Annotated in this window: 53 protein-coding genes and 1 tRNA gene (2 of these 54 running past the window's edge); 24 read left to right on the top strand and 30 right to left on the bottom strand. The window is 65.3% G+C overall.

Features of this window, described 5'->3' with window-relative positions:
* The 4 genes in view from MJ606_RS11580 to MJ606_RS11565 are tightly spaced (at most 28 nt apart) and all read left to right on the top strand, a layout consistent with a single transcriptional unit that may run on beyond the window.
* Positions 1 to 328, top strand: the 3' portion of a protein-coding gene (locus MJ606_RS11580; RefSeq protein WP_243049674.1) for a tail fiber protein. It extends 179 nt beyond the left edge of the window; the window shows 328 of its 507 coding nt (coding positions 180–507); the start codon falls outside the window, past its left edge; it ends in the stop codon at positions 326 to 328.
* Between the two features lie 23 nt (positions 329 to 351).
* Complete coding sequence (locus MJ606_RS11575) at positions 352 to 879, top strand: tail fiber protein (protein ID WP_243049673.1); 528 nt, start codon at positions 352 to 354, stop codon at positions 877 to 879.
* A gap of 28 nt (positions 880 to 907) precedes the next feature.
* Positions 908 to 1,441 carry a tail fiber protein gene (locus MJ606_RS11570; RefSeq protein WP_243049672.1) on the top strand — a complete coding sequence of 178 codons (534 nt, stop codon included), beginning with the start codon at positions 908 to 910 and terminating at the stop codon, positions 1,439 to 1,441.
* Positions 1,438 to 2,019 carry a GNAT family N-acetyltransferase gene (locus MJ606_RS11565; protein WP_243049671.1) on the top strand — a complete coding sequence of 194 codons (582 nt, stop codon included), beginning with the start codon at positions 1,438 to 1,440 and terminating at the stop codon, positions 2,017 to 2,019. The genes MJ606_RS11570 and MJ606_RS11565 overlap by 4 nt, the downstream gene beginning before the upstream one ends.
* On the opposite strand, the gene MJ606_RS11560 is transcribed toward MJ606_RS11565, so the two are convergent.
* The 3 genes from MJ606_RS11560 to MJ606_RS11550 all read right to left on the bottom strand — a co-directional run bounded on the left by MJ606_RS11560 (position 2,001) and on the right by MJ606_RS11550 (position 4,733).
* On the bottom strand, positions 2,001 to 2,294 hold the full coding sequence (locus MJ606_RS11560; protein ID WP_243049670.1) for a hypothetical protein: 294 nt from the start codon (positions 2,292 to 2,294) through the stop codon (positions 2,001 to 2,003). The genes MJ606_RS11565 and MJ606_RS11560 overlap by 19 nt on opposite strands.
* Before the next feature lie 259 nt (positions 2,295 to 2,553).
* Positions 2,554 to 3,960 carry an aminotransferase class III-fold pyridoxal phosphate-dependent enzyme gene (locus MJ606_RS11555; protein WP_243049669.1) on the bottom strand — a complete coding sequence of 469 codons (1,407 nt, stop codon included), beginning with the start codon at positions 3,958 to 3,960 and terminating at the stop codon, positions 2,554 to 2,556.
* A gap of 50 nt (positions 3,961 to 4,010) precedes the next feature.
* A complete protein-coding gene (locus MJ606_RS11550) occupies positions 4,011 to 4,733 on the bottom strand; it encodes an MtnX-like HAD-IB family phosphatase (protein WP_243049668.1) in 723 nt (240 codons plus the stop codon).
* Positions 4,734 to 4,935: 202 nt separating this feature from the next.
* On the opposite strand from MJ606_RS11550, the gene MJ606_RS11545 reads away from it, so the two are divergent.
* From MJ606_RS11545 to MJ606_RS11525, 5 genes are read left to right on the top strand one after another with little or no spacing between them, the layout of a single operon-like run.
* Positions 4,936 to 6,381, top strand: coding sequence for a TolC family protein (locus MJ606_RS11545; RefSeq protein ID WP_243049667.1), 1,446 nt, complete (start codon positions 4,936 to 4,938; stop codon positions 6,379 to 6,381).
* Positions 6,381 to 7,514: an ABC transporter permease gene (locus MJ606_RS11540; RefSeq protein WP_243049666.1), complete on the top strand. Its 1,134-nt coding sequence runs from the start codon at positions 6,381 to 6,383 to the stop codon at positions 7,512 to 7,514. The genes MJ606_RS11545 and MJ606_RS11540 overlap by 1 nt, the downstream gene beginning before the upstream one ends.
* Before the next feature lie 3 nt (positions 7,515 to 7,517).
* Positions 7,518 to 8,276, top strand: a complete 759-nt coding sequence (locus tag MJ606_RS11535) for an ABC transporter ATP-binding protein (RefSeq protein ID WP_243049665.1) — start codon at positions 7,518 to 7,520, stop codon at positions 8,274 to 8,276.
* The gene (locus tag MJ606_RS11530; protein ID WP_243049664.1) at positions 8,273 to 9,205 is read left to right on the top strand and encodes an HlyD family efflux transporter periplasmic adaptor subunit; all 933 of its coding nucleotides are present in this window, start codon (positions 8,273 to 8,275) and stop codon (positions 9,203 to 9,205) included. The genes MJ606_RS11535 and MJ606_RS11530 overlap by 4 nt, the downstream gene beginning before the upstream one ends.
* Before the next feature lie 11 nt (positions 9,206 to 9,216).
* The gene (locus tag MJ606_RS11525) at positions 9,217 to 10,014 is read left to right on the top strand and encodes a MipA/OmpV family protein (RefSeq protein WP_243049663.1); all 798 of its coding nucleotides are present in this window, start codon (positions 9,217 to 9,219) and stop codon (positions 10,012 to 10,014) included.
* Between the two features lie 32 nt (positions 10,015 to 10,046).
* Here the strand turns inward: MJ606_RS11525 and MJ606_RS11520 are convergent, their stop codons facing one another.
* Both MJ606_RS11520 and MJ606_RS11515 read right to left on the bottom strand, forming a co-directional pair.
* Positions 10,047 to 10,367, bottom strand: coding sequence for a non-heme iron oxygenase ferredoxin subunit (locus tag MJ606_RS11520; protein ID WP_243049662.1), 321 nt, complete (start codon positions 10,365 to 10,367; stop codon positions 10,047 to 10,049).
* Positions 10,364 to 10,912, bottom strand: coding sequence for an N-acetyltransferase (locus MJ606_RS11515; RefSeq protein ID WP_243049661.1), 549 nt, complete (start codon positions 10,910 to 10,912; stop codon positions 10,364 to 10,366). Before MJ606_RS11515 ends, MJ606_RS11520 begins: the two co-directional genes overlap by 4 nt.
* A gap of 166 nt (positions 10,913 to 11,078) precedes the next feature.
* Here MJ606_RS11515 and MJ606_RS11510 point away from each other — a divergent pair, with 166 nt between their 5' ends.
* Complete coding sequence (locus tag MJ606_RS11510) at positions 11,079 to 13,115, top strand: M13-type metalloendopeptidase (RefSeq protein WP_243049660.1); 2,037 nt, start codon at positions 11,079 to 11,081, stop codon at positions 13,113 to 13,115.
* Between the two features lie 108 nt (positions 13,116 to 13,223).
* Here MJ606_RS11510 and MJ606_RS11505 read toward each other — a convergent pair whose 3' ends face one another.
* The 5 genes from MJ606_RS11505 to MJ606_RS11485 form a co-directional block, all read right to left on the bottom strand.
* The gene (locus MJ606_RS11505; RefSeq protein ID WP_243049659.1) at positions 13,224 to 14,471 is read right to left on the bottom strand and encodes a cysteine desulfurase; all 1,248 of its coding nucleotides are present in this window, start codon (positions 14,469 to 14,471) and stop codon (positions 13,224 to 13,226) included.
* Positions 14,472 to 14,503: 32 nt separating this feature from the next.
* The gene (gene sufD / locus MJ606_RS11500) at positions 14,504 to 15,823 is read right to left on the bottom strand and encodes a Fe-S cluster assembly protein SufD (protein WP_243049658.1); all 1,320 of its coding nucleotides are present in this window, start codon (positions 15,821 to 15,823) and stop codon (positions 14,504 to 14,506) included.
* The gene (gene sufC / locus MJ606_RS11495) at positions 15,820 to 16,590 is read right to left on the bottom strand and encodes a Fe-S cluster assembly ATPase SufC (RefSeq protein WP_243049657.1); all 771 of its coding nucleotides are present in this window, start codon (positions 16,588 to 16,590) and stop codon (positions 15,820 to 15,822) included. Before sufC ends, sufD begins: the two co-directional genes overlap by 4 nt.
* A gap of 95 nt (positions 16,591 to 16,685) precedes the next feature.
* Positions 16,686 to 18,167, bottom strand: coding sequence for a Fe-S cluster assembly protein SufB (gene sufB, locus MJ606_RS11490; RefSeq protein WP_243049656.1), 1,482 nt, complete (start codon positions 18,165 to 18,167; stop codon positions 16,686 to 16,688).
* Positions 18,168 to 18,202: 35 nt separating this feature from the next.
* Entirely contained in the window at positions 18,203 to 18,637 is a 435-nt protein-coding gene (locus tag MJ606_RS11485; protein WP_243049655.1) for an SUF system Fe-S cluster assembly regulator, read from the bottom strand.
* 341 nt (positions 18,638 to 18,978) lie between these two features.
* Between MJ606_RS11485 and MJ606_RS11480 the strand changes: the two genes are divergently transcribed.
* The 5 genes from MJ606_RS11480 (at position 18,979) to MJ606_RS11460 (ending at position 23,687) form a co-directional block, all read left to right on the top strand.
* The gene (locus MJ606_RS11480; protein WP_243049654.1) at positions 18,979 to 19,317 is read left to right on the top strand and encodes a P-II family nitrogen regulator; all 339 of its coding nucleotides are present in this window, start codon (positions 18,979 to 18,981) and stop codon (positions 19,315 to 19,317) included.
* Positions 19,307 to 20,641, top strand: a complete 1,335-nt coding sequence (locus MJ606_RS11475) for an ammonium transporter (protein WP_243049653.1) — start codon at positions 19,307 to 19,309, stop codon at positions 20,639 to 20,641. The genes MJ606_RS11480 and MJ606_RS11475 overlap by 11 nt, the downstream gene beginning before the upstream one ends.
* Positions 20,642 to 20,729: 88 nt before the next feature.
* Positions 20,730 to 21,743 carry a phosphotransferase gene (locus MJ606_RS11470; protein WP_243049652.1) on the top strand — a complete coding sequence of 338 codons (1,014 nt, stop codon included), beginning with the start codon at positions 20,730 to 20,732 and terminating at the stop codon, positions 21,741 to 21,743.
* Positions 21,740 to 22,411, top strand: a complete 672-nt coding sequence (gene murU, locus MJ606_RS11465) for an N-acetylmuramate alpha-1-phosphate uridylyltransferase MurU (RefSeq protein WP_243049651.1) — start codon at positions 21,740 to 21,742, stop codon at positions 22,409 to 22,411. Before MJ606_RS11470 ends, murU begins: the two co-directional genes overlap by 4 nt.
* A gap of 145 nt (positions 22,412 to 22,556) precedes the next feature.
* A complete protein-coding gene (locus tag MJ606_RS11460; RefSeq protein ID WP_243049650.1) occupies positions 22,557 to 23,687 on the top strand; it encodes a sterol desaturase family protein in 1,131 nt (376 codons plus the stop codon).
* Positions 23,688 to 23,765: 78 nt separating this feature from the next.
* Here MJ606_RS11460 and MJ606_RS11455 read toward each other — a convergent pair whose 3' ends face one another.
* The 12 genes from MJ606_RS11455 to MJ606_RS11400 all read right to left on the bottom strand — a co-directional run bounded on the left by MJ606_RS11455 (position 23,766) and on the right by MJ606_RS11400 (position 40,647).
* Positions 23,766 to 26,801, bottom strand: a complete 3,036-nt coding sequence (locus tag MJ606_RS11455) for a TonB-dependent receptor (protein WP_243049649.1) — start codon at positions 26,799 to 26,801, stop codon at positions 23,766 to 23,768.
* A gap of 449 nt (positions 26,802 to 27,250) precedes the next feature.
* Complete coding sequence (gene secF / locus MJ606_RS11450; protein ID WP_243049648.1) at positions 27,251 to 28,207, bottom strand: protein translocase subunit SecF; 957 nt, start codon at positions 28,205 to 28,207, stop codon at positions 27,251 to 27,253.
* A gap of 16 nt (positions 28,208 to 28,223) precedes the next feature.
* The gene (gene secD / locus MJ606_RS11445) at positions 28,224 to 30,098 is read right to left on the bottom strand and encodes a protein translocase subunit SecD (protein ID WP_243049647.1); all 1,875 of its coding nucleotides are present in this window, start codon (positions 30,096 to 30,098) and stop codon (positions 28,224 to 28,226) included.
* 95 nt (positions 30,099 to 30,193) lie between these two features.
* Complete coding sequence (yajC, locus tag MJ606_RS11440) at positions 30,194 to 30,535, bottom strand: preprotein translocase subunit YajC (protein ID WP_243049646.1); 342 nt, start codon at positions 30,533 to 30,535, stop codon at positions 30,194 to 30,196.
* Between the two features lie 299 nt (positions 30,536 to 30,834).
* The gene (gene tgt / locus MJ606_RS11435) at positions 30,835 to 31,962 is read right to left on the bottom strand and encodes a tRNA guanosine(34) transglycosylase Tgt (RefSeq protein WP_243049645.1); all 1,128 of its coding nucleotides are present in this window, start codon (positions 31,960 to 31,962) and stop codon (positions 30,835 to 30,837) included.
* A 107-nt stretch (positions 31,963 to 32,069) separates the two neighbouring features.
* Entirely contained in the window at positions 32,070 to 33,101 is a 1,032-nt protein-coding gene (gene queA, locus MJ606_RS11430) for a tRNA preQ1(34) S-adenosylmethionine ribosyltransferase-isomerase QueA (protein WP_243049644.1), read from the bottom strand.
* A 66-nt stretch (positions 33,102 to 33,167) separates the two neighbouring features.
* The gene (locus tag MJ606_RS11425; protein WP_243049643.1) at positions 33,168 to 35,549 is read right to left on the bottom strand and encodes a hypothetical protein; all 2,382 of its coding nucleotides are present in this window, start codon (positions 35,547 to 35,549) and stop codon (positions 33,168 to 33,170) included.
* An 89-nt stretch (positions 35,550 to 35,638) separates the two neighbouring features.
* Positions 35,639 to 36,844 carry a DUF3142 domain-containing protein gene (locus MJ606_RS11420; RefSeq protein WP_243049642.1) on the bottom strand — a complete coding sequence of 402 codons (1,206 nt, stop codon included), beginning with the start codon at positions 36,842 to 36,844 and terminating at the stop codon, positions 35,639 to 35,641.
* A gap of 90 nt (positions 36,845 to 36,934) precedes the next feature.
* Positions 36,935 to 37,537: a response regulator transcription factor gene (locus tag MJ606_RS11415; RefSeq protein WP_243049641.1), complete on the bottom strand. Its 603-nt coding sequence runs from the start codon at positions 37,535 to 37,537 to the stop codon at positions 36,935 to 36,937.
* A gap of 154 nt (positions 37,538 to 37,691) precedes the next feature.
* Positions 37,692 to 38,849 (bottom strand): sensor histidine kinase, encoded by a 1,158-nt coding sequence (locus tag MJ606_RS11410; protein ID WP_243049857.1) that lies wholly within the window; start codon positions 38,847 to 38,849, stop codon positions 37,692 to 37,694.
* Between the two features lie 89 nt (positions 38,850 to 38,938).
* A complete protein-coding gene (locus tag MJ606_RS11405) occupies positions 38,939 to 39,733 on the bottom strand; it encodes an ABC transporter permease (RefSeq protein WP_243049640.1) in 795 nt (264 codons plus the stop codon).
* The gene (locus MJ606_RS11400; RefSeq protein WP_243049639.1) at positions 39,733 to 40,647 is read right to left on the bottom strand and encodes an ABC transporter ATP-binding protein; all 915 of its coding nucleotides are present in this window, start codon (positions 40,645 to 40,647) and stop codon (positions 39,733 to 39,735) included. Before MJ606_RS11400 ends, MJ606_RS11405 begins: the two co-directional genes overlap by 1 nt.
* A gap of 285 nt (positions 40,648 to 40,932) precedes the next feature.
* On the opposite strand from MJ606_RS11400, the gene MJ606_RS11395 reads away from it, so the two are divergent.
* From MJ606_RS11395 to MJ606_RS11375, 5 genes are all read left to right on the top strand, one after another.
* The gene (locus MJ606_RS11395) at positions 40,933 to 42,429 is read left to right on the top strand and encodes an aminotransferase class III-fold pyridoxal phosphate-dependent enzyme (protein WP_243049638.1); all 1,497 of its coding nucleotides are present in this window, start codon (positions 40,933 to 40,935) and stop codon (positions 42,427 to 42,429) included.
* 133 nt (positions 42,430 to 42,562) lie between these two features.
* Complete coding sequence (locus MJ606_RS11390) at positions 42,563 to 42,913, top strand: PsiF family protein (RefSeq protein WP_243049637.1); 351 nt, start codon at positions 42,563 to 42,565, stop codon at positions 42,911 to 42,913.
* Positions 42,914 to 43,017: 104 nt separating this feature from the next.
* A complete protein-coding gene (upp, locus tag MJ606_RS11385; RefSeq protein ID WP_243049636.1) occupies positions 43,018 to 43,659 on the top strand; it encodes a uracil phosphoribosyltransferase in 642 nt (213 codons plus the stop codon).
* A gap of 293 nt (positions 43,660 to 43,952) precedes the next feature.
* The gene (locus MJ606_RS11380) at positions 43,953 to 45,599 is read left to right on the top strand and encodes a methyl-accepting chemotaxis protein (RefSeq protein WP_243049635.1); all 1,647 of its coding nucleotides are present in this window, start codon (positions 43,953 to 43,955) and stop codon (positions 45,597 to 45,599) included.
* Positions 45,600 to 45,612: 13 nt separating this feature from the next.
* On the top strand, positions 45,613 to 47,406 hold the full coding sequence (locus MJ606_RS11375) for an EAL domain-containing protein (RefSeq protein WP_243049634.1): 1,794 nt from the start codon (positions 45,613 to 45,615) through the stop codon (positions 47,404 to 47,406).
* Positions 47,407 to 47,458: 52 nt separating this feature from the next.
* Here the strand turns inward: MJ606_RS11375 and pip are convergent, their stop codons facing one another.
* The 3 genes from pip to MJ606_RS11360 all read right to left on the bottom strand — a co-directional run bounded on the left by pip (position 47,459) and on the right by MJ606_RS11360 (position 51,012).
* Entirely contained in the window at positions 47,459 to 48,415 is a 957-nt protein-coding gene (gene pip, locus MJ606_RS11370) for a prolyl aminopeptidase (RefSeq protein ID WP_243049633.1), read from the bottom strand.
* 68 nt (positions 48,416 to 48,483) lie between these two features.
* A complete protein-coding gene (locus tag MJ606_RS11365) occupies positions 48,484 to 49,515 on the bottom strand; it encodes a YncE family protein (RefSeq protein WP_243049632.1) in 1,032 nt (343 codons plus the stop codon).
* Between the two features lie 114 nt (positions 49,516 to 49,629).
* Entirely contained in the window at positions 49,630 to 51,012 is a 1,383-nt protein-coding gene (locus MJ606_RS11360) for an FAD-binding oxidoreductase (protein ID WP_243049631.1), read from the bottom strand.
* 121 nt (positions 51,013 to 51,133) lie between these two features.
* Between MJ606_RS11360 and serA the strand changes: the two genes are divergently transcribed.
* Positions 51,134 to 52,366 (top strand): phosphoglycerate dehydrogenase, encoded by a 1,233-nt coding sequence (gene serA, locus MJ606_RS11355; RefSeq protein ID WP_243049630.1) that lies wholly within the window; start codon positions 51,134 to 51,136, stop codon positions 52,364 to 52,366.
* A 9-nt stretch (positions 52,367 to 52,375) separates the two neighbouring features.
* Here the strand turns inward: serA and MJ606_RS11350 are convergent, their stop codons facing one another.
* On the bottom strand, positions 52,376 to 52,597 hold the full coding sequence (locus MJ606_RS11350; protein ID WP_243049629.1) for a hypothetical protein: 222 nt from the start codon (positions 52,595 to 52,597) through the stop codon (positions 52,376 to 52,378).
* A 384-nt stretch (positions 52,598 to 52,981) separates the two neighbouring features.
* Here MJ606_RS11350 and MJ606_RS11345 point away from each other — a divergent pair, with 384 nt between their 5' ends.
* From MJ606_RS11345 to MJ606_RS11335, 3 genes are all read left to right on the top strand, one after another.
* A complete protein-coding gene (locus MJ606_RS11345) occupies positions 52,982 to 53,272 on the top strand; it encodes a hypothetical protein (protein ID WP_243049628.1) in 291 nt (96 codons plus the stop codon).
* Positions 53,273 to 53,309: 37 nt separating this feature from the next.
* Positions 53,310 to 53,528 (top strand): hypothetical protein, encoded by a 219-nt coding sequence (locus tag MJ606_RS11340; protein WP_243049627.1) that lies wholly within the window; start codon positions 53,310 to 53,312, stop codon positions 53,526 to 53,528.
* Between the two features lie 247 nt (positions 53,529 to 53,775).
* Positions 53,776 to 53,973 carry a hypothetical protein gene (locus MJ606_RS11335; protein WP_243049626.1) on the top strand — a complete coding sequence of 66 codons (198 nt, stop codon included), beginning with the start codon at positions 53,776 to 53,778 and terminating at the stop codon, positions 53,971 to 53,973.
* Between the two features lie 134 nt (positions 53,974 to 54,107).
* Here MJ606_RS11335 and MJ606_RS11330 read toward each other — a convergent pair.
* From MJ606_RS11330 to pheT, 4 genes are all read right to left on the bottom strand, one after another.
* Positions 54,108 to 54,184, bottom strand: a tRNA-Pro gene (locus tag MJ606_RS11330).
* A gap of 72 nt (positions 54,185 to 54,256) precedes the next feature.
* Positions 54,257 to 54,613 carry a MerR family transcriptional regulator gene (locus MJ606_RS11325; protein WP_019467383.1) on the bottom strand — a complete coding sequence of 119 codons (357 nt, stop codon included), beginning with the start codon at positions 54,611 to 54,613 and terminating at the stop codon, positions 54,257 to 54,259.
* Positions 54,594 to 54,893, bottom strand: a complete 300-nt coding sequence (ihfA, locus tag MJ606_RS11320; RefSeq protein WP_019467382.1) for an integration host factor subunit alpha — start codon at positions 54,891 to 54,893, stop codon at positions 54,594 to 54,596. Before ihfA ends, MJ606_RS11325 begins: the two co-directional genes overlap by 20 nt.
* 1 nt (position 54,894) lies before the next feature.
* Positions 54,895 to 56,046: the final stretch of a phenylalanine--tRNA ligase subunit beta gene (pheT, locus tag MJ606_RS11315; RefSeq protein WP_243049625.1), read on the bottom strand. The gene runs 1,281 nt beyond the window's last position; only the last 1,152 of its 2,433 coding nucleotides appear in the window; its start codon lies beyond the right edge, outside the window; it ends in the stop codon at positions 54,895 to 54,897.

Raw genomic sequence — 56,046 nt, 5'->3', positions numbered from 1 at the left:
ACGCACTCCCATCGGCAGCAACGCCGCTTATCCGGTAGGCACCGCAACAGGGGCTGAAACCGTCAGCTTGACCACGCAGACGCTTCCGCAGCACACCCATCTCGGCTACGGCGCCACCGCCGCGGGCACCGAGCGCAATCCGGTAAACAACTTCTACGGCGCCGTCGCCAGCGAAGCGTTGTACGCCCCAGCCAGCGGCTCGCAAGTGATTTTGAACGCCAGCACGTTGTCCAGCACCGGTGGCGGACAGCCGCACGAGAATATGCAGCCCTTCAGCGTGATCAATTTCTGCATCGCGCTGAGCGGCATCTTTCCTTCGCGTAACTGATACCCGCGCATCGGAGCATAGCCATGAGTACACCCTACGTCGGTGAAATCCGGCTGTTTCCTTATACCTTTGCCCCGGTCGGCTGGCAGTTGTGCGATGGCAGCCTGCTAAGCATCTCGGCCAATCAAGTGCTCTATACCGTGCTCGGCATCACTTACGGCGGCGACGGCGTCTCGACCTTCGCGGTGCCCGATCTACGCGGGCGCGTGCCGGTTCACCAGGGCGCCGGCCCCGGCCTGACGCCGCGCGTGATCGGCCAGAAGGCCGGTACGGAGAACGTTACCCTGCTCAGCACACAACTGCCCGCGCACACGCACGGCTTTGCCGCGACCACCAGCATTGCGACCGTCAACGCGCCAGCGACGACGGCAGAGTTCGGCGGATTGAGTGCCGATACGATGTATTCGGGAACGGACACCGCCAATGTCGTTTCGCCAGCCAGCGCCACGATCTCGCAGGTCGGCGGCAACTTGCCGCACGACAACCTCATGCCCACGCTCACCGCGAGTTATTGCATAGCGCTGACCGGGATATTTCCGTCGCAGAGCTGATCGGCGCGCGCCCCAGGGAGAATTCCGCATGACCACACCGTATCTCGGCGAAATACAGATGTTCGGCTTCAACTTTGCGCCGTACCAATGGGCGACGTGTGCCGGGCAGATCCTGCCGATTTCGCAAAACACCGCACTGTTTTCGCTGCTTGGCGCGAACTTCGGCGGCGACGGCCGATCCACCTTTGGCCTGCCGAACTACGGCGGCACCACGGCCTGCAGCCAGGGCCAGGGCCTCGGCCTCACGCAGCGCGTGGTGGGAGAATCGTTCGGCAGCGAAAGCGTGACCTTGCTGCAGTCGGAAATACCGGCGCACAACCACAATCTGAATCTGCACGGCCAGCAGGACCAAAGCCTGCGGCATGGCGTACCTGCAAATGGCGACGTCTTGCTGCTGCCGGCCAACGCCTCGCCATTCGTTTCCCAATCCAGCCCCAATGTGAACTTTGCGCCGGGCATGATCGGCGTCGCTGGCCAGGGACAGCCGCACGAGAATCGCCAGCCACTGCTGGCATTGAATTTCTGTATTGCACTGGTGGGGGACTTTCCGCAACAGCCATGAGCCCGCCATCGCCGACCGATCTGCGCTTTCCGCCACCGCATCGACCCATCAGCAGGTTTTCCGAAGCCCTGCGTCGGCAGGGCTTCGGATGGCGCGCCGCGGAGCGAGGCGACATCGATTTCATGCGCCGCCTGTACGAAACGCTGCGCGCGGACGAGATGGCCTTGATCGCGTGGCCCGAAGGAACGCGCGAGGCTTTTCTCGACAGCCAGTTCGCCCTGCAACACCATCACTTCACCACGCACTTCGAGCATGCTGAATTCCTGGTGCTGGAGCACGGCGGTACCGCCATAGGCAGGCTCTATCTGCTGCGCGACGCGCCACGCTGGTCGATTATCGATATTGGCCTGCTGCCTGCGTGGCAAGGCCGCGGCCTGGGTGGTGCGCTACTGCGGCAGCTGCAGCAGGACGCGCAGGACGCCGATGCGCGGGGCTTGTCGCTACACGTGCGACTCGACAATCCGCGCGCCCATGCGCTGTATCTGCGGCTGGGCTTTCGGAGTGAAAGCGTCGACGGCATGCATCGACTCATGCATTGGGACGCGCCGTTGGCGAGCGCTCAGTTGAACACCGCCTGATACACGAACCCATCCTGATTGCGTGCCACCGGCACCAGGAAAATGCCGAAATCGCCGATGCCGGGGCTCTCCATCTGGTAGACACGCTGCGGAAACAGCACCGCCGACGAGTGATGAAACAGCAGAGAAAAGGGCGCCCGCACCATGCCGCGCACTGCCGGCGCAGGCAACGGCCGCGCCTCGATCAACACGAACGGCGATTTGCCGTGATCAAGATCCACCGTGAAGGTTTCATTGATGCGACCGGCAAAATGTTCCAGCGTGAGAATTTGCACGCCACCCTCCCCTGTGCCTCGGCGATGCGCGAGTGTCGCATGGAAGCACTACAGGCAACAGCTCCCGCAAAACGTCGCGCGGCCCCTTTGCAACAGGCGCGATCAGCGTGTTTCAGGACCACGTTTGACTCTTTGCCCGGGAATTTCCAAAAAAAACGGCGACGCATAAGCGCCGCCGTTGTCAAACATCCCCTGCATGGGAACTACTTGAGACAAACCATCAACCAACACCGCGGGGCATGCGCCCCGCGGCGTCGCATTACATCTGTTTCTTGGCCTTGGCCAGCAGCTGGTCGAGCAGCGCGATGGCCAGGTCGATCTCTTCGTGCGTGATGTCGAGCGACGGCGCGAAGGTGATCACGTTCTTGTACCAGCCGCCCACGTCCAGCACGAGGCCGATCTTCTTGCCGTTGTGCTCCAGGTCGCCGGCCAGGCCGATGTCGACCATCTTGTCCAGCAGCGCCTTGTTCGGCGTGAAGCCGTCGTCGGTGCAGATCTCGGCGCGCAGGGCCAGGCCCAGGCCATCGACGTCGCCGATTTCCTTGTGGCGCTTCTGCAGGTCCTTGAGTGCGTCGAGGAAGTGCGCGCCCTTCTCGGCCACGGTCTTCTCGTAGTCCAGCTCGTAACCCATCTTGATCACTTCCAGGCCCAGCGAGGTGCCCAGCGGGTTGGAGTTGAACGTGCTGTGGGTGGAGCCCGGCGGGAAGATGGTAGGGTTGATCATCTCTTCGCGCGCCCACAGGCCCGACAGCGGGTTGAGGCCGTTGGTCAGCGCCTTGCCGAACACGATCACGTCCGGCGTCACGCCGAAGTGCTCGATCGACCACAGCTTGCCGGTGCGCCAGAAACCCATCTGGATTTCGTCGACCACCATCAGGATGCCGTACTTGTCCAGCACCTTCTTCAGGTCCTTGAAGAAGTTCTTCGGCGGGATGACGTAGCCGCCGGTGCCCTGGATCGGCTCGACGTAGAAGGCGGCGTATTCGGCCTGGTTGACCTTGGGGTCCCACACGCCGTTGTATTCGGTTTCGAACAGGCGCTCGAACTGGCGCACGCACGCATCGGAGTATTCCTCCGGCGTCATGCCCTTCGGGCGGCGGAACGGGTACGGGAACGGGATGAACATCGCGCGCTCGCCGAAGTGGCCGAAGCGGCGGCGGTAGCGGTAGCTGGAAGTGATCGACGAGGCGCCCAGCGTGCGGCCGTGATAGCCGCCTTCGAAGGCGAACATCAGGCTCTTGCCGTTCTTGTAGTTGCGCACCAGCTTGAGCGAATCCTCCACCGCCTGCGCACCGCCGACATTGAAGTGCACGCGGCCCTTCAGGCCGAACTTCTGCTGCGCGTCGACGGCGATGGTCTTGGCCAGCTCGATGCGGGTCTGGTGCAGGTACTGGCTGGCGACCTGCGGCAGGATGTCGATCTGGCGCTTCAGCGTGTCGTTGAGGCGCTTGTTGCCGTAGCCGAAGTTGACCGCCGAGTACCACATCTGCAGGTCGAGGAACGGCGTGCCAGCGGTGTCGTACATCCAGCTGCCTTCGCCATGGCGGAAGATCTTCGGCGGGTCGACGTAGTGCACGGTGTCGCCGAAGGAGCTCCACTCGGCCTCGTCGGCGAGCAGCTGCGCGTCGGGAATCACGACGCCAGCGTTCTTGTCGTAAGCGTTCATCAGGGAAATCCGGAAACGTTCAAGTAGTGGGTTGAACGGGCAGCGCCCGTTCAGAGGGAAGAAACGGCCAGCGCAAGCGCGACCGGCGTGTGCTCGGCCAGCAGGCTGCCGTCGAGCAGGCGCGGCAGCAGTTCCAGCGCGTCCTCGAAGCCGGTGATCGGCACATAGGGGATGCCGGCGGCGCGGCAATGCTCGATCAGGCGGTGCTTGGCAAAGACGAAATCGACGCGGTCGGCGGCGCAGAAATCCGACGCACCATCGCCGATCAGCAGCGTCTTGGCGCCACCCTGGCTCGCCTGCGCGGCCACCGCGCACTTGCAGGTACCGCTGCGGCAGCCCTCGGCCTGGAACGGCGAGGTGAGCTGCCACTGGCGCGGCGGCGTGGCGGGGGCCAGGTGATTGGCGGCCAGCGGCAGATCGTCCAGGCCGTAACGGCCCAGGATCTTGTGGATGGCGTAATCGAGACCGTCGCTGACCACGCGGATGGGCGTATTCAACTCGCGCGCCTGCTTCACGAACGCCGGGAAGGCGTGGTCGATCCACAGCGAGGACAGGTGCTTGTCCAGCGCCTCGGGCGTCATGTCGAGCAGGCTGACCTGGCCGGTCATGCACTCGCGCGAGCCGATGCGGCCGGCGCGCCAGTCCTGCTCCAAAGTTTCCCAACCGGGGCGGCCAAAGCGGTCAAGCAGCGAGTCGATCACGTCCTCGACCGAAATGGTGCCGTCGAAGTCGCAGAGAATGGTCCAACCAGTCACAAGCGTGAAGCTCCGCATTGCAGAATGGCGACACCATAGGGACCCACCCCTTTCGGCCTCCTTTCTTTCCGAAAGATACTGCGCATCTGCCGGCGGTCCGCCGCTGGCCCAAAGCGTTTCATAAGGCTACCGAAGGCTAGCTCCGGTATGCTTGGCCGTCTCTTGGCGCTGCCGCCGGTCACAAGCCCACCCACTTGTTGCCTGAATATCCAGGAATTTCGTGTTTCAGCGTCGAAACAAACTGCCTACGTCGATCATGAAAACCGCATATCCCCGTCGCCTGCCCGCTGTCGGGCTGCTGGCATGGGGACTGGTCGCCCTCGCCGGCTGCGCCGTCGCCCCGGTACCCCAGCTCAAGCCGCCCGTGCCCGATGCCTGGCGCAATGCGCCGGCTGGCGTGGCGCCGCCGACGGCAGACCTGCGCGGCTGGTGGCAGGCGTTGGGCGATCCGCAGCTGAACGAGCTGATCGATCATGCCCTGCAGAGCAACCTCGATGTGGCCCAGGCGGCCGAGCGCATGCGCGCCGCGCGCCTGCTGAACCGCCACGCGCACGATCCCTATCTGCCCTCGCTGCATGGACGCACCAACGATGTGATCGACCCGGATACCACCGCGTCGTATTTCGTGGCCGGTTTCGATGCGGTATGGGAACTGCCGCTGTTCGGTGCCTGGCAAAGCGGCAAGCGCCTATCGCAGGGCCAGCTCGACGCGGCCGATGCCGCCGTGCGCGGTGCCCAGGTGTCGCTGGTGGCCGAAGTCAGCCGGCGCTGGATCGAACTGCGCTCCGCCCAGCAGCAGGCGCGCCTGCTCGGCGACATCGGCGATGCGCTGCAGGAAAAGCTGCGGCTGCTGAAGGTGCGCGAGCAACTGAAGCTGGTGTCGCCGCTCGAAGTGGCTCACGCCGAGGCCGAACTGGCACGTGCCCAGGCCGCCATGGCCGAACCGCAACAGACCATCAACAGCAGCGCCCAGCAACTGGCGGTGCTGCTTGGCCAGCCAGAACCCGATCCGCAATGGCTGCAGCCGGGCGCCCAGCCCCAGCTTGGCGAATGGCAGCTGACCACCGCGCCGGCCGACATGCTGCGCGCCCGTCCGGAAATCGCCAGCGCCGAGGCCGACGTGCTGCGCGCCGCCGGCGAGCTGGGCATGAGCCGCGCCGATATCTACCCGCACATCGGCCTGGGCTCGTCGCTGCAGTGGTCGGCCAATATCGCGGCCAACCACAGGGTGCACACGGGCGAGGCCATCTTCTCCTACGGTCCCATCCTCGACATTCCGCTGTTCGACTGGGGCCAGCGCGTGGCCGCTGCCCATGCCAAGGACCACGAACTGCGCGCCGCCGTGCTGGCGTACCGGCAGGCCGTGCTGCAAGGCGTGGCCGAAGCGGAAACCGCCATGGGTGACCTGGAACAGCTGCGCGGCCGCGAAACCGCATCGCAACAGGCCGCCCAGGCCGTGCAAAGCAGCACGGCCGCGCTGCGCAAGCGCGCCCAGCTCAACCTGAGCAGCAACCTGGACATGCAGGACGGGCTGATCGAAGGCCACCGCGCCCAGCTTGACGTGGTCAGCGCCATCGCCGCGCGCGACCTCGCCTACGTCGCGCTGTACAAGGCGCTCGGCGGCGCCGCGATGCCCAACCCACCGTTGCCGCGGAGCGTCGACTGATGGTGGCGCTCGCCCGCAAGACACTGATCTACGAATGGCGCCGTTTCCTGCCCGCCATCCTCGCGGTGGGTTTCGCCGGCCTGCTGCAGCTGCTGCAGGCCGCCTTGGTGCTGGGCATCTTCGGCAGCGCCAGCGTGTATATCACCGGATCGTCGGCCGACCTGTGGGCGGGCTATCCGGGTACGCAGAGCGTCAATCTCGGCCGCTCCATCGACAACGGCGTGGAAATGCGCCTGCGCATGGATCCGGCGGTGACCGCGGTCGAGCCCTTCCATTGGGTCGATGCCGATTGGCGTGGTCCCAACGACACTGGCGGCGTATCGGTGTTCGTCTCCGGCATCAACACGCGAGCGGACGGCATGCTGTTCGCGCACGCCCTGCCACCGTCGCTGCGCCAGCGCTTGAACGAACCGGATGCGGTGATCGTCGATCGCGCCGACCTCGACAGCCTTGGCGTCAGCGTGGGCGACAGCGCCGTCATCAACGGCCATCGCGTGCGCGTGGTGGGCGTGAGCAACGGCCTGCGCGCATTGGGCGGCGTCAACGTGGTGGCCTCGCTGACCACCGCCGCCGAGCTGGATACCGACCCCACCAATGCCAACCGCATGACCTATTTCGTGGCCAGGCTGCGCCATCCGGCGAATGCCCGCGAAGTCGCCGAACGGCTGCGCGGCAACCATGCGTTCGGCAGCTACGACGTGTGGACCGCCAGGGATTTCGCCCGTCGTTCGCAGCTGTACTGGATCTTCGATACCGGCGCCGGTGCTGGCGTGTTGTTCCTCGCCGGCATCGTGTTCCTGGTCGGCGCGGTCATCACCAGCCAGACGCTGGTCGCCGCGGTGATCGGCTCGGTACGCGAATACGCCACCCTCAACGCGCTGGGCGTGGGTGTCGGCGCCTTGCGCAAGGTGGTGATGGAGCAGGCCTTCTGGGTCGGTGCGCTCGGCCTGGTGGGCAGTACCGTGATGGGCGCCATCGCGCTGGCTTTCGCGCGCAGCCGCAGCGTGCCGGTGGCGCTCGGCCCGGGCGTCGCGCTGGTCTGCATCATGCTGAGCATGGCCCTGGCCATCGTGTCGGGCCTGGCGGCGATGCGCAGCCTGCGTCGCGCCGATCCGGCGACGTTGCTGAGGTAAGCGATGAACCAGCCGTCACCCCACACCATCCCGCCGGTATCGTTGCAGGCACGCCACGTCAGCAAGTCGTTCAGCTCGGGCCCGATCCACCACACCGTGCTGCACGACCTCACGCTGGACATCCGCGCCGGCGAGCTGACGCTTATTTCCGGTCCGTCCGGCTGCGGCAAGAGCACCCTGCTGGCCATCCTCAGCGGCCTGCAACGCCCCGACCAGGGCCAGGTGGTGGCGCTGGGCGAAGACCTGACGCTGCTCAACACGCGCGCGCTGGAACGTTTCCGCCTGCTGCATACCGGCTTCGTGTTCCAGGGCTTCAATCTGTTCCCGGCGCTCAACGCGCTGGAACAGGTGGAGCTGCCGCTGAGCTATCTCGGCCTGCCCCCGGGCGACGCGCGCCGCCGCGCCATCGCGTCGCTGGAGGAAGTAGGCCTGGGGCCGCGCATGGGCCTGCGTCCCTCGGAATTGTCCGGTGGCGAAAAGCAGCGCGTCGCCATTGCCCGCGCGCTGGCCAAGGAGCCGGGCCTGCTGTTCGCCGATGAGCCCACCAGCGCGCTGGACGCGGCCAACGGCCAGATCATCATCGACATCCTGCATCGCATCGCGCGCACGCATGGCACCACCGTGCTGTGCGTCAGCCATGACCCGCGACTGGTCGGCCACGCCGACCGCGTGCTGGCCATGGAGGATGGCCGTATCCTTAGTGACCGTGTGTCGTCACCGATATCGACGCCGACGTCAGGCATCGAGGAACCTTCAGCATGACCCTGCGTCCGTTTTCTTCCCTGCTCGCCCTGGCCGTCGCCGTGTCGCTGCTGGCCGCCTGCTCGCATGACGATGCCGGCCAGCAAGCGACGGCCGCTGCTCCCACCTATGCGGCGGTGGCGCGCGGACGCATCGACATCGAGGGCGGCATGCTCAAGCTGAGCATGCCACGCGATGGCGTGGTGGCCGAGATCAAGGTGCACGAGGGCGACCACGTGCATAAGGGCCAGTTGCTTGCCGTGCTCGACACCAAGCCCGCGCAACTGGCGGTGAGTTCTGCCCAGGCCGAGCAGCAGCAGGCCGAAGCGCAGGGCAAGCTGCTTGAGGTCCGCCTCAAGGCCGCGCAACAGCGCGCGTCGCGTCTCGCCGCGGCCGCGGCGGCCGGCGCCGGCGATGGCCAGAGCGCCGACGACGCGCGCGAAGCCGCGCAGCAATTGCAGGGCGAGCTGGACAACGCGCGCGCGAGCAGCGCCATGGCGGCACAGAAGCTCGACGCCGCACGTTATGAACTGGCGCAACGCAGCCTGCTGGCCCCGGTCGATGGACAGATCGTGGAGCGCCTGATCCAGCCTGGCGCCGCCGTATCGCCGCAGGGTGGCCCCGCGTTCGTGCTGCTGCCGGAAGAGGCCCGCCTGGTGCGCGCCGAGCTCAATGAATCGTTCGTGGGCGCCGTACACGAAGGCATGCATGCCCAGGTGGTCGACGACAGCGGCAGTGGCGCCCCCACGCTGAGCGCTCACGTGCAACGCATCGGCACCGTGTTCGGTCCCAGTGCACTGGAAGAGGACCCGATGATCCGCGCCAACACCCGCACGGTGGAATGCGTACTGGTGTTCGATCAACCGCCGCCGGACTCGCTGCGCATCGGCCAGCGCGTCATCGTGCAGTTCGGCGCTGACACCCAGCCGTCCGCCAAGCCGGGCGCCTGACCGGTCCGCGCATGTCCCGCCGCCTGCCCCTTCTTGCCCAGCTCACGCCGGCCACCTTGCTGGCGGTATTGCTGGGGACCGCATGCGGTGCCCATGCCGATGATGTCATCGAAGGACCCAACGACATGCTGGGCGTTGGCATGCAGCGCATGCCGGCATGGCTGGGATCGAGCGATCACCGCAACCAGCCCGTTCCGTATATCCAGGCGGAACTGCCCTGGCATATCACGCTGTCGACGCTCGACGGCCTCACGGTCGATCTGATCCACGGCGACCAGTGGCGCGGCGGCCTGTACGGCAATTACCTGTGGGGCCGTGATCGCGACGAACTGGGCCCGAAGCTTGGCGGCGTGGTCGACTCGCTTTCGCCGCGCATCAACGGCGGCGGCTATATCGAGTACCAGGCCACGGTGCCGCTCAACCTGGGCGCCACCTTGAGCCACGACACCCAGGGTGCCGGGGCCTACCTCAACGTGTATGCCGATTACGACCTGCCGGCCATCGGTTACTTGAACCACAGCGTGCAGCTGCAGTGGCAGGCGATGAACGGCCCGGCCATGCGGCGTTTTTTCCAGGTCACGCCCGCACAGGCGATCAAGCTGGGCGTGACGCCCTGGTCGCCCGGCGCCGGCAACCAGCAGATCGCCTTCGAGTACGACGCCTATATGCCGACCAGCCTGCATACCGGCTTTGCGTTCGCGCTCAACTACACGCGCCTGCTTGGCGACGCCGCGAACAGCCCGCTGGTACGCAGCTTCGGTTCGCCCAACCAGTTCACCACCACGCTGGCTTTCGTCTACCGCTTCTGACGGCGCGATGGCGAGCCGCCATGCAGTGACGATCAACGATCGTCCCGCGTCCAGATCTGCCCGTCCGCTTCGTGCACGGGGAAGCTGGCGATGGGCTCGTACGCCGGGGGGCAGGTCACCGCGCCGGTGCGCACGTCGAAGCGTGCGCCATGGCGCGGGCATTCCACTTCAAAGCCATGCACCTCGCCACCGGCCAGCTCGCCGCCATCGTGGCTGCACACGTCCTCGATGGCGTACAGGTCACCGTCGATGTTGTAGACGGCGATCGCGGTATCGCCATCCCACACCACCTTGAATTCGCCCGGCAGCAGTTCGCTGCGCGTGCCCACGAAGACCCATCCGGACAGATTCATGCAGTCACCTCGCGCAACGGCTTGCTCATCCACACGAAGCGCAGGTCGTCGCGCCGGGGGATGCCAAAGCGCGCGTCGCCATAGGGAAACGGGCGCGTCTCACCGGTGAGGCGGTAACCGCGACGCTCGTACCAGGCGATCAGTTCGGCGCGCTGCTCGATCACCGTCATGCGCATCGCCGCCAGCCGCCATGCGTCGCGGGCGACACGCTCTGCCTCGGCCAGCAGTGCGCGGCCCAGGCCGGCGGCCTGCAGCTCCGGATCGACCGCGAACATGCCGAAATAACCGTACCCACCCTGCTGCTCGATATGGCAGCAGGCGAGCAATACGCCATCGCGCTCGGCCAGCAGCACCAGGCTGCCGGGACGACCGATCAGTCCGGCGACGTTCTCCGTATCGGTGCGCTGCCCGTCCAGCAGGTGGGTCTCGGTGGTCCAGCCACGCTGGCCCGACTCGCCGCGATAGGCGGACTCGACCAGGGCAACGATGGCGGGCACGTCGGCAGCGATCGCCGCCCGATAGACAAGGGGGGAAGATGTAGGCATCCGCGCATGATAAAGCCCCGGCCCGGCGATCGCACCGCACGCATGACCTTCGACACTGTGCGTCGTGCGCCCACGCTGCCTAGCCTGTCCATTGGGGTCGTGTCGACTCATGCAGGCACCAACGGCCGTCCGGATGCGCCAAGCGCGTCCCATCAAGGGAGAATCCATGAAGAACCGCATTGTGAAACCGCTCGCGCTGGCCGTGGGCCTGGCGCTGTGCACCGGCGCGCTGGCGGCACCCTCCGGCGCCTTCGACGTCAAGGAGCTGGACACCAGCAAGGACGTCTGCAACGACTTCAACGGCTTCGTCAATGCCAAGTGGATCGCCGCCAACCCGATTCCGGCCGACCGCACGCGCTGGGGTTCGTTCGACTCGCTGCGCGAGGACAGCCTCAACGTGCAGCACGCCATCGTGGAGAAAGCCGCCGGGCAGGCCGCCACCGCCGCGCCCGGTTCGATCGAGCAGAAGATCGGCTATCTGTATGCCTCCGGCATGGACGAGGCGGCCATCGAGAAGGCTGGGTTCGATCCGATCAAGCCCGAACTGGCGCGCATCGCCGGCCTGAAGAACAGCGCCGACATCGTCGCCTATATCAGCGACAGCTACGCCCATGGCCATCCGGTGGCGTTCCGCTTCTATGGCAGCCCGGACTTCAAGAATTCCAGCCAGCAGATCGCCTACGCCGGCCAGGGCGGCTTGGGCCTGCCCACGGCCGACTACTACAGCAAGCCCGACTTCGAGAAGATCCGCGCCGCCTACGTGGCGCACATCGCCCGTACGCTGCAGCTGGTGGGCGTGAGCGAAGCGGACGCGCAGGCACAGGCCAAGGCGGTGATGGCGTTCGAGACGCGCCTGGCCGCCGCCTCGCTGGTGCCGACCGAGCTGCGCCAGCCGGAGAACCGCTATCACTACGTCAGCATCGCCGACGCCGACAAGGTGACGCCCCGCTTCGAGTGGGCGGCCTTCTTCAAGGCCCAGGGCGCCGAGGTAAAGGACGGCTTCTCGCTGTCGCAGCCGAAGTTCTTCGCCGAGTTCGACAAGATGCTGGGCGAAGTGCCGGTGAACGATTGGCAGGCCTATCTGCGCTTCCATGCCATCGACCAGGCCGCGCCGTACCTGTCCACGCCGTTCCAGCAGGAAGACTTCGCCTTCAACGCGCAGACGCTCAACGGCCAGAAGGAAATGAAGTCGCGCTGGAAGCGCACGCTCGACACCGTTGAGGGCGGCATGGGCATGGCGCTGGGCCAGCTGTACGTGGCGCAGACCTTCTCGCCCGCATCGAAGGCGCGGGCGCAGGAGCTGGTCAACAACCTGCGCGCCGCCTACAAGGCGCGTATCGAAAACCTGCCGTGGATGAGTGAAGCCACCAAGCAGAAGGCGCTGGAGAAGTGGGCCAGCTTCACCCCCAAGATCGGCTACCCGGACAAGTGGCGCGACTGGAGCGGCCTCAGCCTGCAGCCGGACAACTACTTCGCCAACGTGCAGGCCGCCGACAAGTTCAACTACGACTACATGGTCGGCAAGATCGGCAAGCCGGTGGACCGCACCGAATGGGGCATGACGCCGCAGACGGTGAATGCCTACTACAGCCCGCAGAAGAACGAGATCGTGTTCCCGGCCGCCATCCTGCAGCCGCCGTTCTTCAGCGCCACCGCGGACGACGCGCTCAACTACGGCGGCATCGGCGCGGTGATCGGCCATGAGATGGGCCATGGCTACGACGACCAGGGCAGCAAGTTCGACGCCCAGGGCAACAACGTCAACTGGTGGACCGACGAGGACCGCAAGGCCTTCGAAGCGCGCACCGACAAGCTGGCGGCACAGTTCGACAGCTACGAGGCGCTGCCGGGCAAGTTCGTCAACGGCAAGCTGACCATGGGCGAGAACATCGGCGACCTGGGCGGCCTCAATGCCGCCTACGATGCGCTGCAGATGGCGTTGGCCAAGAACCCCAAAGAGGCCAAGAGCAAGATCGACGGTTACACCCAGGACCAGCGCTTCTTCCTCAACTGGGCGCGCGTGTGGCGTGGCAACATCCGGCCGGAAGCGCAGCTCACCCTGCTCAACACCGATCCGCATGCCCCGGCGCAGTTCCGCGCCATCGGCGCGCCGTCCAACATGCCCGCGTTCGCCAAGGCGTTCCAGTGCAAGGCCGGCGACACGATGGTTCGCGACCCCGACAAGCAGGTGAAGATCTGGTAACAGCCCCTGTGCGATGACCGTATAGACAGAAACGCCGCGGCTCAACCGCGGCGTTTTTTTATCCTGTAGTTGCGCACGACATGCATCGTCGCAAAAAGCCGGGGGGCGTCACATGAGCAGCTTACGCACCTTGAGCAAGGCCGTGACAAAGGCGTCGATCTCTTCACGCGTGTTGTAGAACGCGAACGAGGCACGCAAGGTGGCGGGCACGTTGTAGAACTGCATCAGCGGATGGGCGCAGTGGTGGCCCGAGCGCACGGCGACGCCCTGAAGGTCGAGCAGCGTCGCCAGATCGGTGGCCTGCGCGCCCTCGATCAGGAACGAGATCACCGGCTCCTTCTCCTGCGCCTCGCCGAACAGGCGCAGGCCGGGGATTTCGCGCAGGCGTTCGGTGGCGTAGGCCAGCAGCTGGTGTTCCCACGCGTGGATGGCGTCGAAGCCGATCGAATCGTAGTAATCGATCGCCGCACCCAGCCCCACGAAGCCGGCGATATTGGGCGTGCCCGCCTCGAACTTGTGCGGCGGCTCGGCAAAGGTGGTGCCGTCGAAACGCACTTCGCGAATCATCTCGCCGCCACCGAAGAACGGCGGCATGGCATCCAGGTGTTCCTTGCGCGCCCATAGCGCGCCGGTGCCCGTCGGGCCCAGCATCTTGTGGCCGGTGAGCGCGTAGAAATCGCAGCCCAGCGCCTGCACGTCCACCGGGCGGTGCGGCACCGCCTGCGAACCGTCCACCAGCAGCGGGATGCCGCGCTTGCGGCATTCCCTGGCGATCTCGCGCACCGGATTGACCGTGCCGAGCACGTTGGACACGTGCGTGACGCAGGCCAGCTTCACCTCGGGCGTCAGCATCTCGATGTATTTCTCGACGATCAGCTCGCCGCGCTCGTTGATCGGCGCCGCCTTCACGGTGGCGCCGCTGCGCGCGGCCACCAGCTGCCATGGCACGATGTTGGCGTGATGCTCCATCACCGTAGTGAGGATGGCATCGCCCGCCTTCAGGCGCGGCAGCGCGTAGCTATAGGCCACCAGGTTCATCGCCTGGGTGGTGCCCGAGGTCAGCACCAGCTCGTTGCGCGAAGTGGCGTTGATGAAACGGGCCAGCTTGTCGCGCGCCCCTTCGTAGGCCGCGGTGGCTTCCTCGCCGAGCAGATGCACCGCGCGCGAGACATTGGCGTTGTGCTCGCGGTAGTGGTTGTCCACCGCCGCGATCACGCTTTCGGGCTTCTGACTGGTATTGGCGTTGTCGAAATAGATCAGCGGCTTGTCGTGCACCGTGCGCGACAGCAAGGGGAAGTCGGCGCGGATGCGCTGCACGTCGAACACGGTGGGAAGCGGTTGGGTCTGTGCATTCATCGTGGTGATTTCGCCTTGTAGCCCAGGGGCCTTCACGCGGAAGGCAGGTGCGCCATCAGCTGGTGATAGAGGTGTTCACGCAGGCCCTCCTCGGGCAGCGGCTCGAACACGGCGCGGCAGAACGCGGCCGTAAGCATCGAGCGCGCCTCGGCCAGCGGAATGCCGCGCGAACGCAGGTAAAACAGCGAACGCTCGTCGAGCTGGCCGACGGTGGCGCCGTGCGAGGCCTTCACTTCGTCCGCGTAGATTTCCAGCTCGGGCTTGGTGTCGATCTCGGCCTGGCCGGACAGCAGGAGATTCTTGCTGCTCAGGCTGGCATCGCTGCCATCGGCGCCTTCGGCCACCACGATCGCGCCACGGAATACGCCACGCGAACGCTGGTCGGCCACGCCACGCCACACCGATTCGGAGGACGTATTGAGCGCCTGGTGACGGATGGCCATCTGCGTATCGACATGCTGGCGCCCGCCGAGCACGAACACGCCGCGTGTTTCCAGCCGCGAGCGGTCGCCGGCCAGGTTGGCATGCAGGTCATGGCGAACGAGCGCGCCGCCCAGTTCCAGCACGTACAGCGAAGCCTGCGCCTGCGCATCCAGCTGCACGCTGTCGTGACGCACCAGCGTACTGCCGGTGGCAGCATCCTGCAGCGTCACCTGCCGCAGGCGGGCGCCCTTGCGCAGCACGATATCGGCGACCTGCGTGCCCAGGTGCTGCTGGTCGCCGCTGCTTGCGTGATGCTCGATCAGGGAAAGCTCAGCGTCCTCGCCCAGTTCGATCACATGGCGAACATGCCAGGCAAGATCCACCTCGCCGGGAGCGCCGATGAAGAGCAGATGCACCGGCTGCGCGATCTTTGCGCCCGCCGCCACCCGCAACACCACGCCGTCACCGGCCAACGCCGCGTTGAGTCGCGCGAACACGTCGCCGCCTTCGCGGTAGTGCCGTGACAGCGCGAAGCGCAGCGGCTCGGCGTCGCCCTGCAGGGCTTGCGACAACGGCTGCAGGTCCAGGCCGGCCGGCAGTGCATCGATGCGGGAAAGATCGGCGCGGAACACGCCGTTGACGAACACCAGCGCCGGTCCGTCGATACCCGGCAACGCGAAGGCACTGGCATCGACGGCACGCGATGCCGCCTGCTCATCACCCGATGCAAAGTGGCGCTGGCCCAGCGCGCGCAGCGCGGTGTACTTCCACGCCTCCATGCGCGTGTCCGGCAGGCCGGATGCGGCGAAGGCATCGAGATTCTCGCGCCGCGCCGCCTGCAGCCAGCCAATGCTGCTGCCGGGCAAGCGCGCCTGTGCCGCCGCTTCCAGCTGCGAGTCGACGAAGGGCGTGCGCTGCGGCTCGCTCATGCCGAGGCTCCGTGCAACACGGGGTCCTTGTCGGTGACCCAGGCATAGCCCTGCTCTTCCAGCTTCAGCGCCAGCGTCTTGTCGCCGCTTTCCACGATGCGGCCGTCGGCCAGCACGTGCACGAAATCCGGCTCGATATAGTCGAGCAGGCGCTGGTAATGCGTGATCACCAGGAAGCCGCGCTCGGCCGAACGCAGCGCGTTCACGCCCTGCGCCACCTGCTTGAGCGCGTCGATATCCAGGCCCGAGTCGGTTTCGTCCAGGATCGCCAGCTTCGGTTCGAGCACCGCCATCTGGAAGATCTCGTTGCGCTTCTTCTCGCCGCCCGAGAAACCTTCGTTGACGGCGCGATGCAGCAGCTCGTCGGAGATCTGCATGATCTTGAGCTTCTCGCGCACCAGCTTGAGGAACTGCATGGAGTCGAGTTCCCGCTCGCCGCGCTGCTTGCGCTGCGCGTTGAGCGCGGCACGCAGGAAGTAGGTGTTGTTGACGCCGGGAATTTCCACCGGGTACTGGAAGGCCAGGAATACGCCGGCGGCGGCGCGCGCTTCCGGCTCCAGCGCCAGCAGGTCGACACCGTTGAAGGTGACCGAACCCTCGGTCACCTCGTAGCCGTCACGCCCGGACAGCACATTGCCCAAGGTGGACTTGCCGGCGCCGTTGGGCCCCATGATCGCGTGCACCTCGCCCGCGTTCACGGTCAGCGTGAGTCCCTTGAGGATGTCCTTGCCCTCGACGCGGGCGTGCAGGTTTTCGATCTTCAACATGGCAGATTCTTCAGTTGGCGGCCCGTAGGCACGGCACGTTCAAAAGGCAACATTCGTTGGTAACAGCAGGGGAAATCGCGCGCAGGCGGCGGAAGTCATCCCACCGCGCCTTCCAGCGACACTTCCAGCAGCTTCTTCGCTTCCACCGCGAACTCCATCGGCAGCTCGCGGAACACCTGCTTGCAGAAGCCGTCGACGATCATCGACACGGCGTCTTCCTCGCCGATGCCGCGGCTGCGGCAGTAGAACAGCTGGTCGTCGGAGATCTTCGAGGTGGTGGCCTCGTGCTCGACGATGGCGGTGGGGTTCTTCACTTCCATATAAGGGAAGGTGTGGGCACCGCACTTCTTGCCGATCAGCAGGCTGTCGCACTGGGTGTAGTTGCGCGCGCCCTCGGCGCCCTTTTCCACCTTCACCAGGCCGCGATAGCTGTTGTTGCTGCGGCCGGCGCTGATGCCCTTGGACACGATCTTGGACTTGGTGCCCTTGCCGATATGGATCATCTTGGTGCCGGTGTCGGCCTGCTGGCGATGATGCGTAAGCGCCACCGAGTAGAACTCGCCCACCGAGCGGTCGCCGCGCAGCACGCAGCTGGGGTACTTCCAGGTGATGGCCGAGCCGGTTTCCACCTGCGTCCAGGAGATCTTCGAATCGTTGCCGCGGCAGTCGCCGCGCTTGGTCACGAAGTTGTAGATGCCGCCGACGCCGTTCTCGTCGCCCGGGTACCAGTTCTGCACGGTGGAATACTTGATCTGCGCGCGCTCCAGCGCCACCAGTTCCACCACCGCGGCATGCAGCTGGTTCTCGTCGCGCATCGGCGCGGTGCAGCCTTCGAGGTAGGAGACGTAGGCGTCGTCCTCGCACACGATCAGCGTGCGCTCGAACTGCCCGGTGTTGATGGCGTTGATGCGGAAATAAGTGGACAGCTCCATCGGGCAACGCACGCCCTTGGGCACGAACACGAACGAGCCGTCGGAGAACACCGCCGAGTTGAGCGCGGCGAAGAAGTTGTCGCCGGTCGGCACCACGCTGCCCAGATACTTCTGCACCAGTTCGGGATGTTCGCGGATCGCCTCGCTCATCGAGCAGAAGATCACGCCGGCCTCGGCCAGCTCCTTGCGGAAGGTGGTGCCGACGGAGACGGAATCGAACACCGCATCCACCGCCACGCCGGCCAGCTTGGCGCGCTCATGCAGCGGCACGCCCAGCTTGTCGTAGGTTTCCAGCAGCTTGGGGTCGACCTCGTCGAGCGACTTGGGGCCGGACTTGGGCGCGGCGTAGTAGCTGATCGACTGGTAGTCGATCGGCGCCAGCTTGAGCTTGGCCCAGTCGGGCGTGGGCATGGTAAGCCAGTGGCGATACGCCTTGAGGCGCCACTCGGTCATCCATTCCGGCTCTTTCTTGAGCGCGGAGAGCTGGCGCACGATGTCTTCGGACAGGCCCGCCGGCAGATAGTCGGTTTCGATGTCCGTGACGAAGCCCGCTTCGTAGCGGCGACCCAGCGCGGCGGCGACTTCGGCGTTGTCGCGAAGCGTCGTGGCGGAAAGGTCGCTGCGGTCGGTGGTTTCGGTGGTCATGGTCGTATTCATATCGTCGGGGGCAGTCACGGGCGTCATCCGATCAAGGTCGCATCGATGCGACGACTCGGTGGCTTGAGCATGTCGGACAGGCTGACGGCGCGCAGGGCGCTGTCGACCACGCTGTTGACGTGTTGCCAGTTGGATCGCACGCCGCATTGCGACTCGCGCTCGCACTGGCCTTCGGCCAGGCTGCATTCGGTCATGCCGATGGGGCCTTCCAGCGCCTCGACAATCTGCGCCAGGGTGATGTCGCCGGCGGGACGCGCCAGCCGGTAACCGCCATTGACGCCGCGGAACGACTCCACCAGCCCGGCATGGCCCAGCGACTTCAGCAGCTTGCTCACGGTGGGTAGTTCCAGGCGCGTCTCATCGGCGATCTGCGCCGTGCTGAGCACGTCGTCAGGATGGGCGGCGATGCAGGTCATCACCACCGTGGCGTAGTCGGTGAGGCGGCTGACGCGAAGCATGGGGAGCTGGGCCAGGGCTACGGAATCGGGACCAAAATGGTACTGATTAATGGCGATTGGGTCAATGTGACGACACTGCACCAAAAACGGGCGATCGCTTGGCGCATTGCTCTCTTCTAGAGCAACAACGACTATCCAATTCGGCGTACCGGCGGAATCCCCTCATCGTCATCCCCGCGAAAGCGGGGACCCTGTGCCTTTGCAACCCACTGAAGTCACTGGATTCCTGCTTTCGCAGGAATGACGGCACAGGGGTAGCCGACGCCGTATTCCATCCCTGGCCAACCCATGGCACGCATCGTGCTGCACCGCCACATATCGACGGCATGGGGAGCTGAGGGATGAAGTGGATTACGGCGATCATCAAGCCGTTCACCCTGGATGACGTACGCCAGGCGCTGACCGAGGTGGGCGTGACGGGCATGACCGTCACGGAGGTAAAGGGGTTCGGCCGCCAGCACGGGCACACCGAGCTGTACCGCGGCGCCGAATACGTGGTGGATTTCCTGCCCAAGCTGAAGCTGGAGGTGGCGGTGGCCGACGAGCAGCTCGACCATGCCATCGAGGCGATCATGGGTGCCGCGCGCACCGGCAAGATCGGCGACGGCAAGATCTTCGTCAGCGAGCTGGAACAGGCCATCCGCATCCGCACGCAGGAGGTCGACGTCGATGCGCTCTGACGGAAAAACCTTCAAGACCGTGCTGGGCCTGGCCGGCCTGTTCGCCAGCCTGCCCGCCTGGGCGCAAACCGCGGCGCCCACCCATATCGACAGCGGCGACACCGCCTGGATGCTTACCTCCACGGCCTTCGTGCTGCTGATGACCATCCCGGGACTGGCGCTGTTCTACGGCGGCATGGTGCGCGCCAAGAACCTGCTGTCGATCCTGATGCAGTGCTTTGCCATCACCGCGCTGGTGACGGTGTTGTGGCTGTTCTACGGCTACTCGCTGGCCTTCAGCACCGAAGGCATGCAGGCCGGCGTGACCAACCTGCACTCCTTTATCGGCGGGCTGGATCGCGTGTTGCTGGCCGGACTGAAGCCGGATTCACGCTACCAGACGGTGCCGGAAAGCGTGTTCATCATGTTCCAGCTGACCTTCGCCATCATCACGCCCGCGCTGATCATCGGCGCGTTCGCCGAGCGCATGAAGTTCAGCGCGCTGCTGTGGTTCAGCGGGCTATGGCTGACCATCGTCTACCTGCCGGTGGCGCATATGGTGTGGAGCGGGCCGGGCTCGTTCCTTGGCGATCTGGGCGTGCTCGATTTCGCCGGCGGCACCGTGGTGCATATCAATGCCGGCATCGCCGGCCTCATCGCCTGCCTGGTGATCGGCAAGCGTCGCGGCTATCCCAACGTGCCGATGCCGCCGCACAACCTCGGTTACACCGTGGTCGGCGCCAGCCTGCTGTGGCTGGGCTGGTTCGGCTTCAACGCGGGCTCGGCCGTCGCGGCCAACGGCAGCGCCGGCATGGCCATGCTGGTGACGCAGATCGCCACGGCCGCCGCCGCGCTGGGCTGGCTCGGTACCGAGTGGATCGTGCATCGACGCCCCAGCGTGCTGGGCATCGTGTCCGGTGCCGTGGCCGGCCTCGTGGCGGTGACGCCCGCGGCGGGCACGGCGGGTCCGGGCGGCGCGCTGGTGCTGGGCCTGGTCGCCGGCATCATCTGTTTCTTCAGCGCCACGCGCCTGAAGCACAAGCTGGGCTATGACGATTCCCTCGATGTATTCGGCGTGCACGCGATCGCCGGCATCGTCGGCGCCCTGCTCACCGGCCCGCTGGCCTCGCCCAAGCTGGGCGGTTTCGGCACGGTGGAATCGTTGTGGGGCCAGTTGTGGATCCAGGCCAAGGGCGTGGGCTTCACCGTGGTATGGAGCGCGGTGCTCAGCCTGGTGATCCTCAAGCTGATCGACTGGACGCTGGGCCTGCGCGTGGACGAGGAGCAGGAGCAGATCGGCCTCGACCTGGCGCTGCACGAAGAGAAAGCCTACAACCTCTCGTAAGCGCGGCACGGCTTCCTCTCCCCAACGGGGAGAGGAAGCCAGGGCAAAGAGCCGGTAAGCTGCGCGGCATCATCACTCGCCGCACGCCATGACTCCCGCTCCCGATCGCGCCGCCGCCCGCCTTGCCTGGACCCGCGCCACCCTCGGCGACGCCACGCTGACCCTCGAATCCGCGTCGTCGGACGCCAGCTTCCGCAGCTACTGGCGCACGCGCCACGAGGGCACCAGCTGGATCGTGATGGACTCGCCGCCGGCGCAGGAAGACCCGCGTCCGTGGCTGGCCATCGGCGAACGCCTCGCCGCTGCCGGCCTGCACGTACCGGCGGTGCGTGCCCACGATCTTGAACAAGGTTTCCTGCTGATCGAAGACCTGGGCTCACGGCTGTACCTGCCTGCGTTGAACGACGACAGCGCCGACCCGCTCTACGGCGACGCGATGGATGCGCTGCTGCGCATGCAGACGCGCATGGACTGCCGCGATTTGCCGCCGTTCGATCACGCGATGCTCGTGCGCGGGCTCGAAGTGATGCCCGAATGGTTCCTCCAGCGGCACCTGGGCCATACGCCCGACTGCGATGAATGGGACGTGCTGGAAGCGGCCTTCGACGTGGTGATCCGCAATGCGCTGGCGCAGCCGCGCTGCTTCGTGCATCGCGATTTCCACAGCCGCAACCTGCTGATCGTCGACCACAACAATCCCGGCATCATCGATTTCCAGGGCGCCCTGGCCGGGCCGATCACCTATGACCTCGCTTCACTGCTGCGTGATGCGTACATCGTCTGGCCGCGCGAACGCGTCGAAGGCTGGGTGGAGTCGTACCGCCGGCGACTGCTCGATGCAGGCATGATCGGAAGCGATATCGACCGCGAACACTTCCTGCGCTGGTTCGACCTCACCGGCCTGCATCGCCATATCCGCGTACTCGGCCAGTTCTACCGGCTGTGGTATCGCGACGGCAAGCCGGGCTATCTCGCCGACGTGCCGCGCGTTTATCACTACGTGATATCGGTAGCGCGCAGCTATCCGGAACTGGCCGATTTCGTGGCCCTGCTGGAGCGCCACACGGCAGGTCGCGACCTCACCCGGGTGGTCGCCGCATGAGGCACGCACTGATCTTCGCCGCCGGCCTGGGCGAACGCATGCGCCCGCTTACCGACCGCACGCCCAAGCCGTTGCTGCCCGTTGGTGGCAAGCCGTTGATCGAATGGCACCTGGAAAAGCTGGCCGCCATCGACGTGCGCTACGTGGTGATCAACACCTCGCACCTGGCCGATCAGTTTCCCGATGCACTCGGCGATGGTTCGCGCTGGGGCCTGCGCATCCGCTATGCCTATGAAGGCCCCACCCCGCTGGAAACCGGCGGCGGCATGCTCAACGCGCTGCCGCTGCTGGGGCCCGAACCCTTTATCGCGGTCAGCGCCGACATCTATAGCGACTACGACTATGCCGCCCTGCCCCTGCAACCCGCGGGGCTGGCGCATCTGGTGATGGTGCCCAACCCCGACTGGCATGCCGGCGGCGATTTCGTGCTCGATAACGGGCAACTCCACCAGGACGGCCCGGGCGAGCGCCTCACCTTCGGCAATATCGGCGTGTATCGCCCGGCCTTCCTGCAAGCGCAGACACCGGGCCGCTTCAAGTTGCTGCCGCTCTACCAGCAGGCCATGCGCGGCGGGCAACTCAGCGGCGAACGTTACGACGGCTTCTGGCGCAACCTGGGCAATCCCCACCAACTGGCTGAACTGGATGCGCACGTGCGCGTTAGCTGAGCGAAAGGTAGCCCGGCGCAAAATCCTGCCGGCTGGATGCTGCCGGACCTCGGCGGTATCCTAAACCGCCCGGTTCTGTAGTTCGCTGCGCGTCGCGCCAGACACCCCCGCCTGCAGGACCGTTCCGCTTCCCTGCAAGGTATCGATGATGTCCGAACTGTGGTCCCACCTGGTCAGCTGGTTTGCCGCGCATGGCGTGCTCCCCGTGCTGCAGTTCCTGCACCTGGAAGGCCTGGCTGGCGATCCCAGGGATATCTCCGCCTCGCTGCTGATCGCCACCTTCCAGTTGTGCGTCATCGGCCTCATCTTCCGCCCGCTGGAAAGCCTGGTGCCGGCGGAAAAGTGGGAAGACCGCAAGCTCACCAAGGTCGACTTCCAATACACGCTGATGATGCTGGTGGGTATCTTCCCCATCTTCAGCTTCCTCGTGCTTACCCCCGTCGCCAACTACTTCGGTGGTCCGGACACCGGTCCCAGCGATGCCAGCGCCTCGCCGCTGGCGATCACGCACTGGGTGCCCTGGCTCAAGCTACACCCGTGGCTGCTGTTTGGCTGCTACTACCTGGTCTACGACTTCGTTTACTACTGGATGCATCGCCTGCAGCACGCGTTGCCGTGGTGGTGGGCGCTGCACAGCATGCACCACAGCACGCGACAGATGAGCTGCTGGACCAACGACCGTGGCAGCCTGATCGATGGCTTCCTGCAGTCGATGATCCTGGCCGTGGTCGGCATCGTGATGGGCGTGGAACCCGAGCAGTTCGCATGGCTGGTGCTGGTGGGCGAGCTGGTGCAGAACTTCTCGCATGCGAACGTGCGCATCGACTTCGGTCCGGTGCTCGATCGCGTGTTCGTCGCGCCCAAGTTCCATCGCCTGCATCACATGCTGGTCGACCCCACCCGCCCCAACCTGCACAACTGCAACTTCGGCCAGGTCTTCTCGATCTGGGACGTGCTGTTCGGCACCTCGCTTTACGGCGAACCGCTGCGCCCCACCGGCGTGGGCGACCCGATGGTGGACGACGACAACAACCAGAACCTGATCGGACTGCACTGGAATGCATTCAAGCGTTTCTGGGGCGCCGTGCGCCGCCCGGCAGGATGGAAGTTCGGTGAAGTGGCGTTCGGCCCCAACTACGAGCCCATTCCGGTCGATCAGCTGGATCTGCATGCGCTGGGACATCATGTGATGCAGCCGGCACATCATCCGCAAGACGAATCCGCCGGGACGAATCCACCGGCAGTGGTTGCTGCCGAGACCGCCTCCACGGCCTGATCGCACGCCACACGAGGCAAACAAAAGGCCGCCGGGCAAACCCGGCGGCCTTTGCTTTGCACACGATCCATCCGGGACTTACAGATTGAAGTCGTATTCCACCTGGAACCGCGCATAACGCGGCGTATTGAAGTACTTCGGCAGCTTGTAGTTGGTGTAGGCCGTGCGACGACCGCTGTTGGAGATCGTCTCGTACGGCTCGTACAAGAAGGTCGGCGCGTCGTTGTTGAACAGGTTGATGACCGACAGCTGGAAGCTCAGGCCCTTGGCCCAGGACGGCTGGTACATCATGTTCGGACTGACGGTCCATACCCACGGCGTACGACCCGAGGTGCCTTCGGGACTCACCTTGCCATTGCAGACGTGGAACTGCGCGCCATAACCAAACTCGGTATCCAGCGTGCCGCCACCACCGCCATAGCAGCTCACCGGCGCACCGGATTGCGCCAGCAGGTTGAGGCCAGCCGACCATTCCTTGGTGAACTTGTACGCGCCATAGACCTTGATGCTGTGGCGACGATCATTCGGCAGGTAGCCGTTGGCGCCGACCATGATCTCCGGGAAGTCGAAGTCGGCGGTGGTGCCGGTGTCATCCTGGCCGTTCGACGACTTCACCAGGCCCTCGGTATTGCCGTAGCTCTTCGACCAGGTGTACGACGCGGTCACGTAGTACTTCTCGGTGGCCTTCTCCGCACTGAACGTGACGCCCTGGTACGAGCGCTTGGCGGCAGGCCCCAGCTGGTTGCCCGGAATGGTGATGTCGAAGGTCCTGGACGAACCATCCAGCGTGGTGGTCAGGCTGAGCGCGCTACCCGGGTTGTAGATCCAGCAGCCCACCATGCCTTCGGGCACGCTCCATTGGTCGCCGCCCCAGGCATCGGCGACGCCGTTCTTCTCGGCCAGCGCATAGAGCGGACGCGAATCGCAGGTGTCATCGATCGAGGTGCGCAGCTTGCGATAGGTCGCCTTGACGCCCACGGTCCAGTCGCTCAGGAAATCGACGTCGCTGTGCAACGTCTTCTGGAAGCCGAGGATGTACTCGTCCTGCACGTACGGCTTCAGATCCTTGCTGGCAACGGCCTTCGGATTCGGCGTGCTGCCGTCCTCGCCGTTGTACACGTAGTGACCCTCGCTACCCTTTTCGCCGACCAGCACCGGCGAACCGTCCGGGTTGATCGACGAGTACAGGCTGTCGTCCTCGGTATAGATCGACGCCGTGGCGGCGCGCAGCGCCACGTTGGCAGCCATCGGCAACGAATAGCGGCCCGCGGTGCCGAACACCTTCAGCGAGGAATCGCCATGGACGTCCCATGAGAAGCCCAGGCGCGGCTGCCAGATGTTGTCCTGCTTGACGAAGGTTTCGCCGCCGCCGTTCTTGTTGTTGAAGCTGTCGTTGCGGATGCCGCCGTACAGCAACAGCTTGTCGTTCACCTGCCAATTGTCTTCCAGGTAGTACGACTTCTGGCGAACGGTCACGCTACCGCCGGTACGGTAGTCGTAAATGATCACCAGACCGGGGGCCGTCGAGGTCGGCGCGGTGTAGTAGTAGTTGTAGGCGCCGCCGGAATAGGAGCTGCCCGCATCCGAAGACCAACGCTCGTCCGCGTAACCCAGGCCCAGCGAGTGGTCGCCAAGCTTCCAGTTCACGTCGAAGCGGCCGGCCTTGCGCTCGTCCTTGCCACCGTAGAGATCCACGCTGCTGGTGATGGCGCAGGTGGTCGGGCCCCACGGCGTGCCGTTGTAAGCCGTATAGGCGCAACCGGATGTCGGCGACAGGATGTTGCCGTCGTAACGCGTCGCCAGACCCGTCGGACTCACGGAGTAGGTGGAGTTATCGCTTTCCATCTTGCCGTATTGCGCCGAGATGGTCAGATCGTCGGTGAGGTAGCCGGTGTACTTGAGGATATTGGTCGGACCGCCGAACTTGGTGTGCAGGTCACCCTTGTAGCTGCCGCGTTCCACCTCGCCGTTCACATAGGCCGCGTTGTAGTAGTTGTACGTGGTCTTGTCCGGATTGCCGAACCCCGTGTATTCGAGGTGGTGGTCATCCGTAATGTTCCAGTCCAGCTTCACCACCCAGTACGGGCTCTTGGTGGTGTAGTTGTAGGCGGTGGCGGCACTGTAATTGTTGCTGTTGCTGGACGTGGAGGACGCGCCGTAGGTCGTGCCCGTGGCCTTCTCGAACTGGCCCAGGGCAAAGAGGAACAGCTTGTCCTTGATCAGCGGGCCACCCAGCCACGCCGTATAGGTATTGTCGTCCGCGCGGTTCTTGTCGTAGTCGCGGAAGGTCGTGCCGTTGGCACGCTTCACCGTGGGCTGCCGCTCGCGCGTCCAGTCGGGCGCCGAGGTCCAGCTGATGCCGCCCTTCCACTCGTTCGTACCGCGCTTGATGTTGGCGCTCATTACGCCGCCGGTCGAGAAACCGTACTGCGCGCCGTAACCGCCGGTCTGGACGTCCAACTGCTCGATGGCCTGGTAGGGCACCTGGCCGAACGACAGGTTGTTGTACAGGTTGGTGACGTTGAAGCCGTTGACGTAGTAGCTGTTCTCGGCCACGGAAGAACCGCCGAACGACGGCAGGTTGCCGAAGACCGAATTGCCCTGCACGGTGCCCGGCGTCAACACCGCCACCGCCACGATGTTGCGCGGCACCGGCAGCTGGTCCAGCTGGTCCGCCGTGAAGGTGGTGCGGCTTTCCACCGAGCTTACGTCAATCGCCGGTATGGCATTGGCCGTTACCGTCACGCTGCCCAGGTTGGAGGCATTGACCGTGGAGCCCTCGGCAAGGCTCACCTGCACCGTCTGGCCTGCGACCACGTTGGTGGTGGTCGAACTGAGCGTCTGGCCATCGCGCTGCAACTGCAACTCGTAATGACCGATCGGCAGGGAACCCACGCGGAACTTGCCGTCGGTGGGAACCGTCACGGTGCGCGTGACGCCCGAGTCGAGGTTCTTCACGACAAGGGTTTCGCCAGGAGCGTAGGCGGCAGTGCCGGTGATATCGCCAACCGTGCTCTGGGCAAGCAGCGTGCCGCTGGCCATGCACAGGCCGAGTGCGATCGCCAGACTGGTACGACGCAGCCCATGCGAACGCGTAGTGCTAAGGAACTTCATAGACAATTTCTCCCCGTAACGACCCAAAAAATTGGGCGCAAAAAACCACGCTCCGCCATCGTCGCGATGGCGGACTGGAAGTTGCTGTGTGTCTGTCGGACTCCCCCTCAGACCAATCACTAGCCCCACAACTGACGCAAGCTTTTGCGTCAAGGTCCCGGCGGGCTCGCACAAGGCTTGCATCCACAGGGACGTGGGTGAACTTATCGTTATTTCTTACGCACTGTCAACCCAAAAAGGGCGAAACCTTACGCCTTGCCGGCTGATATCGATATTTGCTTCGAAACCACTGGCATGGCTGCCCACGAGCTTGCGGTGGGCTCCCATGCCTCGGATAGAACACCCGTTGGCATGCAGGGAGGCTCCCGGCACCCCCTTCAAACAGGCAAAAGAAAAGGCCCGTGATGCGATCACGGGCCTCCGGGGAACAAACCTAAGATGCTGCTAGATCACGGCCGGCGAGCCAGCTCCGGGTTCTCGCGGGTCTTGGGCATCAGGTCCTGCTTGGACACGCCCAGCCACAACAGGATGGGGCTGGCCACGAAGATCGAGGACAGCGTGCCGACCAGGATGCCGATCAGCATGGTGATGGCGAAGCCATGCACCACCGGGCCGCCGATGAAGTACAGCGCGGCCATGGTGATGGCGGTGAACAGCGCGGTGATGATGGTTCGCGACAGCGTGTTGTTGATCGAGCGGTTGAGGATCTCCTCCGGCTCGGCCTTGCGGGCCAGGCGGAACAGCTCGCGCACGCGGTCGAACACCACCACCTTGTCGTTGATCGAATAGCCGATCACCGCCAGCACCGAGGCCAGCACGGTCAGGTCGAACTCACGCTGCACCAGCGCGAACACACCCACCGTGATCAGCGCATCGTGCAATTCGGTGACGATGGCCGCCACGGCAAAACGCCACTCGAAGCGGATGCCCAGGTACAGGCCGATGCCGAGCACCACGACCACCGCGGCGAGGATACCGTCGCTGCGAAGCTCGTCGCCCACCGTCGAGCTGACATAGTCGCGACTCTTGATGCTGACGTCGGCGCGGCCGGCCTTGAGCACGGCGGTGGTCACCTCGGCGACCTTGTCGAGGTTGATCTTGCCGGCCTCGTCCTTCATCGCCGCGGTAGGCTGGAAGCGCACCGACACTTCACGCGTGCCGCCCAGGCTGGCGACCAGCGAGTGCTCGATGCCGCCCTTGTCCAGCGCACCCTGCACTTCGGCGGTGGTCACCGGGTTCTGGTAGTCCACCACCAGCGACACGCCGCCGGTGAAGTCCAGGCCGTAGTTGAGGCCCTTCACGGCGATCAGCGCGATGGAGGCAAGCACCAGCAGGATGGCGATGCCCACGCTGAACTTCCTCATGCCGAGGAAGTTCACATTGGCGTTGTGGTTGAAGATTTCCATGGGTGTCTGTTCCTCTTCAGACCGACAGCGTCTTGAGCTTGCGGTGGCCGTGGATAAGCGCGGTGATCGCGTGCGTCACGGTGACCGAGGTGAACATCGAGGTCAGGATGCCGATCAGCAGCGTGACACCGAAGCCCTTGATCGGGCCCGAGCCCATCGTGGTCAGCGCCAGCGCGGCGATCAGGTGGGTGACGTTGGCATCGAGAATGGTGGCCCATGCCTTGTCGTAGCCGGCACGAATGGCCGCATGCGGCGTGGAGCCGTTGCGCAGCTCCTCGCGGATACGTTCGCAGATAAGCACGTTGGCATCGATCGCCATGCCCAGCGTCAACACGATACCGGCGATGCCCGGCATGGTCAGCGTGACGCCGATGGCCGACATCACCGCCACCAGGATCACCAGGTTGAAGAACAGCGCCACGTCGGCCACCAGGCCGAACAGCTTGTAGTAGAGGGCCGCCGCCAGCAGCACCAGCGCCAGGCCGATCATCACCGCGCGCATGCCCTTCTGGATGTTGTCCTGGCCGAGGCTGGGACCGATCACGCGCTCTTCGACGATATCCACCGGCGCCGCCAGCGAGCCGCCCCTCAGCAACAACGCCAGATCGGAGGCTTCCTTCGGGCTACTCATACCGGTGGTCTGGAACTGTTTGCCGAATACACCTTGAATTTGGGCGTAGCTGATCACCTCCTCGGTGATCTTGGGCGTACGCACTTCCTTGCCATCGACCGTCTTCGTATCGACCACTCGCTCGACATAGACCACGCCCATGTACTTGCCCACGTTGTTCGTGGTGAAATCAAGCATGCGCTTGGCGCCCGCCGAATTGAGCTCGATAGACACGGCAGGTCGGCCGGTTTGCTGGTCCGTCGTGCTATTGGCGTTGGTCAGCTGGTCACCGGTCACAATGATCTGCTTGCTGAGCAGGATCGGGCGATTTGTCCCGCGTTCGCGATAGAGTCGCGCATCCGGAGGAATGATCCCTGTGCGCTGTGCATCGGCGGCATCCTGCGGGGAGCCGTAACCAGCCCGATATTCGAGCGTGGCCGTAGCACCAATCAGCTTCTTGGCCTCCGCCGTATCCTGCACGCCGGCCAGCTCAACCACGATGCGGCTATCGCCCTGCTGCTGGATGATCGGCTCGGAAACGCCGAGCTGGTTGATACGGTTGCGCAGCGTGCCCAGGTTCTGGCGGATGGTGTTGAGCGACAGGTCGCGCAGCTTGTCCGGGCGCACCACAGCGTTGAGTACGAAGCGGTCGCCGGTGGCGCTGCCGTCCTGCGAGACAAGGTCGGGATACTCGGCCGCAATGGCATTGGCGGCAGCGGTCCGATCCTCGGCCGACTTCAACACGACCGAGATGCCTTGGCCACGCTGGGCGTTGCGCACTACCGACTCGTAGCGGATGTTCTTTTCCCGCAGCAGGCTGCGGATATCGTCCGCGTAGCGCGTTTCCTGCTTGTCGATCACGTCACTCTGATCGACCTGCATCAGGAAGTGCACGCCGCCCTGCAGGTCCAGGCCCAGCGGCATCGGCTTGGCGCCGATCGCGCTGAGCCAGCCCGGCACGGTGGACTTGAGGTTGAACGCGACCGTGTAGTCGTCGCCCACCGCCGCCTTGATGGCGTCGGCGGCGCTCTTCTGCACGTCGGCATTGGCGAAGCTGGCCAGCAGGTGATCGTTCTCGATCTCGATGCCGGTGTTGGCAATGTTCTGCTGCTTCAGCGCATCGACCACCTTCTGCTCCAGCGCGGGGTCGACCGTGCCGTTGCGGTTGGCCGTGATCTGCACGGCGGGCACCGGCAGGAACACGTTGGGCAACGCATACACAATGCCGAGCACCAGTACGATGGCGACCAGCGCATATTTCCAGCGAGGAAAATCACTCATGCCTTGAATCCGTCAAAAGCCGCGGTTCGAGGCCGACCGCGGCGATAGCAATGCGTCGTGGGTAACCGGAGCCCCTCCGCCCCGGCAAGCGTCCGTCAGGACGACTTCAGCGTGCCCTTCGGCAACACCTGCTGCACGGCGCCCTTCTGCAGCTTGATCTTCACGTTCGGCGCGATCTCGACCGTGATGAAGCTCTCACCCACTTCATCCACCTTGCCGGCGATGCCGCCGTTGGTGACCACCTCGTCGCCCTTGGACAGCGCCGCGACCATGTTGCGGTGCTCCTTCTGGCGCTTCATCTGCGGGCGGATCATCAGGAAATAGAACACCACGAACAGCAGGATCAACGGCAGGAACGTCATCAGCGGGTTCGGTGCCTGGGCGCCAGCGGCAGCCGGAGCTGCCTGGGCGATCACGAAGGACATCGGAAGATTCATCAGCTTGTCTCGTAAGTGGCGGTGCCAGCAGCAATTTCTGCCAACACCTGATAAAAGAACCGTGGATTATGCCACGCGCCCCCGGGCCCTGCATGCGCCACAAGGCCGCCCCGCCAGGAGTTCTGGCGGCGGGACACGCGGTTTGCAAGGGACTCGACCCGGCAACCGGGCGAAGGTTCCGAGGCTATGTACTCCTCCCCCTGCTTGCAGGGGGAGGCTGGGAGGGGGCCAAGCCGTCCGCCGGCGTGCCTTTCCCCTCCCCAACCCTCCCCTGCTTGCAGGGGAGGGAGAATGTAGGCTCAGGCCGCCACGCCGCCTTGCCGGCGTGCGTAGAACTCGGCCACGAAGTCATCCAGCCGCCCATCGGCAATCGCCGCGCGCAGGCCCGCCATCAGCCGCTGGTAATGCCGCAGGTTGTGCATGGTGGCGAGCTGGCTGCCCAATATCTCGTTGCAGCGATCCAGATGGCGCAGGTAGGCGCGGCTGAAGCCGTTGCTGCACGCATAGCAATCGCAACCTTCCTCGATCACCCGGGTATCGAGCGCGAACTTGGCGTTGCGGATGCGCAACGTACCCTCGTCGGTGAACAGGAACCCATTGCGCGCATTGCGGGTCGGCATCACGCAATCGAACATGTCGATGCCGCGACGCACCGCTTCCACGATGTCCTCCGGCCGACCCACGCCCATCAGGTAGCGGGGCTTGTCCGGCGGCAACAGCGGCACGGTGAAGTCGAGCGTGTGGTTGCGCTCCGCCTCCGGCTCGCCCACGGCGAGGCCGCCCACGGCATAGCCGTCAAAGCCGATGTTGACCAGGCCTTCGGCCGAGCGGCGGCGCAGGTTCTCGTACACGCTGCCCTGGACGATGCCGAACAGCGCGTTGGGGTTCTTCAGGTCATCGAATGCCCGGCGCGAACGCTCCGCCCAGCGCAGGCTCAGCTCCATCGAGGAGGACGCCACCTTTTCCGTGGCCGGATACGGCGTGCACTCGTCGAAGATCATCGCGATATCCGAATCGAGCACTTTCTGGATGCGCATCGATTCTTCCGGCGACAGGAACACCTTCGAGCCGTCCACCGGCGAGGCGAACGCCACCCCCTCCTCGGTGATCTTGCGCTTGTGCGCCAGCGAGAACACCTGGAAGCCGCCCGAGTCGGTGAGGATCGGCTTGTCCCAGCCGATGAACTTGTGCAGGCCACCGAACTGCTCCACCACCTCAAGGCCCGGCCGCAGGAACAGGTGGAAGGTGTTGCCCAGGATGATCTCGGCACCAACCTCGCGGATATCCCGTGGCGTCATCGCCTTCACCGAGCCATAGGTGCCCACCGGCATGAACGCCGGCGTTTCCACCGTGCCGCGGTCAAACGTAAGGCGGCCGCGACGGGCCGCGCCGTCGGTGGCCTGGAGTTCGAAAGTCATGGAAGTCATTCGGGGGATTATCGCGTGTCCGGGAGATTCGTGCTTTGGGGGGATCTGGTTCGACGGTTTTTTTGCTCGTCATCCCTGCGGAAGCAGGGATGACGAGCAAAGGTGCCCTAGCCGCCCCGCGGCAAAATCAACATCGCATCGCCATAGGAGAAGAACCGATACCTCCGCTCCACCGCATGCCGATACGACTCAAGCATGAAATCCCGCCCCGCCAACGCCGACACCAGCATCAGCAACGTCGATTGCGGCAAATGGAAGTTGGTCAGCAAACCGTCGATGCTGGTGAACTTGTAGCCCGGAAAAATGAAGATCTGCGTTTCACCGGCAAACGGTTGCAACTCGCCATCGCGGCTCGCGCTCTCCAGCGCGCGCACTACTGTCGTGCCCACCGCAAAAACCCGACCACCGGCCGCGCGCGTGCGGCGGATCTGCTCCACCAGGCTCGCGCCGACGTTGAGCCATTCGCGGTGCATCTGGTGATCCTTGATGTCGTCCGCGCGCACCGGCTGGAAGGTGCCGGCGCCCACGTGCAAGGTCACGTAACCGAACTGGATGCCGCGTTCGCGCAGCAGCGCAAGCATGCCTTCGTCGAAATGCAGCCCGGCGGTGGGCGCGGCCACCGCGCCGGGCTCGCGCGCATAGACGGTCTGGTAGCGCTCCAGGTCGCTGGCATCGGCGTGGCGCGCGATATACGGCGGCAGCGGCATTTCGCCGAGCTTGAGCAGCAATCGCTCCAATGGCTCGGGCGATTCGAAGCGCAGGCGGAAAAACTGGCCGTCGCGCCCCAGCACGATGGCGTAACTGCCATCGGCCAGTTCGATGCGGCCGCCTTCTTTCGGCTTCTTGCTCACCCCCAGCTGCACGGTGGCTTCATGTGCACCGGTGACACGCTCGATCAAAATCTCCACCGCGCCGCCGCTGTCCTTGCGGCCATGCAGGCGCGCCGGCAACACGCGGGTGTCGTTGAATACCAGCAGGTCGCCTTCACGCAGGAACTCGGGAAGGTCGCGGAACAGGCGATCCTGGCGCGACTGCGCCTCGACATCGAGGACCAGCAGGCGGCTGGCCGATCGTTCGGCCAGCGGTGCCTGGGCGATCAGCTCGGGCGGGAGTTCGAAATCGAAATCGGTCTTCTTCACGGCGGGGCTTGGACGTCGAATGGGGCATTATCGCGCAAAACCCCGATTCGACGGTCGGCCGGGCGGTCAGGCCGCCGTCTTGCGCCGCTTCCTCAGCACGAGCCAGCCCGCCAGCGCCCCCAGCAGCACGACGAAGGCGCCCAGCTCGTAAGGCATATGGCGCCGCACCGCATGCCTCACGGCAGCCACCTGCTGCGACCGCTTCAACGCGCGTGCGCGGTCGAAATCGGGTTCCTCGCAGTTACGGCCAAAGTCGTCCGCCCACTCGACGTAAGGCCCTTGCTTCACGTAGCGCTGGTAGAGCGCCGTGGCGCGCCGCATGCGCTCGGAAGGTTCGGTGGGCACCGGCTCGCCATAGCCTTGATAGTGGTCGTGGTAATCCGGCGGCCCTTCGAGCATCCAGCCGGTGGCCTGGCACAATACGGCGGCGAAAGCCTGCGAGCGCGGCGGCAGCAGGTCGGCCGCCGCGCTGGCTTCATCGGCCGCGACGTAGCGGTAGTGGAAACGCAGCGCCGGCTTGGCCACGCTTGCCGCGTAGCGCTGGCGTTCGCCGTCGGTGACAAAGGCCTGCTTGAGCGAATCGGGCTCTTGCCCGCTGCCACCCTGGTAGCTGCCGCCGTTGTCGTTGTAATCCGGGCCCTGCTCGTAGCCCAGGATTTCCATCCCGTCCTCACGCGCGATCTTGGCCGCGGCATAGAGCGCCTGCGCCTTGCCGATGGCCGTCCACGCATGCCCGCTGTCGTGGATGGCGGCGGCATAGGCGCGTGCCTTGGCGCGCAGGTTCGATGCCTGCGGCTTGCCGCTGTCGTCGTAACTGGCAAAGCGGGTATCGCCATCGACCGGGAAATACGCCTGTGCCTCGTCATACCGGCCGGCACGCATCAGGCGCCGGGCCAGCAACCAGCGCAGGTTGTCGCCCAGCGGGCGCAGGTCGCGGTAGTAGGTATCCGCATCCTTGCCTTTCGCTGGCACCGGCGTGGCCGGCACGCGCGCATCGACAAAGGACTTCAATTCGTCCACGGTCAGTACGCGCTCAGCAATGTAGGCCGCGTCGTTGCCGTAGCCGGCACCGGCGATTTCCTGACCCTCGTCGTAGACGTTGCCATCGCCGCCCACGCCGAGTGCGGCATCGTAGAGGTGCCCCATGGCCTCGACATAGTCGCCGCGTGCCAGCGCGAGTACGCCATGCTCGCCGGTAAGCAGCTCGATATTCCCGGGTTCGAGTGCGGGCTGTGCATCGCCTGTCCTGGGGAAGGCCTTGGCGGCCTCGGCATAGGCCGCGCTGGCCGCCGCGAGGTCGCCCTTCTGCAACGCCAGCTTGGCGCGCACCCAGGCCGCCAGCGGCCCGGATGACTTCTCTGCCAACCGCGCCGCCAGCTCGTAGCGCCCCGCCCCATAGGCCAGCGACGCAAGACGATCGGCTCCGGCCACCTTGTCCAGGCCACGCTGCTCGATGGCCTGCACCAGTTCGAGCAACGGGGGATCAGCTTTGATGGCGGTGTCGCCGGGCTGCTCGATGCGACGGTCGGCCAAATACCCAAACGCGTAGGCCACCAGCATGCGCTGCGCCACCGGATGGTCGACCAGCTCGACCATCTGTTGCTGGTTGCGCATGACCTGGCGTGCGATCGCCACCAGCGATTGCACGCCGCTGTCCGAGCCATGCCCCGCTTGCGCCGCGTATAGCATGATGGCGCGCCTGAGATCATCGATGGCGATGCCATCGCCGCAGTGGTTCGCGTCGTCGTACAGGTCACTCCATCTGCATGGCGTGCCGTGGCTGTAGAGGTAAAGCCGTGCCTCGTCGCCAAAGCTGGCAATGGCCAGCCCCTGCGTATCGGAAGCCCCATCCACGGCGCGTGTGCGCGCCAGCTGGAACGCCTTGGCGGCCGCTGCACGTTCGCGCTGGAAAGCGGCGGCATCATTCACTGCCGTAGCGTAAAAAAGGGCGGCATTGGCATGGATGCGACCGAGCATGTACGCCGCCCACACCGAGCGCAGCTTCGCCTGCTCCGGCGGCAAGGCGAGCACCTGCTCAAAGCTGGCCGTAGCGCCATCGTTGTCGCCTCGCGCAAAAGCGACTGCGCCGGCGGTATAGGCGCGCAGGTCGGCGGGGAGATCCTTGCCCTGATCGAAAGCCATCGCGCCGTCGGCCGCCTGCTTCAACGCGGCGACACGGTCGGCCTGCGCGGGCGTGAGTCCCAGCGCCTTGGCCTGGGCCGCCTGGTCGGTGCCTTCGGCGGAGACGCTCGTCACTTCCGGCGCGAGCTTGTCGGTCGGCTCCAGCAGGTGCATGGCTTCGAAGGCGAAGCTGTTCTGCGGTGTCGCCTTGAGCGTAGCTGCACGCTGATCGAGCAGCTGATTGGGAAACATCGGGCCACAGGCCCAGGCAACGGCACCGGCCAGGCCGAGGACCACCGCAGCGACTATCCATGGGCGCTTCATCATGGTTTTACCTTTCGAAGGGCGCTCCACGCCCTGATGGGACAAGTATGACGGATGGGATGTAAAGCGATGGCTGCGGCGACAGGACGCACTCAGCGGGCCGACCAGGCGTCGATATGCATGGCCGCCGGCCCCTGGCAACGCAGCCAGCCGATGCGCAGCTGCTGGCCCGCGCGCAGCAGGCCAGCCTGCGTGCGCAGCAGGAACATGCCCTGGCTCGTGCGCTGCAGCGCGAAACCGTTGATGCCATCGGCGAGCTTGCAGGCGGTGTCCAGCCGCACCAGCGAAGGCAGCGGCACGTCGGCATTGCCCGCATTCAACAGCAACAGGTCATGCAGGGGCGCTTCCCGACGCCCGCCCACCTGCGCCAGCAGCGACACCTTCAACGGCGTGCGTGCCAGCACCGCGCGCCAGGTAGCCGCGCTCCAGGCACGCATATCGTCGTCCGTGGGCAGGCGAAACCACACGATGCCGGCAAGCCCCCGCGGTGGGTTGGCATCCAGCGATGCAACGAATGCCTGCATGACCGAGGGATCGGCGAACAGCTCGCTGGCGTCATCGCCATGGACCAGCGTCGGCCGTTCGCTCTCGATGGCGGCGATGCGCCCCTGCGCATCCCACGATACCCGGGTGCCGTACGCAGGCAAGGCGACGCGCCAGGGCTTGTGCATGCGCCGGGCAAAGCTGGCCAGCCATGCACGCGCCTGTTCGGGATTGAAAAGACCGGCGCGCGGCGACTGCACCGCATGTACCTGCAGCACGGCTTCATCCACCTGGGCCAACAGCTTGTCCAGCTCGGCGCTGTCCAACCAGGTGGGCAGCGCGGTGATCGAAAGCCGCTCGCCCGAATGCAGCAGCGGACGCAACGCCGCGAGGAAATGCGTATAGGCAGGCAGGCGCGCCGTGGCGCCATCGTGGTCGATCTCGATGCCGGCGAAGGAGAGGCCGTGCGCGCGCCAAGCCGTCACGACATCCTGCACATGGGCCCGCAGTACCGCTTCATCCCACTGGGGCAGCTGCCCCTCGATCCGCACCACCGCGACCACCGGCTCGCCGGTGCTGGCAAACACGTTCCAGTCCGGGGTGAAGACGCGCCACTGCCCCTGTACATCCACTTCGGCCGCCAGCACCCGCCAGCCATGCACCACGTCGACATTCTTCTGCACGGCCTGCGCCAGTGCCGGCGTCCACTGCCGTTGCCATACATAGGCCTGGTTGCCGAGCGGCGCATGCCTGGCATGGCAGCCGGCCAGCCACAGCACCGCAAACCCGAGCAGCAGCCAGGGCAAGCGTTGCACCAGGTGGAGCATCCGGGACGACAAGGCGGCACTCGGGCGGAAAACGGTAGCGCCTATTGCACCCCAACGCCGGGACGCTGGCTATAGGGATTACAACCAGCCCTTCTGTCGGGCCAGGCGGTAGGCCTCGATGCGGTTGGTCGCCCCCAGCTTGCCGATGGCCTCGGACAGGTAGTTGCGCACCGTGCCATGCGAAAGATTGAGCTGGCTGGCGATGTCATTGGCCGACTGCCCTTCGCCGGCAAGACGCAGCACCTGGCGTTCGCGATCGTTGAGCGGGTCCGCCTCCGACCAGGCTTCCAAGGCCAGCTGCGGATCGATGGCGCGCCCGCCACGATGCACCATGCGCAACGCCTCGGCGAGGTTCTCGGCCGGCGCGTCCTTCAGCAGATAGCCGGATACGCCGGCATCCAGCGCGCGACGCAGAAAACCGGGACGCGCGAAGGTGGTCACGATGATCACCTTGATCGGCAGTTCGTGGCGCTGGATGCGTTGCGCCAACTCCAGCCCGGTGAGGCCAGGCATTTCGATATCGGTCACCAGCACGTCGGGCTTCAGGCGCTGCAACTCGCGCCATGCCGCCTCGCCGTCCGCGGCCGAGCCAAGCACCTCGATATCCGATTCGAGATTGAGCAAGGCAAACAGCGCGCCACGCACCATCGCCTGGTCTTCCGCCAGCAATACGCGAATCATGCGGCGCTCCTATGGGCACTGATGCCATTGCCATGGGCGGCCAGGCCGCCGCCATTGTTAGCGCTGATCTGCATCCGCAAACTGTCCGTACAAAGTGAATTGGCACGCTGGCCGAAGTGGCCCGAGCATGGCGTCATCGGAGAAATCCAGCACGTCATGTGGCATGCCGCTGTTGCGCCGTCCAGCCGGTGGCTGCTTCCCTGCCGGCTTGCGGTGTCTCGAAGAGCCGGTTGCGCTGCCGCAGCGGCACGGTGATCAACAGTCGCGTGCCGCGGCCCGCCGGCGAATCGACCTTCAACGAGCCACCCAGCGCCTTTACCCGCTCATGCATGCCGCAAAGGCCATTGCCGTGGTCGCCAATGCCACCGCGGCCATTGTCCGCCACGCGAAGTTCCAGCGTGTCGCCGACCAGCTCCAGCGTGACCCACGCCTGATTGGCGCGGGCGTGACGCGCGATATTGGTCACCGCCTCGCGCAGCACCAAAGCCAGGCCACGCTCCAGGTCCACCGGCAATGCGGCGGGAAGACTGCCGTAGTCGAGCGCGACGTCGGACGATTCGAGCAGCAGCTTGGCCGCGGCCAGTTCGGCGGCAAGATCGGTGGCGCGAATGCCGGTAACGGCCGAACGCACCTCCGCCAGCGCATGTCGCGCCACCCGCTCGGCCTCTTCCAGCTCGCGCCTCGCCGCGTCGCTGTCGCGATCGAAAAGCTTGCGCGACAGCTCCAGCTTCAAGGTGATCAGCGACAGCGTATGACCGAGCAGATCGTGCAGATCGCGACCGATGCGCTCGCGTTCGGCCGTGGCCGCCAGCCGGCGCACCTCCTCGTGCGAGAGGCGCAGTTCGACATCCTTCTCCTCGCTCATGCGCTCGGCATTGACGGCGATGCCCACGATGAAGCTGCTCACCGGCATCCACAGCACGGCCTGCCACGGGTAGTGCAACAGCCATGCCTCGAACAGGCAGATCGCGTTGAGCACGGCCAGCGCCGCCATGTAAGAACGCAGCGTCATCCGTCGACTGCACAGCAACACGCAGCCATACATGAAATAGGTCAGGCCACTGGGATACCAGGGCATCAACAGCAGGCCCAACGCCACCAGCATCAATGAATAGCGGTAGGTGATCCGTTGCGAGTCCAGACAGCAGCGCGCGTACAACAGCAGGAACACCGGATAGCTGAGCAGGGTCAGCAGAACCCAGCGCACGGTGAACTGGTCGAATACCGGGGTGATGAACACCCATATCGACCACATCAGGTGCACCGCATCGACCCAGGGCGATTTACCCTTGCGGATGCTGTGCGCCACCATCGAATCAGGCGCCGGAGTAAACCAGGCACGTATCAGTTTGCGCACCGCAACCACCTCCCCTGGTCACCACCATCGGCTCGCATCGTACTTCAACCCAGGCGACGCAGGCGGCGGGCGGCGAGCATGAAGAACACCAGGGCGAAGCCGGCCAGGATCAGCACGTTCTGCCACAACGCCGGCTGCCCCAATCCCAGGCTGCGCAGCGCCAGCAGATGCAGATGCGCGCTGGGCCACAGGGGCGCCACGCGCTGCAGCGCCGACGGCAGCATGGACAGCGGAATCCACAGCCCCGACAGGAACGACATCGGCAGATAGATCAGGTTGAGCACGCCCGGCGCACCCTGCCCCTTGACCAAGGTGCCAGCGAACATGCCAATCGCGCAGAACGGCAGTACGCCCAGCATGCCGGTCACCAACAAGGAGCCCGCCTGGATCAGCGTGACATGCACATGCGCCAGGCCCATCCCCATCGCCAGCAGCAGCACGATCACCATGCCCGCCGCCAGCATCGCCATCAGCATCTTGCCCAGCAGATAGGCCCCCGGCGGCATCGGCAAGGCGCGCTTGAGCGTGAGCAGTCCATTCTCGCGCTCCGCCGCCAGCGAGACGCCAAAGCCGAACAGGCCCGGGCTCATCACGCCAAATACGGCATAGCTGGCCAGCAGGTAGCGCGCGGCATTCGGATCGGCGCCATGATTCATCACGATGCCGAACAGCAGGTAGAACATCGTCGGGAACAGCGTCACCGGCAACAGGAAACCGGGTGCGCGGAAATAGCGAAGACACTCGCTGCGCGCCTCGGCGATATAGGCGCCCAGGGCACGGCGCCACGGCATGCGGCCATCGTCATATGTCCAGGTCGCGGCGATCTCATGGGTATGCATCAGGCAGCCTCCCGTTCGGTGTCCGGTTCGCGGGTGAGTTCGGTGAACGCCTCGGCCAGGCCGGCGCGCAGCACTTCCAACCCCGACAAGGCCGGGTCGGCATCCAGCAGGCGACGCAGCACGTTTTCCGGCGCGTCGGTGCGAATGTGCAAGCCGCCGCGATCGTGCTCCACCGCCGCCACATGCGGCCAGGCGGCAACGGCGGCCGCGTCCAGGTCGGTAACGCAGCGAATACGCGTCAAGGCCACTTTGGAACGCAACGCATCCACGCTGCCGTCGCTGAGCACGCGGCCCTTGGCGAGCACCACCACGCGCTGCGCCAGCGCCTCGGCCTCTTCCAGATAGTGCGTGGTGAGCACCACCGCGCAACCTTCGGCAACCAGGCCGCGAATAGCGACCCACAACTTCTGGCGCGCATCGATATCCATGCCCACGGTGGGTTCGTCGAGGAACAACAACTCGGGGCGTCCGCATAGCGCCATGGCAAATTGCACGCGCCGTTGCTGGCCACCCGACAGCGCGGCATAGCGGCGTGCCAGCAGGTCGGCAATACCTGCCAGTTGCGCGGTTTCCTGCAACGTGCGCGGCGCGGGGTAGTAACTCATGGTCAGGCGCAGCAACTCGGCCACGCTCAAGGTGGCGGGCAGCATCGCCGATTGCAGCATCACGCCCACGCGTCGGCGCGCAGCGATGTCCTGCGGGTCCTTGCCGAACAGTTCCACGCGCCCTGCCTCGGCGCGCACCAGCCCCAGCAGCAGGCTGATCGCGGTGCTCTTGCCGGCGCCGTTTGGCCCCAGCAAGGCAAGCAGTTCGCCGCGGTGCAGCATGAGATCCAGACCGTCCAGCGCTGTTAAAGCACCGTAACGCTTGACGACGCCAGCAAGGCTGGCAACAGCTTCGACAGACGCTTTCATGGCTCCTCCTCGTTGGCCGCCATGCTAGGCGGGGCAAGGGTTTGCCAGCAGTCGCCAGCGTCAGCCCGCGCAGGTGACAAGCGTCACCCGGGGTACCGGCGGCGACAGCGCCGCGCTATGCTCGGAAAGTCGTTGCATTGCCACATCCGTGATGGATCGCAGTGCGGCAAGGCCCTCGCGGGCCAGGGAAACGCTGAACAGTCACGCGTTTCCATCCAGCATTTTTGACACGTCGGCGCGCATGCCATCGGGACGGCAGGCAAGTCGACCTTTAAGGAGGAACCCATGGGCGTGATTGATCAGCTGCGCGAACTGCGCGAATTCGGCGGAGCGCCGCAGACCACCGGCCTGGACGACGCCACCATCGAGCGCTTTGCCGCCAGCCATCCGCAACTGGCACAGGCGATCGAGGAAGCCGTTGCGCGCCATCGCGAGCTGCGCGGCGAGCTGGGCGACTTCCTCAAGCTAGACGAAGCCGAACAGTTGGCGACAGCACAGGCCGGGTTCGTCAATTTCTACCCGGACGACGCGATCAATCCGTACCTGCCCGCCGCCGCGCGCGGCCCGTGGGTGGTCAGCCTCAAGGGCGCGGTGATCCACGACAACGGCGGCTACGGCATGCTCGGCTTCGGCCACAACCATCCGGCCATCGACGCCGCGTTGGCACGCCCGCAGGTGATGGCCAACGTGATGACGCCGAGCATCGCGCAGATGCGTTTCACCCAGGCGATGGATCGCGAGCTGGGCCGCCAGCGCGGCGGCAATCCGTACTCACGTTACCTGTGCCTGAACTCAGGTTCCGAAGCGGTGGGCCTGGCTTGCCGCATCGCCGACGTCAACGCCAAGCTGATGACCGATGCCGGTGCCCGCCACGCGGGACGCGCCATCAAGCGCGTCGCGGTGAAGGGCGCGTTCCACGGCCGCACCGACAAGCCGGCGCTGTATTCGGACTCCACCCGCAAGACCTACCTGCAGCACTTGGCCAGCTATCGCCATGAAGACACGCTGCTGACGGTTGCGCCCTACGACATCGCGCAGCTCGAAGCCGTGTTTGCCGATGCCGACAAGCATGGCTGGTTCATCGAGGCGATGTTCCTTGAGCCGGTGATGGGCGAAGGCGACCCGGGCCGCGCGGTGACGCCGGAGTTCTACCAGAAGGCCCGCGCACTCACCGAAGCACATGGCACGCTGCTGCTGGTCGACTCGATCCAAGCCGGCCTGCGCGCGCATGGCGTGCTTTCGGTCACCGACTACCCCGGCTTCGAGAAGCTCGCCCCGCCGGATATGGAAACCTTCTCCAAGGCACTCAACGCCGGCCAGTATCCGCTGTCCGTGCTGGCGGTGTCCGATCGCGTGGCCGAGCTGTACCGCAAGGGCATCTACGGCAACACCATGACGGCCAATCCACGCGCGCTCGACGTGGCCCTGGCCACGCTCAACGAGTTGAGCGACGACGTCCGCAACAATATCCGCGAGCGTGGCAAGGAGTTCGTGGACAAGCTCAACGTGCTGAAGAACGAACTGGGCGGCCTGATCACCAAGGTACAGGGCACCGGCCTGCTGTTCTCCTGCGAACTGGCGCCGGAGTTCAAGTGCTACGGCGCGCACTCCATCGAGGAATACATGCGTGAACGCGGCGTCGGCGTGATCCACGGCGGTACCAACTCGCTGCGCTTCACCCCGCACTTCCTGGTCAGCAGCGCCGAAGTGGACCTGGTGGTATCGCATGTGCGCCAGGCTTTGCTGCAAGGCCCGCGTAAACTCAAGGCCGAAGCGGCCTGAGCCGTGACCTGTTCCCCGCGACGAGCCTGACGACCGTCGCGGGGACGAATGGCAGGTCGCCCCTCCCTACCGGCCAGCCACAGGCATAGACTTGCCCCGCCGGCACTCGCCGGTCATCAAGGAGGGTACCCGCATGTCCTCGCGTTTGAGCCTGATGGTCGCCAGCGTCGCGCTGGCTTTTGCCGCCTCTACCGCCTTCGCCGCGCCGCAGGCCTCCACCAGCAGCCCGCCCGCCAAGAACTCGCAGCAGCAACGCATGACCGACTGCAACAAGCAGGCAACAGGCAAGACCGGCGACGATCGCAAGGCGTTCATGAGCAGTTGCCTCAAGGGCGAAGCCCCGGCCGCGCCAGCCAAGCAGACCCAGCAGCAGAAAATGACCGCCTGCAATGCCGATCCGCAGGCCAAGACCCTCAAGGGCGATGCCCGCAAGGCCTTCATGAGCAACTGTCTGAAGGGCGACGCCGCCCCGGCCGCGCACTGATACGCACCTGGCCGCAAGGGTGCCGGCAACCACCGGCACCCTTTCTTTGTGCATGACACATGGCGTAGGCGACAATCGCGGCAGTCCACTTGCCAGGTTGCCTCATGAAGATCGTCGAAGTTCGCCACCCGCTCATCCAGCACAAGCTTGGCTTGATGCGCCGCGCCGGCATCAGCACCAAGGAATTCCGCGAGCTGGCCTCGGAAGTTGCCTCGCTGCTGACCTATGAGGCCACCAAGGACCTGGAAACCATCGAGCGGACCATCGAGGGCTGGGCCGGCCCGCTGACCGTGCACCAGATCAAGGGCAAGAAGGTGACCATCGTGCCGATCCTGCGCGCGGGGCTTGGCATGCTGCCCGGCGTGCTCGACATGATTCCCGCCGCCAAGGTGAGCGTGGTCGGCCTGCAGCGCGACGAGGAAACGCTCAAGCCGATCGCCTATTACGAGAAGCTCACCGGCCGCATGGACGAACGCATCGCATTGATCGTCGATCCGATGCTGGCCACCGCCGGCACCCTGGTGGCCACGGTGGACATGCTCAAGGCCGCCGGCTGCAAGCGCATCAAGGGCTTGTTCCTGGTCGCCGCACCGGAAGGGCTCAAGCGCATCGAGGCAGCCCATCCCGACGTCGAGATCTACACGGCGGCCATCGACGATCATCTCAACGAGCACGGCTACATCCTGCCCGGCCTCGGCGATGCGGGCGACAAGATCTTCGGCACCAAGCAGCTGCCCGGTGGTTGAACGGTAACGATCAACACGTCGTCATTCCCGCGCAAGCGGGACTGACGAGCGAAAAACTGGCAGCCCACAGAAAGGCCTCGTCATCACCCGCGAGGCCTTTGTGCTGGTTGCGAGTGAGAAATGCAGCACAAAAGTCATTCGGCGGACACATTGCCGTGTCATTTTTCCCGCGCTTCTCCGCCCCGCTGAAATAACAGCAACATATTGTTTCAAAAGATATTTTTTATGCATTTTCGCTAAAGTTGCAGCTCGGTGAGCCGACAGCTCTTGCAGTTCCCTCACCTTGACTCCCCATGTTCAAACTACCGAAGTGGATTCCCCAACTGACGCTGCGCAAGCGCTTGCTGCTGCGCCTGCTGTCCATTCTTGGCCTGCTTGCCGTGATGTGTGCGGCGGGCCTGATGCAGCTGCACCGCGCGGATACCCGCATCCAGGGCCTGGTGGAAGGCTCGTTGAGTCCCGTCGCGGATGTCGGTCGCGTGCAAAACGACTACAACAGCAGCCTGCAGGCGCTGGTGCATGCCGTGTTATCGCAGTTGCCCTCGGCCGTGGATGACGCCCACACGCGTATCCATAGCGATCGCGTGGATGCCGAACGGCACTGGAAGCAGCTGCTGAGCAGCGAGCTGGCGGTGGAGCAGGCGCAGTCGCTCAAGCTGACTGCCACGCATCGCGCCGATGCCGACCGCACCATCGACGAGACGCTGGCCTTGCTCGACGCCGGCCAGTTCGATCTGGGTGCACTCAAGCTGAGCACCGAAGTACAGCCCGCCTACGAGCCCCTGCAGAGCGACTTCGCCAACCTGTTCCAGGCGGCGCTGGCCAAGGGCAACGATCAGGTGCAGACGCAGCGCCAGGCCGATCGACAAGGCATGATCGTGCTGATCGTGCTGCTAGCCCTGGCCCTGCTTTCCACCATCGCGCTCGACGGCGCGCTGATGCGCACCTTGATGCAGCGACTGAAGCTGGCCACGCAGGTGGCGCAACGCATCGCCTCCGGCACGCTCGGCGAAACAGTCGACGCCGGCGTGGACGACGAACTGGGCAAGCTGCTGCGCGCCCTCGCGGCGATGGATGCGCAGCTCACCCGCGTGTTGAGCCATGTGCGTGCCAGCGCATTGTCCGTGGACGAACGCGCACGCCACCTGGCGCGGGACAACCACGCGTTGAGCCACCGCACACAAGCCCAGGCCGCCAGCCTCGAGCAGACCGCGGCTTCGATGGAGCAGATGGCCGCCACGGCCGTACAGGGCGCCGGGCATGCCGATGGCGCCGCCAACGCGGCACGCGAAGCGCTGGGTCATGTGGAACAAGGCCGCCATGTCGCCGGCGAGGCGCTCCAATCCATGCATGCCATCGAACAGGCCAGCCGCGACATCGCCGAGATCGTCGACCTGGTCGACAGCATCGCCTTCCAGACCAACCTGCTCTCGCTCAATGCCGCCATCGAAGCGGCACAGGCCGGCGAGCGCGGGCGCGGCTTCGCCGTGGTGGCATCCGAAGTGCGCCTACTGGCGCGGCGCTGCGTGGAGGCCGGCAAGGACATCCGCCGCCTCGTCGCCAGCAGCAGCGAAGCGGTGGACGTGGCGCGCGGGCGCGTGGCGCTGTCGGGCGAAGCACTCGATGGCATCGTGCAAAGCATGGCGCGCGTGTCCGACCTGGTAGCGCAGATTTCCGATGCGGGCCAGACCCAGGCCAGCGGCATCACCCAGATCAATCGCACCGTGGTGGAAATGGACCAAATCACCCAGGCCAATGCCGGGCTGGTGGAGGACATCAACGTCACCGGCCGCGCCCTCAACACCGACGCCGAGGCGCTGATGCGCCAGGTTGCCTTCTTCCGTCTTCCCGGCGAACAGGAAGATGCTTATGGACCGACGCACGATGCGCGGCCCTCGCCCGCCATGAAGCCCACACCACAGGTCGCTACGGCGGCCTGAACGCAGCCAAGGCATGTCAGCCCATCTCGCCTACTACGACACCCCACCCACCATGCTCGAACGCGCACTTGCCGGCGGAGGCCTGATCCCAGTCTTCCAACCCCTGGTGCGCGTCGATACCTTCGAGGTCGTCGCGCACGAGGGGCTGAGCCGTTGCACCCCTATGCCCGGCAACTTCTCCATCCTCGACCTGCTGGACCTCGCCCGCATGGAGGGCCGCCTGGCCGACGTGGAACTGCACGCCGCCCGCACCCTGTGCCACGCCTTCGCCAAGCACGGCAGCGGCGGGCGACTGCTGGTGAACCTCAGCGCCCATGCCATCCTGCAGGACACGCTGCGGCCGGACGACGTGCTGTCCACCATCGTCGCCAGCGGGCTGGACCCTGCCCGCGTCACCATCGAGGTAACCGAGCGCGATGTGGTGGAAAACCCCGCCCGCCTGGCCCACGCACTGGGCTATCTGCGCGCGCACGGCATGCGCATTGCCCTGGACGATTTCGGCAACGGCCATTCCAGTTTCGAGATGTGGAACGAGATCCACCCTGACATCGTCAAGATCGACCGCTATCTCATCAATGGCCTGTCGCGCAGTGCCGGCCGGCTGGCGATCGTGCGTGCGCTGTGCCAGGTCGCCGAGACGCTGGGCACCGAGCTGGTCGGCGAAGGCGTGGAAGATCCCGCCGATCTGCGCGTGCTGCGCGACCTGGGTATTCCGTATGCACAGGGCTTCCTGATCGGCCACCCGGCGCCCGAACCGGTGAGCGAAGCCAGCCCGGAAGCCCAGCAGGTGCTGCGCGCGCCGTCCGTCGCCGTGTTGCCGCGCCCACGCGGCCCGGTCACGCAGCGCCCCACCCAGGTGCGCCACCTGCTGATGGAAGCACCCTTCGTGCATCCGTGGCAGACCAACGATGAAGTGATGGCGCTGTTCGTCGACCACCCGGAGCTGCACGCCGTGGCCGTGGTCCGGGACGGCCACCCCATCGGCCTGATCAACCGGCGCCTGGTCAACGAGCGCATGGCCCAGCCGTTCGCCCGCGAGCTGCTGGCGCGCAAGTCATGCACCGCCTTGATGAACGGCGCGCCGCTGATATGCGACGAACACCGCAGCCTGGAAAGCCTCGCCGATGTGCTGCGCGGCGAGGACCAGCGCTACCTGAGCGACGGCTTCATCGTCACCAGCGGCGGTCACTATCGGGGACTGGGTACCGGCGAGGCACTGGTGCGCCGCGTGAGCGAATTGCGCATCGATGCGGCGAGGCATGCCAACCCGCTCACCTTCCTGCCCGGCAATATTCCCACCACCGAACACCTGGAACGATTGCTCGACGGCGGCGAACGCTTCGCCGTGGCGCATGTCGACCTGACCGATTTCAAGCCGTTCAACGATCACTACGGTTATTCGCGCGGCGACGAGATGATTCGCCTGCTATCGAGCCTGCTCAGCGAACATGTCGATCCGGCGCTCGATTTCATCGGACACATCGGCGGCGACGATTTCGTGGTGCTGTTCCAGAGCGCTGACTGGACGGCACGCTGCCAGCGCGTCATCGACGCGTTCAATGCACGCTCGCCGCACCTGTTCGATGCCACCGACATCCAGCGCGGCGGCCTGCATGGCAAGGACCGGCGCGGCGAACCGCAGTTCTTCCCCTTTACCGCGGTGGTGATGGGCGCGGTCGAGCTGATTCCGCCGCTGCCGCAGCGGGCGCAATCCATCGCCATGCTGGCTGCGCGCGCCAAGCGCCAGGCCAAGCGCGCGAACCTGGGCCTGCATGTGCTTGGACGCACGGTGGCGCCCATGACCTGACGTCCATGGCCATTCCAACGCAAGCCGGAATGACCATGGGCCGCCGGTAGCTTCAGCCGCGGAAGCGATCCGTGGCCTGCACCAGTTCGGAGATGTTGCCGGGCTCGAAGGCCGAATGGCCGGCGTCCTGCACGATGCGCAGGTCGGCTTCCGGCCAGGCACGATGCAGGTCCCACGCACTGCGCATCGGGCACACCACGTCGTAGCGACCCTGCACGATCACCGCCGGAATCTTGCGGATGCGCTCGACGTTGCGCAGCAACTGGTCATCGTGCTCGAAGAAACCGCCGTGCACGAAGTAATGGCATTCGATGCGCGCGAACGCCAGGGCGAATTCGTCCTCGCCACTGGATTGGATATGTGCAGGATCCTGCCACAGGTAACTGGTGGCGCCTTCCCACACCGACCAGGCACGCGCCGCCTTCAACCGCACCTGCGGATCGCTGCTGGTGAGGCGGCGATGGTAGGCACTCATCAGGTCGCCATGCTCGGCCTCGGGAATGGCGTTGAGATAGGTTTCCCACGCATCCGGATAAAGCGCGTCGCAACCCTTCTGGTAGAACCACTCCAGCTCCCAGCGACGCAGCATGAAGATGCCGCGCAACACCAGCTCGGTGACGCGATCGGGATGCGTCTGCGCATACGCCAGCGCCAGCGTCGAACCCCACGAGCCGCCGAACACCTGCCAGCGGTCGATGCCCAAGTGCGTGCGGATGCGTTCGATGTCGTTGACCAGGTGCCAAGTGGTGTTGTCGGTCAGCTCGGCATGCGGCGTGGACTTGCCGCAACCGCGCTGATCGAACAGCACGATGCGGTACACCGCCGGATCGAAGAAACGCCGGCACTTGGGGTTGGTGCCGCCGCCCGGGCCACCGTGCAGAAACACCACCGGCTTGCCATTCGGATTGCCGCTCTGCTCGTAGTACAGCGTGTGCAGGTCGGAGACCTTGAGCATGCCGCTGTCATACGGTTCGATCTCGGGATAAAGGGAACGAAGTGCCTGCGACATGCTTATGCTCCTCAGCGAACGGGGGACGGCCATTTAGGCTAGCACGCCCCCGCCCGAAGGACCTGCGCTTACGGACGCCCCACCGTCAGCAGCGTGAAACTGTCGGGAACCACCGCGGGCCGGGCACCACCCGCGCTCGGCGGCGAGACCCATTGGGCCGCCGACAGGTACAGGCGATGCAGCTTGGGATCGAGCGCCAGCGTGCGCGCACTCGGCTGCGTGGAGATGTTGGCGATCACGCTGTAGTGATCGGCATCGTCCTGATGCACGGCGGTGATGGTTCCGCTTTCGCCATTGGCGCTGAAAGCGGTCGAGGTGGCCTCGTCAAACACCACTGCATCCGGCCCATCGCCAATCGGCACGCTGGCCACTAGTTTTCCATCCTGCGCATTCACCACGGCCATCTGCTGGTTGTCGCAGACGGAGAACAGGCGATGCTTCCGGTTGTCGATGGCGAGGCCGGTAGGCGCCTGGCACGAACCAAGCGACAAGGTGGTCATCACGGCATTGGTCAGGCTGTTGATCTCCACCAGTTGGGCGCGATCTTCCAGGTTCACGTAGACGTGACCCGCCTCGTCGGCGGCCGCAAATTCCGGCTTGCCCGGCAGCGCGACCGTGGTGACGATCTCGTTGCGGACGGGATCGATCACGCTGAACGAGCGACCCTTGCCGTTGAGCGTGAATACATGCTTCGAGGCGGCGTCATAAATGATCGCGTCCGGCTTCTCGCCGGTGCCCTGGATCACCGCGACGGTCGCCAGCGTATCCAGGTCGAATACCGTCACCGAGGCGCTCTGGCCGTTGCTGGTATAGCCATGATGCATGGCCTGATCGATGGCGATGCCGTGCACGCCCTGGGTCCCGGGAATCGTGCCGATCAGCTTGCCCTGGTCCACGTCGACCACCTGCACGCGATCGCCGCGGCTGATGAACAGGTGGCGGCGTTGCGCATCGAAATTCAGGTAATCCCAACCACCCGTGCCGCCCAGTTGCAAGCGTGACAGCACGCGGTAGTCTGCCGCCTGGGGGGCGGCAGCCACGTGGGGCGCACCGAGCATGAGCAGTGCCGAGGCCAGGGTCGCGCGGAGATATCGTTGCATGGACGGAATCATCGGAAGTGAGGTCCGTCGAGCATGCCGCAGCGGGCTTAGCGTCGCCTTAGCGCCCATGCCGGCAAGAGAGTGCCTGCGGGCACCCGCGCAGCCTTCCAGCGCTCACTCGAACAACTTGCCCGGATTGAGAATGCCCTTGGGATCGAACACCTGCCTGACCCCACGCATCAAGGCAATCTCCGCCTCGCTGCGCGTGCTCCCCAGGTAAGCGCGCTTGACCAGGCCAATGCCGTGCTCGGCCGAAATGCTGCCGCCATGGCGCCGCAAGGTCTCGGCCAGCAACTTGGTGACATGCTCGCACTGCGCGATGAACTCGGCCTCGGTGAGCTCGGCCGGACGCAATACGTTGATATGCAGGTTGCCATCGCCGATGTGGCCGAACCACACCACTTCGAAATGCGGATACTCCCGCCCCAGCAAGGCCTGGATTTCATGCAGGAAGGCCGGCAGCGCGCTGATGCGCAGCGAGATATCGTTCTTGTACGGGCGATGCGGCGCCAGGCTTTCGGTGATGCCTTCGCGCAGGCGCCACAGCGCGGCCGCCTGCGCCTCGCTTTGCGCCAGCACGCCATCGCTGATCCAGCCGTGCTCCACGCCCAGCTCGAACGCCGCCAGCGCGGCATCCTGCGCAGCGTTGTCCAAGTCGAACTCGGTCACCACGTAATACGGATGCTCGCCCTCGATCGCCCGCTGCGCCCCGTGCGCCAGCACGTGGCGCAGCGCGACATCGGTAAAGAACTCGAACGCCTGCAACGCCAGCTTCGAACGGAACAGCGCAAATACCTCCATCAGCGCGTCCATGCTCGGCAAGGCCAGCAGCATCACCTGCGACGGCGGCGGCGGGTCGGTGAGCCGCAGCGTCGCCTCCACCATCACACCCAGCGTGCCTTCCGAGCCGATCAGCAGTTGACGCAAGTCGTAGCCGCTGGAGTTCTTGATCAGCCCGCGATTGAGCTGCAACAACTCGCCGTTGCCCGCCACCACGGTCAAGCCTGCAATCCATTCGCGCGTGTTGCCGTAGCGGATCACGCGGATGCCGCCCGCGTTGGTGGCGATATTGCCCCCGATGGAACACGAGCCACGGGCCGCGAAATCCACCGGATAGATCAGCCCGTGCTCGCGTGCCGCCTCGTGGACGGCATGCAAGGTCATGCCCGCTTGCACGGTGAGCGTGCGATCTACCGCGTCGAAGCCGAGCACGCGGTTCATGCGCTCCAGGCTCAACACCAGCTCGCCGTGGGCGGCAACGGCGCCGCCAGACAGACCGGTACGCCCGCCCGAGGGCACGATGGCGACGCCATGCTCGTTCGCCCAGCGCACGATCGCCTGCACCTGGGCCACCTCGGCCGGCAGCGCAATGGCCAGCGGCGCCGGGGTCCAGCGGCGGGTCCAGTCGCGACCGTAGTGCTCCAGGTCGGCGGCATCGGTCAGCAGTCGAAGCGTGGGCAGCCGATCGGCGAGATCGGCCAGGCGGACATCGGTCATGAAGGCTCCTGGGATGTCCGTGCAGCCTGCCAGCGGCGGCCGGCAGCGTCCAGTGCTGCGACGCCGCAAATTGGTCTCAAGGTCTGGCATAGTGAAGGGGTACCCTCCTGCGCCATGGCCCATGAAGACCTCGTTTCCCAAACAAGACATCAAGGTGCTCCTGCTCGAAGGCGTCAGCCGCAGCGCCGTGGAAAGCTTCCGCCGCGCCGGCTACAGCCAGATCGAATTTCACGAAAAGGCCTTGCCGGAAGACGAGCTGAAAGCCCGCATCGCCGACGCGCACATCGTGGGCATCCGCTCGCGCACGCACCTGACCGACGAGGTGCTTCAGCAGGCTAAACGTCTAATCGCCGTGGGCTGCTTCTGCATCGGCACCAATCAGGTGGACCTTGGCGCCGCGCGCCGCCTTGGCGTACCCGTCTTCAATGCGCCCTACTCCAACACGCGCAGCGTGGCCGAACTGGTGATCGCCGAGGCCATCATGCTGTTGCGCGGCATCCCGCAGAAAAATGCTCTGTGCCATCGCGGCGGCTGGACCAAGTCGGCGGCCGGCAGCTTCGAGGCGCGCGACAAGGTGCTGGGCATCGTCGGCTACGGCCATATCGGCACCCAGATCGGCGTGCTGGCCGAAAGCCTGGGCATGCGCGTGATCTTCCACGACATCGAATCCAAGCTGTCGCTGGGCAATGCCCGCGCCGCCGACAGCCTGGACGATCTGCTCGAACGCGCCGACGTGGTCACCTTGCACGTGCCGGAAACCACCGCCACGCGGCTGATGATCGGCGCCGCCGAGCTGGCCCGCATGCGCCAGGGTTCGCTGCTGATCAACGCGTCGCGCGGCACCGTGGTCGATATCGACGCGCTCGCCGCCTCGCTCCGTTCGGGCCATCTCGCCGGCGCCGCGGTGGACGTGTTCCCGGTGGAGCCCAAGGGCAACGATGACGCATTCGTCTCACCGCTGGTGGGCATGGACAACGTCATCCTCACCCCGCATATCGGCGGCAGCACGCTGGAAGCGCAGGACAACATCGGCATCGAGGTGGCGAGCAAGCTGGTGCGCTACAGCGACAACGGCTCGACCCTCTCGGCGGTGAATTTCCCCGAGGTGTCGCTGCCCGAGCACCCGCACAGCCGCCGCCTGCTGCACATTCATCGCAACGTGCCGGGCGTGCTCTCGCGCATCAATGAGCTGTTCTCGGCGGGCAACATCAATATCGACGCGCAGTTCCTGCAGACCGACAGCGAAGTGGGCTACGTGGTGATCGACGTGTCCGCCGACGAAAAGCAGTCCGCCGCGCTCAGGGACAAGCTGTCGACGATTCCGGGGACGCTGCGCAGTCGCGTGCTTTACTGAGCCCAGGGCCTAGCGGCGGAACACGCGGAGGATGGCCTTCAGATTGCGCCGGTCCATCTCGCCCAGGCCCATCGCCGCACCGCGCGCCTCGGTCTCGGATCGATACAGATAGATCGTCTGGCCATACCGCCCCGGTATGGCCTCGCCCTCGGAAACCAGGTTCCAATGGCCACGCCACTGGCCATCAGGATCCGGGCCCTGGGCCCAGGTTTCGACGCTGATGGGACCCATGTGGGCGGCCTGACGGGACATCGATCCACGCTAGTCCTCCCGCTTGCCGGTTACAACACCGGCCCGCCGGATAACAAAACCGTGCGCCCGAAAGGTGTAGGGTCAGGGCGGTAGGTGTTGCCGTCGTGTGTTTACGCCGACCCACCTTCGACTTGCTCCCCCTCATCAGGAGCAGGCCAGGTCTCAACCAAGCGCCGCCCAGCAGCATGCCGCGCAACGTTGATCCCCGTCGAGACCGACGACTTGCCCCTGTGGCGGGTTCCGGCTCGCCTCCATGCGTTCCTGACGGCTGGCCCGTGACCGAATCACCCAGCGGCTCGATTCACACGAAAGCCAAGCTCCACCAGGCAATGCCCTGCCGAACCAAGCTCGGAGGCATCTGGCATGTATCCGCATTCGCTTCAGGCACCTGTCGCCACGCTGCTGTCCACCTTGTCGCTTTCGCGGCGGCCCCACGCCGCCGGCCACGCCCAAGCTCCCCCTGCCCAACTGACTCCCGACCAGTGGGGGCTGTTGCGCAGCATCAACCTGCGCAGCCCGGTCTGCGTCCTCGTGCCGGGTCATTTCGAAGACATGCGCCGGTTACTGGAACAACACCTCATCGCATTACGCCGGACACAGGTCTGGATCACCATGCGCGGCATGGAGTCCCTTTGGTACCACCGCCTGCATTGATCACCCGCCGCGCACTGCCTTCCCGCCACGGACACTTATGACCATTCCTTCCGTCATCGACAAAACCACGTTCCGCTACTGCGGCTACCTGATCCGCTGCACCGGCGAAAGCTTCACCATCACGCTGGCCGGCGACGAGGTGCTGTACCAGCCTTATCCCGGCTTGCGCGCCCGCTTGGGCAAGGCAACGTTCGGCCCCTGGATGCTCGAGCAGGCCAAATCCTTTGTCGATGCGCATCGCGAAGGAAAGGTCTGAGCATTTCGGCCGTTCCATGACCGATCCGCGCTCGCCGCCCGTGAGACCCGCAGGGCCGCATAGGCGTGGCGTCCCCGCTTAAGGCAATCCCCAGCCAGATGGCGTATGGTGGAGCCACGCCGTGTCGCCGTGTCCTGTCCATCGGTCATGGTTTCACCGCCCACTGAGTGAGCGCCTCGAGGTTTTCGAGGATTCGGAACACTGGTTTGCCGATCTGCGTAACTCAGATCCCATCGGGAGTATGGCGATGAATCCACCATCCAAGCACATATCCGTCGCGGATATTCACCTCGTCTATGGCGGCACGCAGGACCTCAAGCAGCGTCCCGCACCGGATGAGGCGACTCCCACCTATCGGACCACGTCCCACTTCGTCAGGGATTCATCCCACCCGGGCGTGTCCCCGGCCCGCCCGCTCGCGCCCAATACCCGCTATCGCCGGTAATGCGCAGGCGTTGACGCCCGGGCGTTCGCCGTTATCGCCGGCGCCTTGCACCATCGCACGTTGCAACGGGTACTGACTTTCACGCAAACAAAAACGGCGCCCCAGGGCGCCGTTTTTCATGTCACTTGCCGAATTGGTCGGGACGGCGGGATTCGAACCCACGACCCTCTGCCCCCCAGGCAGATGCGCTACCAGGCTGCGCTACGCCCCGACGATGCGGCAAGTCGATAAGTCTACCAGCTTAGCCGGTAGCACCGGAAGCCATTGGCAGTGGTTTTATTGCTCAGCGGCGCAGCAGCGCCAGCACCTCTTCCAGTTCCATGCGCACCTGGCGCACGATCTGGTGGGAGATGCTCGACTCCATGCGCGCCTGCGGGCCTTCCAGCCGTGCACGGGCGCCAGTGATGGTGAAGCCTTCGTCGTACAGCAGGCCGCGGATCTGCCGGATCATCAGCACATCGTGACGCTGGTAATAACGGCGGTTGCCGCGGCGCTTGACCGGATTGAGGGCTGGAAATTCCTGCTCCCAATAGCGCAGCACGTGCGGCTTCACGCCGCACAGTTCACTGACCTCACCAATGGTGAAGTAGCGCTTCGCCGGAATGGCGGGGAGTTCGGTGTTATTCCCTTGGTCCAGCATAGCCCTCGACTCGCACCTTGAGTTTCTGACCCGGTCGGAACGTCACTACCCGACGTGCGGAAATAGGAATTTCCTCGCCCGTCTTGGGATTGCGCCCCGGTCGCTGGTTCTTCTGTCGCAGGTCGAAATTGCCGAAACCCGACAGCTTGACCTGCTCACCCTTTTCCAATGCTTCGCGGACCACCTCGAAATAGGCGTCCACGAATTCTTTTGCCTCACGCTTGTTGAGGCCAACTTCGAGGAAAAGGCGCTCTGCCATCTCCGCCTTGGTCAGCGCCATCTTATCCTCGCAATCTCGCCTTGCATGCCGTCTCCAACGCTGCGACTGCTTCACGTATGTTACGGTCGGCGTCGTCGTCGGTAAGGGTGCGTGAAGCGTCCTGTAAAATCAAGCCCATAGCGAGACTCTTTCGGCCCGCTTCGACCCCTTTGCCGCTGTAACGGTCGAACAGGCGCAGCTCCTTGAGCTGGCCGCCCAGCGCCTGCCGGACCGCCTGCTCAATCTGTGACCAGCTGACCTCTTCGGGTACGTCCACCGCGATATCCCGGCGCACGGACGGGAAGCGGGGCACCGGCTGCGCCTTGGGCAGGCGGCGGCCCAGCACCGGTTCCAGTTCGAGCTCCAGCACGTGGACATCGGCGCCCAAGTCCAGGGCTTTAGCCAGCTGCGGATGCAGCGCGCCCAGGTAGCCGACGGTAACCCCATCACGGGTCACACGGGCGCCGCGACCCGGGTGCAACCAGGCCGGCAAGTCGTCGGCATGGACGGCCCAGCGCTGCGGCTCACCGCCCCAGGCGATCAGGGCATCGAGGTCGCCCTTGAGGTCATGGAAATCGAGCGTGCGTGCCACTTCGCCCCACTGTTCGGCGTGTGCCGTGCCGCAGGCCACCAGGGCCAGCGACGGGGTCTCCACCGGGGCAGGGGCCGCTTGTTGAGGAGTCCGGCCATGGATGGCCGGTTCTTCGCGGAGGGATCCGCCTGAACCAAAGACACGGCCCAGCTCGAACAGGCGCACCCGTTCCTGCTGGCGGGCACGGTTGTGCGACAGCGCCACGATCAGGCCCGGCAACAGCGAGGGGCGCATCACGGCCAGGTCGGCCGACAGCGGATTGGCCAACGGCACCAGCTGTTCGGTCATGCCCCAACGCTGAAGCAGGTCGTTGCCGACAAAGGCCAGGTTGACTGCTTCGTAGTAACCGCGGGCCGCCAGCTGCTCACGCACGGCCAATTCGTTGAGGCGCCCTTCTGGCTCGACCGCCAGGGTCAGTGCACCGGCCGGGGTATGCGTGGGGATATTGTCGTAGCCATGGATGCGCGCGACTTCCTCGATGAGGTCTTCTTCGCGCTCGATATCGAAACGACTGCTGGGTGCGGTGACCTGCCAGCCATCGGCCTGCGGCACCACCTGCATGCCCAGCGCGGTGAAGATGCG

The organism is Dyella sp. RRB7 (assembly GCF_022761115.1).
Classification (GTDB): Bacteria; Pseudomonadota; Gammaproteobacteria; order Xanthomonadales; family Rhodanobacteraceae; genus Dyella.
This window is presented reverse-complemented; position numbering and strand designations above follow the sequence as displayed.

Excerpts from the sequence above, each read along its gene's own strand:
- MJ606_RS11575 (WP_243049673.1), top strand. The coding sequence starts at position 352 with ATGAGTACACCCTACGTCGGTGAAATCCGGCTGTTTCCTTATACCTTT.
- MJ606_RS11570 (WP_243049672.1), top strand. The coding sequence starts at position 908 with ATGACCACACCGTATCTCGGCGAAATACAGATGTTCGGCTTCAACTTT.
- MJ606_RS11565 (WP_243049671.1), top strand. The coding sequence starts at position 1,438 with ATGAGCCCGCCATCGCCGACCGATCTGCGCTTTCCGCCACCGCATCGA.
- MJ606_RS11555 (WP_243049669.1), bottom strand. The coding sequence starts at position 3,960 with ATGAACGCTTACGACAAGAACGCTGGCGTCGTGATTCCCGACGCGCAG.
- MJ606_RS11550 (WP_243049668.1), bottom strand. The coding sequence starts at position 4,733 with ATGCGGAGCTTCACGCTTGTGACTGGTTGGACCATTCTCTGCGACTTC.
- MJ606_RS11540 (WP_243049666.1), top strand. The coding sequence starts at position 6,381 with ATGGTGGCGCTCGCCCGCAAGACACTGATCTACGAATGGCGCCGTTTC.
- MJ606_RS11535 (WP_243049665.1), top strand. The coding sequence starts at position 7,518 with ATGAACCAGCCGTCACCCCACACCATCCCGCCGGTATCGTTGCAGGCA.
- MJ606_RS11530 (WP_243049664.1), top strand. The coding sequence starts at position 8,273 with ATGACCCTGCGTCCGTTTTCTTCCCTGCTCGCCCTGGCCGTCGCCGTG.
- MJ606_RS11525 (WP_243049663.1), top strand. The coding sequence starts at position 9,217 with ATGTCCCGCCGCCTGCCCCTTCTTGCCCAGCTCACGCCGGCCACCTTG.
- MJ606_RS11520 (WP_243049662.1), bottom strand. The coding sequence starts at position 10,367 with ATGAATCTGTCCGGATGGGTCTTCGTGGGCACGCGCAGCGAACTGCTG.
- MJ606_RS11515 (WP_243049661.1), bottom strand. The coding sequence starts at position 10,912 with ATGCCTACATCTTCCCCCCTTGTCTATCGGGCGGCGATCGCTGCCGAC.
- MJ606_RS11510 (WP_243049660.1), top strand. The coding sequence starts at position 11,079 with ATGAAGAACCGCATTGTGAAACCGCTCGCGCTGGCCGTGGGCCTGGCG.
- MJ606_RS11505 (WP_243049659.1), bottom strand. The coding sequence starts at position 14,471 with ATGAATGCACAGACCCAACCGCTTCCCACCGTGTTCGACGTGCAGCGC.
- sufD (WP_243049658.1), bottom strand. The coding sequence starts at position 15,823 with ATGAGCGAGCCGCAGCGCACGCCCTTCGTCGACTCGCAGCTGGAAGCG.
- sufC (WP_243049657.1), bottom strand. The coding sequence starts at position 16,590 with ATGTTGAAGATCGAAAACCTGCACGCCCGCGTCGAGGGCAAGGACATC.
- sufB (WP_243049656.1), bottom strand. The coding sequence starts at position 18,167 with ATGACCACCGAAACCACCGACCGCAGCGACCTTTCCGCCACGACGCTT.
- MJ606_RS11485 (WP_243049655.1), bottom strand. The coding sequence starts at position 18,637 with ATGCTTCGCGTCAGCCGCCTCACCGACTACGCCACGGTGGTGATGACC.
- MJ606_RS11480 (WP_243049654.1), top strand. The coding sequence starts at position 18,979 with ATGAAGTGGATTACGGCGATCATCAAGCCGTTCACCCTGGATGACGTA.
- MJ606_RS11475 (WP_243049653.1), top strand. The coding sequence starts at position 19,307 with ATGCGCTCTGACGGAAAAACCTTCAAGACCGTGCTGGGCCTGGCCGGC.
- MJ606_RS11470 (WP_243049652.1), top strand. The coding sequence starts at position 20,730 with ATGACTCCCGCTCCCGATCGCGCCGCCGCCCGCCTTGCCTGGACCCGC.
- murU (WP_243049651.1), top strand. The coding sequence starts at position 21,740 with ATGAGGCACGCACTGATCTTCGCCGCCGGCCTGGGCGAACGCATGCGC.
- MJ606_RS11460 (WP_243049650.1), top strand. The coding sequence starts at position 22,557 with ATGATGTCCGAACTGTGGTCCCACCTGGTCAGCTGGTTTGCCGCGCAT.
- MJ606_RS11455 (WP_243049649.1), bottom strand. The coding sequence starts at position 26,801 with ATGAAGTTCCTTAGCACTACGCGTTCGCATGGGCTGCGTCGTACCAGT.
- secF (WP_243049648.1), bottom strand. The coding sequence starts at position 28,207 with ATGGAAATCTTCAACCACAACGCCAATGTGAACTTCCTCGGCATGAGG.
- secD (WP_243049647.1), bottom strand. The coding sequence starts at position 30,098 with ATGAGTGATTTTCCTCGCTGGAAATATGCGCTGGTCGCCATCGTACTG.
- yajC (WP_243049646.1), bottom strand. The coding sequence starts at position 30,535 with ATGAATCTTCCGATGTCCTTCGTGATCGCCCAGGCAGCTCCGGCTGCC.
- tgt (WP_243049645.1), bottom strand. The coding sequence starts at position 31,962 with ATGACTTCCATGACTTTCGAACTCCAGGCCACCGACGGCGCGGCCCGT.
- MJ606_RS11425 (WP_243049643.1), bottom strand. The coding sequence starts at position 35,549 with ATGATGAAGCGCCCATGGATAGTCGCTGCGGTGGTCCTCGGCCTGGCC.
- MJ606_RS11415 (WP_243049641.1), bottom strand. The coding sequence starts at position 37,537 with ATGATTCGCGTATTGCTGGCGGAAGACCAGGCGATGGTGCGTGGCGCG.
- MJ606_RS11410 (WP_243049857.1), bottom strand. The coding sequence starts at position 38,849 with ATGGTGGCGCACAGCATCCGCAAGGGTAAATCGCCCTGGGTCGATGCG.
- MJ606_RS11405 (WP_243049640.1), bottom strand. The coding sequence starts at position 39,733 with ATGCATACCCATGAGATCGCCGCGACCTGGACATATGACGATGGCCGC.
- MJ606_RS11400 (WP_243049639.1), bottom strand. The coding sequence starts at position 40,647 with ATGAAAGCGTCTGTCGAAGCTGTTGCCAGCCTTGCTGGCGTCGTCAAG.
- MJ606_RS11395 (WP_243049638.1), top strand. The coding sequence starts at position 40,933 with ATGGGCGTGATTGATCAGCTGCGCGAACTGCGCGAATTCGGCGGAGCG.
- MJ606_RS11390 (WP_243049637.1), top strand. The coding sequence starts at position 42,563 with ATGTCCTCGCGTTTGAGCCTGATGGTCGCCAGCGTCGCGCTGGCTTTT.
- upp (WP_243049636.1), top strand. The coding sequence starts at position 43,018 with ATGAAGATCGTCGAAGTTCGCCACCCGCTCATCCAGCACAAGCTTGGC.
- MJ606_RS11380 (WP_243049635.1), top strand. The coding sequence starts at position 43,953 with ATGTTCAAACTACCGAAGTGGATTCCCCAACTGACGCTGCGCAAGCGC.
- MJ606_RS11375 (WP_243049634.1), top strand. The coding sequence starts at position 45,613 with ATGTCAGCCCATCTCGCCTACTACGACACCCCACCCACCATGCTCGAA.
- pip (WP_243049633.1), bottom strand. The coding sequence starts at position 48,415 with ATGTCGCAGGCACTTCGTTCCCTTTATCCCGAGATCGAACCGTATGAC.
- MJ606_RS11365 (WP_243049632.1), bottom strand. The coding sequence starts at position 49,515 with ATGCAACGATATCTCCGCGCGACCCTGGCCTCGGCACTGCTCATGCTC.
- MJ606_RS11360 (WP_243049631.1), bottom strand. The coding sequence starts at position 51,012 with ATGACCGATGTCCGCCTGGCCGATCTCGCCGATCGGCTGCCCACGCTT.
- serA (WP_243049630.1), top strand. The coding sequence starts at position 51,134 with ATGAAGACCTCGTTTCCCAAACAAGACATCAAGGTGCTCCTGCTCGAA.
- MJ606_RS11350 (WP_243049629.1), bottom strand. The coding sequence starts at position 52,597 with ATGGGTCCCATCAGCGTCGAAACCTGGGCCCAGGGCCCGGATCCTGAT.
- MJ606_RS11345 (WP_243049628.1), top strand. The coding sequence starts at position 52,982 with ATGTATCCGCATTCGCTTCAGGCACCTGTCGCCACGCTGCTGTCCACC.
- MJ606_RS11340 (WP_243049627.1), top strand. The coding sequence starts at position 53,310 with ATGACCATTCCTTCCGTCATCGACAAAACCACGTTCCGCTACTGCGGC.
- MJ606_RS11335 (WP_243049626.1), top strand. The coding sequence starts at position 53,776 with ATGAATCCACCATCCAAGCACATATCCGTCGCGGATATTCACCTCGTC.
- MJ606_RS11325 (WP_019467383.1), bottom strand. The coding sequence starts at position 54,613 with ATGCTGGACCAAGGGAATAACACCGAACTCCCCGCCATTCCGGCGAAG.
- ihfA (WP_019467382.1), bottom strand. The coding sequence starts at position 54,893 with ATGGCGCTGACCAAGGCGGAGATGGCAGAGCGCCTTTTCCTCGAAGTT.